The 57,671-nt window shown below is 57.9% G+C and carries 51 protein-coding genes, 3 tRNA genes, 1 other RNA gene and 1 pseudogene (1 of these 56 only partly in view); 19 read left to right on the forward strand and 37 right to left on the reverse strand.

The genetic code is table 11. From position 1 onward, the window contains the following. The first annotated feature begins 266 nt into the window (after positions 1-266). Together F8N44_RS22405 and nadC are read left to right on the forward strand one after the other, a co-directional pair. Positions 267-1,577 carry an ABC transporter substrate-binding protein gene (locus tag F8N44_RS22405; protein WP_102901833.1) on the forward strand — a complete coding sequence of 437 codons (1,311 nt, stop codon included), beginning with the start codon at positions 267-269 and terminating at the stop codon, positions 1,575-1,577. 364 nt (positions 1,578-1,941) lie between these two features. Beyond that, positions 1,942-2,790, forward strand: coding sequence for a carboxylating nicotinate-nucleotide diphosphorylase (gene nadC, locus F8N44_RS22410; RefSeq protein ID WP_150651839.1), 849 nt, complete (start codon positions 1,942-1,944; stop codon positions 2,788-2,790). Positions 2,791-2,841: 51 nt separating this feature from the next. Here the strand turns inward: nadC and F8N44_RS22415 are convergent, their stop codons facing one another. The 17 genes from F8N44_RS22415 to rlmE form a co-directional block, all read right to left on the reverse strand. After that, positions 2,842-3,147: a DUF6388 family protein gene (locus tag F8N44_RS22415; RefSeq protein ID WP_150651840.1), complete on the reverse strand. Its 306-nt coding sequence runs from the start codon at positions 3,145-3,147 to the stop codon at positions 2,842-2,844. A gap of 241 nt (positions 3,148-3,388) precedes the next feature. Then, a tRNA-Thr gene (locus F8N44_RS22420) sits at positions 3,389-3,464 on the reverse strand. 184 nt (positions 3,465-3,648) lie between these two features. Beyond that, positions 3,649-5,754 (reverse strand): polyribonucleotide nucleotidyltransferase, encoded by a 2,106-nt coding sequence (pnp, locus tag F8N44_RS22425; RefSeq protein WP_150651841.1) that lies wholly within the window; start codon positions 5,752-5,754, stop codon positions 3,649-3,651. A gap of 193 nt (positions 5,755-5,947) precedes the next feature. Then, positions 5,948-6,217 carry a 30S ribosomal protein S15 gene (gene rpsO, locus F8N44_RS22430; RefSeq protein WP_003197723.1) on the reverse strand — a complete coding sequence of 90 codons (270 nt, stop codon included), beginning with the start codon at positions 6,215-6,217 and terminating at the stop codon, positions 5,948-5,950. Positions 6,218-6,359: 142 nt separating this feature from the next. Beyond that, complete coding sequence (gene truB / locus F8N44_RS22435) at positions 6,360-7,277, reverse strand: tRNA pseudouridine(55) synthase TruB (RefSeq protein WP_008088346.1); 918 nt, start codon at positions 7,275-7,277, stop codon at positions 6,360-6,362. Between the two features lie 4 nt (positions 7,278-7,281). Beyond that, positions 7,282-7,683, reverse strand: coding sequence for a 30S ribosome-binding factor RbfA (gene rbfA, locus F8N44_RS22440; RefSeq protein ID WP_007915259.1), 402 nt, complete (start codon positions 7,681-7,683; stop codon positions 7,282-7,284). Between the two features lie 159 nt (positions 7,684-7,842). Beyond that, the gene (gene infB / locus F8N44_RS22445) at positions 7,843-10,371 is read right to left on the reverse strand and encodes a translation initiation factor IF-2 (RefSeq protein WP_122598523.1); all 2,529 of its coding nucleotides are present in this window, start codon (positions 10,369-10,371) and stop codon (positions 7,843-7,845) included. 27 nt (positions 10,372-10,398) lie between these two features. After that, positions 10,399-11,880, reverse strand: a complete 1,482-nt coding sequence (gene nusA, locus F8N44_RS22450; RefSeq protein WP_003221546.1) for a transcription termination factor NusA — start codon at positions 11,878-11,880, stop codon at positions 10,399-10,401. A gap of 47 nt (positions 11,881-11,927) precedes the next feature. Continuing rightward, entirely contained in the window at positions 11,928-12,386 is a 459-nt protein-coding gene (rimP, locus tag F8N44_RS22455; protein WP_007915250.1) for a ribosome maturation factor RimP, read from the reverse strand. Between the two features lie 139 nt (positions 12,387-12,525). After that, positions 12,526-12,602, reverse strand: a tRNA-Met gene (locus tag F8N44_RS22460). Between the two features lie 97 nt (positions 12,603-12,699). Then, positions 12,700-12,785 (reverse strand) — tRNA-Leu (locus tag F8N44_RS22465). A gap of 22 nt (positions 12,786-12,807) precedes the next feature. Beyond that, positions 12,808-13,194, reverse strand: a complete 387-nt coding sequence (secG, locus tag F8N44_RS22470; RefSeq protein ID WP_027610782.1) for a preprotein translocase subunit SecG — start codon at positions 13,192-13,194, stop codon at positions 12,808-12,810. 4 nt (positions 13,195-13,198) lie between these two features. Beyond that, positions 13,199-13,954, reverse strand: coding sequence for a triose-phosphate isomerase (gene tpiA / locus F8N44_RS22475; protein ID WP_016986498.1), 756 nt, complete (start codon positions 13,952-13,954; stop codon positions 13,199-13,201). Between the two features lie 65 nt (positions 13,955-14,019). After that, entirely contained in the window at positions 14,020-15,357 is a 1,338-nt protein-coding gene (gene glmM, locus F8N44_RS22480) for a phosphoglucosamine mutase (protein WP_150651842.1), read from the reverse strand. A gap of 16 nt (positions 15,358-15,373) precedes the next feature. Further along, complete coding sequence (folP, locus tag F8N44_RS22485; RefSeq protein WP_150651843.1) at positions 15,374-16,225, reverse strand: dihydropteroate synthase; 852 nt, start codon at positions 16,223-16,225, stop codon at positions 15,374-15,376. Between the two features lie 8 nt (positions 16,226-16,233). Further along, positions 16,234-18,141, reverse strand: a complete 1,908-nt coding sequence (gene ftsH / locus F8N44_RS22490; protein ID WP_016986501.1) for an ATP-dependent zinc metalloprotease FtsH — start codon at positions 18,139-18,141, stop codon at positions 16,234-16,236. Positions 18,142-18,343: 202 nt separating this feature from the next. Then, positions 18,344-18,973, reverse strand: coding sequence for a 23S rRNA (uridine(2552)-2'-O)-methyltransferase RlmE (gene rlmE / locus F8N44_RS22495; RefSeq protein ID WP_008088328.1), 630 nt, complete (start codon positions 18,971-18,973; stop codon positions 18,344-18,346). A 101-nt stretch (positions 18,974-19,074) separates the two neighbouring features. On the opposite strand from rlmE, the gene F8N44_RS22500 reads away from it, so the two are divergent. Beyond that, a complete protein-coding gene (locus F8N44_RS22500; RefSeq protein ID WP_003221534.1) occupies positions 19,075-19,383 on the forward strand; it encodes a YhbY family RNA-binding protein in 309 nt (102 codons plus the stop codon). Between the two features lie 9 nt (positions 19,384-19,392). On the opposite strand, the gene F8N44_RS22505 is transcribed toward F8N44_RS22500, so the two are convergent. The 8 genes from F8N44_RS22505 to grpE all read right to left on the reverse strand — a co-directional run bounded on the left by F8N44_RS22505 (position 19,393) and on the right by grpE (position 29,864). After that, positions 19,393-19,797 (reverse strand): MFS transporter, encoded by a 405-nt coding sequence (locus tag F8N44_RS22505; protein WP_150651844.1) that lies wholly within the window; start codon positions 19,795-19,797, stop codon positions 19,393-19,395. A gap of 28 nt (positions 19,798-19,825) precedes the next feature. After that, the gene (gene greA, locus F8N44_RS22510; protein ID WP_034154417.1) at positions 19,826-20,302 is read right to left on the reverse strand and encodes a transcription elongation factor GreA; all 477 of its coding nucleotides are present in this window, start codon (positions 20,300-20,302) and stop codon (positions 19,826-19,828) included. Then, complete coding sequence (carB, locus tag F8N44_RS22515) at positions 20,299-23,520, reverse strand: carbamoyl-phosphate synthase large subunit (protein WP_007915231.1); 3,222 nt, start codon at positions 23,518-23,520, stop codon at positions 20,299-20,301. Before carB ends, greA begins: the two co-directional genes overlap by 4 nt. A 126-nt stretch (positions 23,521-23,646) precedes the next feature. After that, positions 23,647-24,783: a glutamine-hydrolyzing carbamoyl-phosphate synthase small subunit gene (carA, locus tag F8N44_RS22520; RefSeq protein ID WP_007953761.1), complete on the reverse strand. Its 1,137-nt coding sequence runs from the start codon at positions 24,781-24,783 to the stop codon at positions 23,647-23,649. A gap of 257 nt (positions 24,784-25,040) precedes the next feature. Then, entirely contained in the window at positions 25,041-25,847 is an 807-nt protein-coding gene (gene dapB / locus F8N44_RS22525; RefSeq protein WP_038357479.1) for a 4-hydroxy-tetrahydrodipicolinate reductase, read from the reverse strand. 9 nt (positions 25,848-25,856) lie between these two features. After that, positions 25,857-26,981 (reverse strand): molecular chaperone DnaJ, encoded by a 1,125-nt coding sequence (gene dnaJ, locus F8N44_RS22530; RefSeq protein ID WP_016986506.1) that lies wholly within the window; start codon positions 26,979-26,981, stop codon positions 25,857-25,859. 297 nt (positions 26,982-27,278) lie between these two features. Further along, complete coding sequence (gene dnaK, locus F8N44_RS22535; protein WP_150651845.1) at positions 27,279-29,195, reverse strand: molecular chaperone DnaK; 1,917 nt, start codon at positions 29,193-29,195, stop codon at positions 27,279-27,281. Between the two features lie 102 nt (positions 29,196-29,297). Continuing rightward, positions 29,298-29,864 carry a nucleotide exchange factor GrpE gene (gene grpE, locus F8N44_RS22540; RefSeq protein ID WP_007915219.1) on the reverse strand — a complete coding sequence of 189 codons (567 nt, stop codon included), beginning with the start codon at positions 29,862-29,864 and terminating at the stop codon, positions 29,298-29,300. 240 nt (positions 29,865-30,104) lie between these two features. On the opposite strand from grpE, the gene recN reads away from it, so the two are divergent. Further along, on the forward strand, positions 30,105-31,778 hold the full coding sequence (gene recN / locus F8N44_RS22545; RefSeq protein WP_150651846.1) for a DNA repair protein RecN: 1,674 nt from the start codon (positions 30,105-30,107) through the stop codon (positions 31,776-31,778). 75 nt (positions 31,779-31,853) lie between these two features. Here the strand turns inward: recN and fur are convergent, their stop codons facing one another. Further along, positions 31,854-32,258: a ferric iron uptake transcriptional regulator gene (fur, locus tag F8N44_RS22550; RefSeq protein ID WP_150651847.1), complete on the reverse strand. Its 405-nt coding sequence runs from the start codon at positions 32,256-32,258 to the stop codon at positions 31,854-31,856. 97 nt (positions 32,259-32,355) lie between these two features. On the opposite strand from fur, the gene F8N44_RS22555 reads away from it, so the two are divergent. After that, the gene (locus F8N44_RS22555) at positions 32,356-32,883 is read left to right on the forward strand and encodes an outer membrane protein assembly factor BamE (protein WP_007915215.1); all 528 of its coding nucleotides are present in this window, start codon (positions 32,356-32,358) and stop codon (positions 32,881-32,883) included. A gap of 59 nt (positions 32,884-32,942) precedes the next feature. Here the strand turns inward: F8N44_RS22555 and F8N44_RS22560 are convergent, their stop codons facing one another. The 3 genes from F8N44_RS22560 to F8N44_RS22570 are packed head-to-tail and all read right to left on the reverse strand — an operon-like array spanning position 32,943 to position 35,095. Next, complete coding sequence (locus F8N44_RS22560; RefSeq protein ID WP_150651848.1) at positions 32,943-33,257, reverse strand: RnfH family protein; 315 nt, start codon at positions 33,255-33,257, stop codon at positions 32,943-32,945. Then, positions 33,250-33,684, reverse strand: coding sequence for a type II toxin-antitoxin system RatA family toxin (locus F8N44_RS22565; RefSeq protein ID WP_016986510.1), 435 nt, complete (start codon positions 33,682-33,684; stop codon positions 33,250-33,252). The genes F8N44_RS22560 and F8N44_RS22565 overlap by 8 nt, the downstream gene beginning before the upstream one ends. Before the next feature lie 7 nt (positions 33,685-33,691). Further along, positions 33,692-35,095, reverse strand: coding sequence for a sodium-dependent transporter (locus tag F8N44_RS22570; RefSeq protein ID WP_007915211.1), 1,404 nt, complete (start codon positions 35,093-35,095; stop codon positions 33,692-33,694). A 119-nt stretch (positions 35,096-35,214) separates the two neighbouring features. Between F8N44_RS22570 and smpB the strand changes: the two genes are divergently transcribed. Beyond that, on the forward strand, positions 35,215-35,697 hold the full coding sequence (gene smpB, locus F8N44_RS22575) for an SsrA-binding protein SmpB (RefSeq protein WP_008088297.1): 483 nt from the start codon (positions 35,215-35,217) through the stop codon (positions 35,695-35,697). 106 nt (positions 35,698-35,803) lie between these two features. On the opposite strand, the gene F8N44_RS22580 is transcribed toward smpB, so the two are convergent. Next, positions 35,804-36,571: an FCD domain-containing protein gene (locus F8N44_RS22580; RefSeq protein ID WP_007915207.1), complete on the reverse strand. Its 768-nt coding sequence runs from the start codon at positions 36,569-36,571 to the stop codon at positions 35,804-35,806. Positions 36,572-36,832: 261 nt separating this feature from the next. Between F8N44_RS22580 and F8N44_RS22585 the strand changes: the two genes are divergently transcribed. From F8N44_RS22585 to ssrA, 7 genes are all read left to right on the forward strand, one after another. Then, positions 36,833-38,527 (forward strand): lactate permease LctP family transporter, encoded by a 1,695-nt coding sequence (locus tag F8N44_RS22585; protein WP_150651849.1) that lies wholly within the window; start codon positions 36,833-36,835, stop codon positions 38,525-38,527. Between the two features lie 150 nt (positions 38,528-38,677). Then, positions 38,678-39,502: a (Fe-S)-binding protein gene (locus F8N44_RS22590; RefSeq protein WP_150651850.1), complete on the forward strand. Its 825-nt coding sequence runs from the start codon at positions 38,678-38,680 to the stop codon at positions 39,500-39,502. Further along, positions 39,499-40,953: a LutB/LldF family L-lactate oxidation iron-sulfur protein gene (locus tag F8N44_RS22595; protein WP_007915200.1), complete on the forward strand. Its 1,455-nt coding sequence runs from the start codon at positions 39,499-39,501 to the stop codon at positions 40,951-40,953. Before F8N44_RS22590 ends, F8N44_RS22595 begins: the two co-directional genes overlap by 4 nt. Continuing rightward, the gene (locus tag F8N44_RS22600; protein ID WP_150651851.1) at positions 40,953-41,624 is read left to right on the forward strand and encodes a LutC/YkgG family protein; all 672 of its coding nucleotides are present in this window, start codon (positions 40,953-40,955) and stop codon (positions 41,622-41,624) included. Before F8N44_RS22595 ends, F8N44_RS22600 begins: the two co-directional genes overlap by 1 nt. Next, positions 41,621-44,431, forward strand: coding sequence for an FAD-binding and (Fe-S)-binding domain-containing protein (locus F8N44_RS22605; protein ID WP_150651852.1), 2,811 nt, complete (start codon positions 41,621-41,623; stop codon positions 44,429-44,431). The genes F8N44_RS22600 and F8N44_RS22605 overlap by 4 nt, the downstream gene beginning before the upstream one ends. A 130-nt stretch (positions 44,432-44,561) precedes the next feature. After that, entirely contained in the window at positions 44,562-44,840 is a 279-nt protein-coding gene (locus F8N44_RS22610; protein ID WP_150651853.1) for a hypothetical protein, read from the forward strand. A 95-nt stretch (positions 44,841-44,935) separates the two neighbouring features. Then, positions 44,936-45,324: a transfer-messenger RNA gene (ssrA, locus tag F8N44_RS22615) on the forward strand. A 93-nt stretch (positions 45,325-45,417) separates the two neighbouring features. On the opposite strand, the gene F8N44_RS22620 is transcribed toward ssrA, so the two are convergent. Further along, complete coding sequence (locus tag F8N44_RS22620; protein WP_150651854.1) at positions 45,418-46,458, reverse strand: DMT family transporter; 1,041 nt, start codon at positions 46,456-46,458, stop codon at positions 45,418-45,420. A gap of 272 nt (positions 46,459-46,730) precedes the next feature. Between F8N44_RS22620 and F8N44_RS22625 the strand changes: the two genes are divergently transcribed. Then, complete coding sequence (locus F8N44_RS22625) at positions 46,731-48,137, forward strand: DUF2252 domain-containing protein (protein ID WP_150651855.1); 1,407 nt, start codon at positions 46,731-46,733, stop codon at positions 48,135-48,137. 29 nt (positions 48,138-48,166) lie between these two features. Here F8N44_RS22625 and F8N44_RS22630 read toward each other — a convergent pair whose 3' ends face one another. Then, positions 48,167-48,853, reverse strand: coding sequence for a hypothetical protein (locus tag F8N44_RS22630; protein WP_150651856.1), 687 nt, complete (start codon positions 48,851-48,853; stop codon positions 48,167-48,169). Positions 48,854-49,178: 325 nt separating this feature from the next. Here F8N44_RS22630 and F8N44_RS22635 point away from each other — a divergent pair, with 325 nt between their 5' ends. From F8N44_RS22635 to F8N44_RS22645, 3 genes are all read left to right on the forward strand, one after another. Next, complete coding sequence (locus F8N44_RS22635) at positions 49,179-49,553, forward strand: DUF6124 family protein (RefSeq protein WP_150651857.1); 375 nt, start codon at positions 49,179-49,181, stop codon at positions 49,551-49,553. 250 nt (positions 49,554-49,803) lie between these two features. After that, positions 49,804-50,391: a ribosomal protein S5-alanine N-acetyltransferase gene (gene rimJ, locus F8N44_RS22640; protein WP_150651858.1), complete on the forward strand. Its 588-nt coding sequence runs from the start codon at positions 49,804-49,806 to the stop codon at positions 50,389-50,391. A 30-nt stretch (positions 50,392-50,421) separates the two neighbouring features. Next, on the forward strand, positions 50,422-51,900 hold the full coding sequence (locus tag F8N44_RS22645) for an ArnT family glycosyltransferase (RefSeq protein ID WP_150651859.1): 1,479 nt from the start codon (positions 50,422-50,424) through the stop codon (positions 51,898-51,900). Between the two features lie 68 nt (positions 51,901-51,968). Here F8N44_RS22645 and F8N44_RS22650 read toward each other — a convergent pair whose 3' ends face one another. Continuing rightward, positions 51,969-52,784, reverse strand: coding sequence for a phosphatase PAP2 family protein (locus F8N44_RS22650; RefSeq protein ID WP_150651860.1), 816 nt, complete (start codon positions 52,782-52,784; stop codon positions 51,969-51,971). After that, the gene (locus tag F8N44_RS22655; RefSeq protein WP_191630937.1) at positions 52,781-53,452 is read right to left on the reverse strand and encodes a histidine phosphatase family protein; all 672 of its coding nucleotides are present in this window, start codon (positions 53,450-53,452) and stop codon (positions 52,781-52,783) included. Before F8N44_RS22655 ends, F8N44_RS22650 begins: the two co-directional genes overlap by 4 nt. 388 nt (positions 53,453-53,840) lie before the next feature. On the opposite strand from F8N44_RS22655, the pseudogene F8N44_RS32270 reads away from it, so the two are divergent. Together F8N44_RS32270 and F8N44_RS32275 are read left to right on the forward strand one after the other, a co-directional pair. Then, positions 53,841-54,767 (forward strand): annotated as a pseudogene (locus F8N44_RS32270) (methyl-accepting chemotaxis protein); the annotation flags it as partial. Positions 54,768-54,911: 144 nt separating this feature from the next. Continuing rightward, positions 54,912-55,625, forward strand: coding sequence for a methyl-accepting chemotaxis protein (locus tag F8N44_RS32275; RefSeq protein WP_371042694.1), 714 nt, complete (start codon positions 54,912-54,914; stop codon positions 55,623-55,625). Between the two features lie 145 nt (positions 55,626-55,770). Here the strand turns inward: F8N44_RS32275 and F8N44_RS22665 are convergent, their stop codons facing one another. The 3 genes from F8N44_RS22665 to F8N44_RS22675 form a co-directional block, all read right to left on the reverse strand. Continuing rightward, positions 55,771-56,244 carry a helix-turn-helix domain-containing protein gene (locus tag F8N44_RS22665; protein ID WP_007911534.1) on the reverse strand — a complete coding sequence of 158 codons (474 nt, stop codon included), beginning with the start codon at positions 56,242-56,244 and terminating at the stop codon, positions 55,771-55,773. Between the two features lie 53 nt (positions 56,245-56,297). Beyond that, entirely contained in the window at positions 56,298-56,651 is a 354-nt protein-coding gene (locus F8N44_RS22670; protein WP_224794809.1) for a type II toxin-antitoxin system HigB family toxin, read from the reverse strand. Between the two features lie 156 nt (positions 56,652-56,807). Then, on the reverse strand, positions 56,808-57,671 hold the 3' portion of the coding sequence (locus F8N44_RS22675; protein ID WP_150651863.1) for a DUF1329 domain-containing protein. It continues 510 nt past the right edge of the window; the window shows 864 of its 1,374 coding nt (coding positions 511-1,374); the start codon falls outside the window, past its right edge; its stop codon occupies positions 56,808-56,810.

Consider the following 57,671-nt stretch of genomic DNA (forward strand, 5'->3'; position numbering starts at 1 on the left):
CATTCGCGAGCAAGCTCGCTCCCACAATGGACCTCGCAATGCTCTGAAACCTGTACGCATTCGATAGCGCCTGATCGCTGCAAAGCCCTTCCCTACGTTCACCCCACAAAAGTCCAGTGCAAAAAAGTATCGATAAAAGTGCTAGGGATGATTTGTCAGCCCTGCGATTGAAGGCTGTAATCAGTGCACATTCTTCCAGTCGTCGGAAGACACAAAAACAATAACTGTCCTTCTGTAACCCACCGGGTGCAGAAAAGGAGTGCACGATGCAACCCACTGCAAAAGCTCTGCTTGCCCTCACCTGCATGACCCTCAGCAGCGTCAGCCTTGGCGCCCAGACCCTGACCATCGCCACCGTCAACAACAGCGACATGATCCGCATGCAAAAGCTCTCGAAAACCTTCGAGACCGAGCATCCGGACATCAAGCTCAATTGGGTGGTGCTGGAGGAAAACGTTCTGCGCCAACGCCTGACCACCGACATCGCCACTCAGGGCGGGCAGTTCGACGTATTGACTATCGGCATGTACGAAGCCGCACTGTGGGGCGCCAAAGGCTGGCTGGAACCGATGAAGGATCTGCCGGCCAGTTATGCCCTCGACGACGTGTTCCCTTCAGTGCGCGAGGGCCTGTCGGTCAAGGGTTCGCTGTACGCCCTGCCGTTCTATGCGGAAAGCTCGATCACTTATTACCGCACCGACCTGTTCAAGGATGCCGGCCTGACCATGCCCGAGCGTCCGACCTGGGAGCAGATCGCCGGTTTCGCCGAAAAACTCACCCACAAAGACAAAGAGCAGTACGGCATCTGCCTGCGTGGCAAGGCCGGCTGGGGCGAGAACATGGCGCTGATCACCACCGTCGCCAACGCCTACGGCGCGCGCTGGTTCGATGAGCAGTGGAAGCCGGAATTCAGCGGGCCGGAATGGAAAAACGCGCTGAACTTCTACGTCGACACCATGAAGAAATCCGGCCCGCCGGGCGCGTCCAGCAATGGTTTCAACGAAAACCTCGCGCTCTTCAACAGCGGCAAATGCGCGATGTGGGTCGATGCCAGCGTCGCCGGCTCGTTCGTCACCGACAAGACCCAGAGCAAGGTTGCTGATCACGTCGGCTTCACTTTCGCCCCGCATCAGGTGACTGACAAAGGCTCGGCCTGGCTGTATTCGTGGGCACTGGCGATTCCGACCAGTTCCAAAGCCAAGGATGCCGCAAAAGAGTTCAGCGCCTGGGCGACTTCCAAAGAGTACGGCGAGCTGGTAGCCAAGACTGACGGCATTGCCAACGTACCGCCAGGCACTCGCGCCTCGACCTACAGCGACGCTTACATGAGCGCCGCGCCGTTCGCCAAGGTCACGCTGGAATCACTGAAGGCGGCTGATCCAGGCAAACCAACGCTGAAGCCAGTGCCATACATTGGCATTCAACTGGTGACCATTCCTGAGTTCCAGGCCGTGGGTACCCAGGTCGGCAAGCTGTTCTCGGCGGCGCTGATCGGCCAGACCACGGTGGATCAAGCCCTGGCCGCTGCCCAGCAAACCACTGAACGCGAGATGAAGCGCGCCGGTTATCCCAAGTAACCGCTGAACGACTTGCTCCTGCCTCCTGTGGGAGCGAGCTTGCTCGCGAAGGCGATCTGTCAGTGACATTGTTGGTGACTAACACTGCGCTTTCGCGAGCAGGCTTGCTCCCACAGGTCTCAACAACTTTGGCTGCATCACACGTCAAAGCTATGACGTCAAATGCAAGGCGAATTATCTTTCATAACTTGCACCCGGCGCCATAGCCGTCAGGGTTTCCCCTATACCGCCCCTTTCAGTGACCACGCCTGGCCGGGTTTGCTCAAAGAAAATCGACCGGATGCAGGCTGGCACGCGCGTTCTCGCCTTGGGTTGGCTCGTGTCATGCCCCTATAATCGAACCACTTTGTTTGTGGAGCCCGTTATGCCGAATCTACGTCTCGCCGACTTGACCGCCGAAATCGAAGCCAACGTGCGCCGTGCGTTACTCGAAGACATCGGCAGCGGCGACATTACCGCGCAACTGATCCCGGCCGAACGCCTGGCCAAAGCCACCATCATCACTCGCGACGCGGCCGTTATCTGCGGCACTGCCTGGGTCGATGCGGTGTTTCGTCAGCTTGATCCGCGGGTGGCGGTGCATTGGCAAGTGGTCGATGGCGAGCGGGTAAAGCCCAATCAACCGTTATTTCATCTCGAAGGCCCGGCCCGTTCGCTGCTGACCGGTGAACGCAGTGCGCTGAATTTTCTGCAATTGCTTTCCGGCGTAGCTACGCGCGCGCAGTACCTTGCCGATTTCGTCGGCACCACTCAGGTCAAACTGCTCGACACCCGCAAGACTCTGCCGGGTCTGCGTCTGGCACAGAAATACGCGGTGACCTGCGGTGGCTGCCACAACCATCGCATCGGTCTGTACGACGCATTCCTGATCAAGGAAAACCACATCGCCGCCAGCGGTGGCATTTCGCAGGCGATTGCCGCCGCGCACAAGATTGCCCCGGGCAAACCGGTGGAAGTCGAAGTGGAAAGTCTGGAGGAGCTGAAAGAGGCACTGGCCGCCGGCGCCGACATCATCATGCTCGACGAACTGAGCCTGGATGACATGCGCGAAGCCGTGCGTCTGAACGGCGGCAAGGCGAAGCTGGAGGCCAGCGGCGGTATCAACGAAAGCACGCTGCTGCCGATCGCCGAAACCGGGGTGGATTACATTTCGATTGGCGCAATGACCAAGGATGTCAAAGCGGTGGATCTGTCGATGCGCCTCAGTCTCTGAAGGCTGCGCGCAAAAAAAAACGCCAGCCCGGTTGAGGCTGGCGTTTTTGTTTCAGACCACCAGATTATTCATCTCGCAGTACTCTTCCCAATCGACACCCAGCACTTCGGCCGCCTCTTTGTGCAGCACAAGGCGCTGCGCCTCGAACTCCTCCGGCGTGCTCGTGTACTTGAGCGTCAGTTCCCACGGCTGCAGGCCCTGGGCTTCGGCTTCATCTTCGAAGGCCCACTGGATCTGGTCTTTCTGATCGTCGGGACTGAGATCCTTGATCTCTTCCAGCAGTTGGGGCGCATCAAGCTTGTACTTTTCCAGCGCTTGTTCGTGGCGTTGCTCTTGGGTCAATTCTTTCACGGTCATGGCGTTCTCGCTGATCATAGGAATGGAGGATGGATCTGGATCATCAAGGATCTCTCTGACGCGGATTGTCCGGCCTTCGGAACCATTCGGGATCATCTGAAAACTGCTGGGCGATGCTCATGCAGGCACCGAATATAGGACGTTTGCATGACGAATTACACGGCTCTTTACATCTCTCCCACAAAAAGCTGACCTGCGGAACATAAATCCGCCTGGCGATAAGTGAGAGTGATGAAGAAGGTGGTGCCCGAGACAGGAATCGAACCTGCGACCTTCGCGTTACGAGTGCGCTGCTCTACCGGCTGAGCTACACGGGCGGTGGGCTAAACCTAGCACCGGTTTTCACAAAAGCAAAGATCGCAGCCAGCGGTAGATCGGGTTATCACAGCGCTTTTGTTGGAGCTGCCGCAGACTGCGATCTTTGGATCTTTATGCCAGACAAAAAAATGCCCCGCCGTTTTCACGGCGGGGCATTTTTATTGCGCGAACGCTTTGGGCTGATTAAACGCCCGAAGCCTTGGCCGCTGCCACGTCTTTGATGGACAGCTTGATACGGCCGCGGTTGTCCACGTCCAGTACCAGCACTTCCACTTCCTGGCCTTCTTTCAGGATGTCGGTCACTTTCTCTACGCGAGCGTCGCTCAGCATCGAGATGTGTACCAGACCGTCCTTGCCCGGCAGGATGTTGACGAATGCGCCGAAGTCGACGATGCGCTCAACCTTGCCGACGTAGATCTTGCCGATCTCGGCTTCAGCGGTGATGCCCAGAACGCGCTGACGTGCAGCTTCTGCAGCTTCCTTGGTTTCGCCGAAGATCTTGATCGAACCGTCGTCTTCGATGTCGATCGAAGCCTTGGTTTCTTCGCAGATCGCACGGATGGTCGCGCCACCTTTACCGATAACGTCACGGATTTTGTCGGTGTCGATTTTCATCGCGATCATGGTCGGAGCGTTGGCCGACAGTTCGGTACGCGACTGGCCGATGATCTGGTTCATCTGACCGAGGATGTTCAGGCGCGCTTCCAGGGCTTGGCCCAGAGCGATCTCCATGATTTCTTCGGTGATGCCTTTGATCTTGATGTCCATCTGCAGCGCGGTAACACCTTTGGCGGTACCGGCCACTTTGAAGTCCATGTCGCCCAGGTGGTCTTCGTCACCAAGGATGTCGGTCAGGACGGCGAATTTCTCGCCTTCTTTAACCAGACCCATGGCGATACCGGCAACCGGCGCCTTCATCGGCACACCAGCGTCCATCAGGGCCAGGGAAGCGCCGCAAACGGAAGCCATCGAACTCGAACCGTTGGATTCGGTGATTTCCGAAACCACACGGATGGTGTACGGGAACACGTCAGCGGCTGGCAGCATGGCCGAAACCGAACGACGGGCCAGACGGCCGTGACCGATTTCACGACGACCAGCACCACCCATGCGACCACACTCGCCCACCGAGAACGGAGGGAAGTTGTAGTGCAGCATGAACGGGTCTTTTTTCTCGCCTTCCAGGGTGTCCAGCAGTTGTGCATCACGGGCAGTGCCCAGTGTTGCAACGACCAGAGCCTGGGTTTCACCACGGGTGAACAGCGCCGAACCGTGAGTCTTCGGCAGAACGCCGACTTCGATGTTCAGCGGACGTACGGTTTTGGTGTCGCGACCGTCGATACGTGGCTTACCGTTAACGATGTTTTCGCGAACGGTGCGGTATTCGATTTCGCCGAAAGCAGCTTTGACTTCGCTGGACGAAGGCAGGCCTTCTTCACCGGACAGCTTGGCAACGACTTGATCCTTCAGCTCACCCAGACGCGCATAACGGTCAGCCTTGACGGTGATGGTGTAAGCCTGGGAGATCGCTTCGCCGAACTCGGCACGGATAGCGCCCAGCAGTTCGGTGGCTTCTGGAGCAGGCGCCCAGGTCCAGGTTGGCTTGGCAGCTTCAGCGGCCAGTTCTTTAACGGCGTTGATCACCACCTGGAACTCGTCGTGAGCAAACAGTACCGCGCCCAGCATCTGGTCTTCGGTCAGCTCTTTGGCTTCCGATTCAACCATCAGTACGGCGTCCGAAGTACCGGCAACGACCATGTCCAGGCTCGAAGCAGCTTGCTGCTCGTAAGTCGGGTTCAGCAGGTAGCCGGTGCTTTCGTGGAAGGCAACGCGAGCGGCGCCGATCGGGCCGTCAAACGGGATGCCCGAGATGGCCAGGGCAGCCGAGGTACCGATCATCGCAGCGATGTCCGGATCGGTCTTCTTGCTGGTGGAAACGACGGTGCAGACAACCTGCACTTCGTTCATGAAGCCTTCTGGGAACAGCGGACGGATCGGACGGTCGATCAGTCGGGAAGTCAGGGTTTCTTTTTCGGAAGGACGGCCTTCACGCTTGAAGAAACCGCCAGGGATCTTACCGGCAGCGTAAGTCTTTTCCTGGTAGTGAACCGACAGAGGGAAGAAGCCCTTGCCCGGATCAGCTTGTTTTGCACCGACTACAGTCACCAACACGCTGACGTCGTCGTCAACGGTGACCAATACTGCGCCGGAGGCCTGACGGGCGATACGGCCAGTCTCGAGGGTAACGGTCGATTGACCGAACTGGAATTTTTTGATTACCGGGTTCACGGTGTCCTACCTTCTTTGTGGCTCTTGGGGGAACTGGTTTCTTGCGAATTCTTGGGCAATGTCGGGAATCGGCCCAACCCTTGTCCAGGGTAAAACGTGTATCCAGATAAAACTTGAGGCTGGGAGCCTGCAAGGCGCCAGCGGTAAACCGCTGACGTCCGACAGACCACCAACCTCATAGCGCAATCGCTGATTAGCGACGCAGACCCAGGCGAGCGATCAGAGCGCTGTAACGGCTCACGTCCTTGCCTTTCAGGTAGTCCAGCAGCTTGCGACGCTGGTTTACCATGCGGATCAGACCACGACGGGAGTGGTGATCTTTACCGTTGGCCTTGAAGTGACCTTGCAGTTTGTTGATGTTGTGGGTCAGCAGTGCAACTTGCACTTCTGGCGAACCAGTGTCACCAACAGCTTGCTGGTAGTCAGCAACGATTTGAGCTTTTTCTTGAACGTCGAGAGCCATGAGGCAATCCTTTTATCAGGAAGCTGTTTCAAAGAAACAACTTCAACAGGCCAGGGACAAATCCCTGTATCTATAAATGAGTAGTGACCGTGCCTGTTAACAGCCACACTCGCCGACCTGCTGTTACACAGGCCGGTTCCGGTCATTCTGACCGAATCAGTCGACGTGGCGCGATACGCCCGTCTTCGCTCACTTCACCGATACCGATGAAGCGACCATTGTGATCCTGTACCCGTACCATGCCGAACTTCGGAGCATCCGGGGCACGTACTGGCTGGCCGTTGAGCCAGTAGAACGCGCTCGCTTCCGAGAAGTGCAGCAACGGCCAATCCTGCAGGCCGCTGTCCGATGGCATCAGGAAGCGGTCAACCGCTTCATTGCCGCCTTCGGCATGTACCGCTTCCAGCTCTTCGAGGGTCACCGTCTGCGCCAGGGTGAAAGGCCCGGCCTGGGTACGGCGCAATTCAGCGACGTACGCACCACAACCGAGTTGCTCACCGATATCCTCCACGAGGGTGCGAATATAGGTGCCTTTGCTGCAATCCACCGCAAGTCGCGCAGTATCGCCTTCGAAGGCCAGTAATTCCAAGCGCGCAATAGTAACAGAACGCGGTTCGCGCTCCACTACTTCGCCTGCACGAGCCAACTTGTAGAGCGGCTGGCCATCACGCTTGAGCGCCGAGTACATCGGCGGTATCTGACTGATTTGCCCACGAAATTTCGGCAATGCCGCTTCGACATCGGCGCGACCAACGGTCACCGGGCGCTCCTGCAAAACCTCACCTTCGGCGTCTGCCGTGGTGGTGGTCTTACCCAGTTGCGCGAGGGTTTCATAAGCCTTGTCGGAATCGAGCAGGTACTGCGAGAACTTGGTCGCTTCGCCAAAGCACAACGGCAAGACGCCGGTGGCCAGAGGGTCGAGGCTGCCGGTGTGACCGGCCTTCTCGGCGTTGAGCAACCAGCGAACCTTCTGCAACGCGGCGTTGGAGGTGAATCCCAACGGCTTGTCGAGCAGGATGATGCCGCTGACGTTACGACGGATACGTTTGACCTGAGCCACCGAGTTACTCCTTGGTGTCTTCAGGTTCAGCAGCGACCGGATGCTGATTGTCTTCAGCCACCGCACGCTCGATCAGCGCCGACAGGTGCGCGCCACGCACGACGGACTCGTCGTAGTGGAAGTGCAGTTGCGGCACGCTGCGCAGTTTCATTTCACGGGCCAATTGCATGCGCAGGAAACCTGCGGCGGCGTTGAGCACCTTGATGCTTTGCGCGATGTCTTCAGCGTTGTCCTGCCCCATCACGGTGATGAAAATCTTCGCGTGACCGACGTCACGGCTGACTTCCACTGCGGTAATGGTGACCAGACCCACACGTGGATCTTTGACTTCACGACGGATCAGCTGGGCCAGCTCGCGCTGCATCTGATCGCCGATACGTTGGGTACGGCTGTATTCTTTTGCCATGATTTGTTACCTGTTACTGCCCTGCGGTGAAACCCGCAAGGTCTGAAAGCGGCAAACGCCCGGCCTGACAAAAGCCAGACCGGGCGTTGCGTTTAGAGTCCGGGTGATGCGCCGCACTGTTGAGTGCGGCCGGCCATCACGGCTCCTGAAGTGCGCGAGTTAGAGGCTGCGAGCAACCTGAACCTTCTCGAAGACTTCGATCTTGTCGCCGACTTTGACGTCGTTGTAGCTCTTCACGCCGATACCGCATTCCATGCCGGCACGTACTTCGGAAGCGTCATCCTTGAAGCGGCGCAGGGATTCCAGCTCGCCTTCGAAGATAACGATGTCTTCACGCAGTACACGGATCGGACGGTTACGGTGCACAACACCTTCGATCACCATGCAGCCAGCGATCGCGCCAAACTTCGGCGAACGGAACACGTCACGCACTTCGGCCACACCCAGGATGTTCTCGCGAACATCGCTGCCGAGCATGCCGGTCAGGGCTTTCTTGACGTCTTCGATGATGTCGTAGATCACGTTGTAGTAACGCATGTCCAGACCTTCCTGCTCGACGATCTTCCGTGCGCCAGCATCAGCACGCACGTTGAAGCCGAACAGTACAGCGTTGGAAGCCAGTGCCAGGTTAGCGTCGGATTCGGTGATACCACCGACACCGCCGCCGACTACGCGCACTTGAACTTCGTCGTTGCCCAGGCCATTCAAGGCACCGTTCAACGCTTCCAGCGAACCACGGACGTCGGATTTGAGGACGATGTTGAGCGTCTTCTTCTCGGCCTGACCCATGTTTTCGAAGATGTTTTCCAGCTTGCCGGCGTGAGCGCGAGCCAGTTTGACTTCGCGGAACTTGCCTTGACGGAACAGAGCCACTTCACGGGCTTTCTTCTCGTCAGCAACCACGCTCATCTCGTCGCCAGCGTCCGGAGTACCGTCCAGGCCGAGGATCTCGACAGGGATGGATGGACCGGCTTCTTTGATTGGCTTGCCGTTCTCGTCGAGCATGGCACGTACGCGGCCATAGTTCGAACCGACCAGGACCATGTCGCCTTGGCGCAGGGTACCGTCTTGAACCAGAACGGTTGCCACCGGGCCGCGACCTTTGTCGAGACGCGATTCAACCACAACGCCACGGCCAGGAGCCGACGGAGTTGCTTTCAGTTCGAGAACTTCGGCCTGCAGCAGAACGGCTTCAAGCAGTTCGTCGACGCCAGTACCGACTTTCGCCGAAACCGGAACGAACGGCGTATCACCGCCCCACTCTTCGGAAGTCACGCCGTGAACCGACAGTTCGCTACGGATGCGATCGAGATCGGCGCCCGGCTTGTCGATTTTGTTCACTGCAACAACCAGTGGAACGCCAGCCGCTACAGCGTGCTGAACAGCTTCAATGGTCTGCGGCATCACGCCGTCGTCCGCTGCAACCACCAGAATCACGATGTCGGTCGCCTTGGCACCACGAGCACGCATTGCGGTAAACGCGGCGTGACCCGGGGTATCGAGGAAGGTGACCATGCCGCGTTCGGTTTCAACGTGGTACGCACCGATGTGCTGGGTGATACCGCCGGCTTCGCCAGCAGCTACCTTGGCACGACGGATATAGTCGAGCAGGGAAGTTTTACCGTGGTCAACGTGGCCCATTACGGTCACGACTGGCGCACGGGAGAACGACTCACCTTCAAACTTCAGGGACTCGGCCAGGGAATCTTCCAGGGCGGTGTCGCTGACCAGGGTCACTTTGTGGCCCAGTTCTTCGGCTACCAGCTGAGCAGTTTCCTGATCAAGCACCTGGTTGATGGTCGCTGGAGTACCCAGTTTGAACATGAACTTGATGATTTCAGCAGCCTTGACCGACATCTGATTGGCGAGATCGCCAACAGTGATGGTCTCGCCGATCTGCACATCACGCACGACAGGGCCGGTTGGGCTCTGGAAACCGTGGGCGTTGCGCTTCTTCAGCTTGGCCTTGCCGCGACCACCACGACGGAAGCCATCGCTTTCTTCGTCGGTAGTGCGTGGCGCCACACGTGGAGCCGGCGCTTTTTCTTTGACCGATGCGCGATGCGGAGCGTTTTTGCGCTCGCCATCACCACCACCGCTGCGACGATTGTTGTCGTCGGCACGTGGCTTGTCCGGACGGCGCTGTTCGTTCTGCTTGTTGCGAACTTCAGCAGACGGTGCTGGAGCAGCAGCCACCGGCGCGCTTTCGCGAACAGGTTCGGCAGCTGCAGCCGGCGCCGCAACGGCGTCGCTGGTAGCGGTCTGCGCAGCAGCTGGCTGGCGGCGCGCTTCTTCTTCGGCGCGCTGCTTGGCTTCTTCTTCAGCCTTCTGACGAGCAGCATTTTCTACTGCGCGGCGCTCATCCAGTTCACGCTTGCGTTCGGCTTCGATTTCTTCCGGGCTACGCTGTACGAAAACTTTCTTTTTGCGAACTTCTACGCTGATGCTTTTGCTACCAGCCACACGCAGGGTGCTGGTGGTTTTACGCTGCAGCGTGATCTTGCGTGGTTCTTCCACTTTCGCCTTGTGGCTGCTTTTCAAGTGAGTCAGCAGGGACTGCTTCTCACTGTCAGTCACATTTTCTTCGGCGGCGGTGTGCGGCAGACCTGCCTCACGCATCTGCTGCAACAGGCGCTCTACCGGTGTTTTGACCTCATCGGCCAGTTGTTTCACCGTGACTTGCGTCATGCACTTCTCTCCTCAGGCCGCGCCTAATTACTCGAACCAGTGGGCTCGGGCGGCCATGATCAACTTGCCGGCACGATCATCGTCAATGCCGTCGATGTCGAGCAGGTCGTCAATAGACTGCTCGGCCAGGTCTTCGCGGGTAATTACGCCGCGCACCGCCAGTTCCATCGCCAAATCCTTGTCCATACCCTCAAGCGAGAGCAGGTCTTCGGCCGGATGGGCGTCTGCCAGCTTTTCCTCAGTAGCGATGGCTTTGGTCAACAAACGATCCTTGGCACGAGCGCGAAGCTCGTTGACGATGTCTTCGTCAAAGCCGTCGATGTTGAGCATTTCTTCCAACGGTACGTAGGCAATCTCTTCCAGGCTGGTGAAGCCTTCATCTACCAGCACCTGAGCCAGTTCTTCGTCGACTTCCAGCTCGTCGATGAAGTTGCGCAGGATGTCGCCGGTTTCTGCTTGCTGCTTAGCCTGGATGTCCGATTCGGTCATCACGTTCAGGGTCCAGCCAGTCAACTGGCTCGCCAGACGCACGTTCTGACCACCACGACCGATGGCCTGAGCCAGATTGTCTGCGCCAACGGCGATGTCCATTGCGTGGGCATCTTCGTCAACGATAATTGCCGCAACCTCAGCCGGGGACATGGCATTGATCACGAACTGAGCCGGGTTGTCGTCCCACAGAACGATATCCACACGCTCACCGCCCAACTCACCCGACACTGCCTGGACGCGCGAACCGCGCATACCGATGCAAGCGCCCTGCGGGTCGATGCGTTTGTCCTTCGAGCGGACGGCGATCTTGGCGCGCGAACCCGGATCACGGGACGCTGCCATTACTTCGATCAGGCCTTCGGCAATTTCCGGCACTTCGATACGGAACAGCTCGATCAGCATTTCCGGCGCGGTACGCGACAGGATCAGCTGCGGGCCGCGGTTCTCGGTGCGGATTTCCTTGAGCAGCGCACGCAGACGCACGCCGACACGGAAGGTTTCACGCGAAATGATGTCTTCACGGGCCAGCAACGCTTCTGCGTTGTTACCCAGATCGACGATCACGTTGTCGCGGGTGACTTTTTTCACGGTGCCGGAGATGATTTCTCCCAGGCGCTCGCGATAGGCGTCGACCACTTGAGCGCGCTCGGCTTCGCGAACTTTCTGCACAATGACTTGCTTTGCAGTCTGTGCAGCGATGCGGCCGAACTCGATGGATTCGATCTTTTCTTCAACGACGTCGCCAACCTTGGCACCAGGATGCGTTTCGGCAACCTTGCTTGGCCAGGTTTCGATAGCCGGATCGTCGAGATCATTCTCTTCGACGACCGTCCAGCGACGGAAAGTTTCGTAAGAACCGGTGTGGCGGTTAATTTCCACACGCAGGTCAACTTCGTCTTCAAAACGCTTTTTGGTAGCAGTGGCCAGAGCCAGCTCCAGCGCTTCAAAAATTACGCTTGCCGGTACGCCCTTTTCATTGGATACCGACTCAACAACCAGCAGTACTTCTTTGCTCATCGTACGCCTCGCCTTTCGCAAGCCATTGGATCCGCGGGATCCGCGTCTCAGTCAAAACTGGGAATAATGTTGGCCTTGTCGATCATATCGATCGGCAACAGGAACTCATGGTCATCTACCTGCACCACGACATCCTGTTCTTCTACACCGCGCAGAAGGCCCTGAAAGTTGCGTCGCCCTTCGAAAGGCGAGCGCAGCTTGATCTTCACTTGTTCACCGGCAAACTTTGCAAACTGCTCAAGAGTGAACAGTGGGCGCTCCATGCCAGGCGAGGAAACTTCGAGGGTGTATTCAACGGAAATTGGATCTTCAACATCCAGTACACCGCTGATCTGACGGCTGACAATGGCGCAATCGTCCACCAGCACGCCGCCCTCTTTATCGATATAAACGCGCAACATCGAGTGACGACCCTGAGCCGAAAACTCGATACCCCAGCATTCATAGCCCAGGGCCACGACCACCGGGGCCAGCAAGGCCTGCAACTCTTCTAGCTTGCTCGACACCTGAACCCCCTAGTGCATGATATGTGCATGCTTTGCAAAATAAAAAAATGGGCTTAACGCCCATCCTTGAAACGCCGTCGAACAGCGGCGTTGAAAGTGTCCAGCTAACAAAAAGCCCCTTAAAAGGGGCTCCTTAAACTGGTTGCGGGGGCCGGATTTGAACCGACGACCTTCGGGTTATGAGCCCGACGAGCTACCAGACTGCTCCACCCCGCGACAAAGCTGGGGCGGAAGTATACGACCGATCCCTTATAGGGTCAATGTAACCTTCCACCTGCAAGAAAGCCCGCAACAGCGGGCTCTCCTGACTAATTGGTACCGAGAAGGGGACTCGAACCCCTACACCCTATGGGCACAACCACCTCAAGGTTGCGTGTCTACCAATTCCACCACCTCGGCAAAACTACGTTTGAAACCCTTCTTACTTCTGCTCTTGAGCTGGAGGTACGTCAGTCGCTGGAGTAGCCGACTTTTGCTCTTGAAGCACCGGGACATCATCAGAAGCCGGTTGTTGTTGCTTGGGTACTTCCAACACTGCTGGATCTGGCAATCCTGCTTGAGTCAGCTGATGAGCCTTCTCTTTAGCAAAGTAACCTAACCCCAAGCTGGTTATGAAGAAACCGGCGGCAAGTATAGCAGTAAACTTACTAAGAAAGGTAGAGGAACCTTGGCTTCCGAACACAGTATTTGAAGCACCTGCTCCGAAAGACGCGCCAGCGTCCGCACCCTTACCCTGCTGCAGCAAAACCAGAGCAACTACGCCCAATGCACCCAGCAGATGAAAAACGACTACGACTGTTTCCAGCATTTTCTCAGTTTCCCGCGGCGCGACAGATCGCACCGAACTCATCTGCATTCAGGGAAGCTCCACCAATGAGCCCCCCATCGATATCCGGCATGCCGAACAGTTCGACCGCATTGGCCGCCTTCACGCTGCCGCCGTATAGAAGCCGCACACCTCGTGCGACTTCAGAATTCTCTGCCGCCAGCTGCTCGCGAATGGCTTTATGCACATCCTGAGCTTGCTGCGGCGTCGCAGTCAGTCCGGTACCAATAGCCCAGACCGGCTCGTAAGCAATGACTGCCTTGGCAAAAGCACCGACACCCAGCTCCTCGATAATGCTGCCCAGCTGACGCCCGACAACCTCAAGAGTTTTTCCGGCTTCGCGCTGCTCGAGGGTTTCCCCTATACACAACACCGGAATCAAGCCACATGCCTGTGCCGCTGCGAACTTGCGATTCAGCATCCCGTCTCGCTCACCCATTATCTGGCGGCGTTCGGAGTGCCCGACAAGCACAAGGGAACAACCTGCATCCACCAACTGACTCGGCGCAATCTCACCGGTCAATGCACCTTGCATGGATTCCACCGCAGAATTCTGCGCGCCGACCGAAATCGACTTGCCTTTCAAGCCATCAATCACTTGATTGATATACAAGCAAGGCGGGAATACCGCGACATCAACACCGCTTGGCAAGGCCAGATGACGAAGGCCGTTGATCAGCTCAGCGACGCTGGCGCGGGTACCGTGCATCTTCCAGTTACCAGCTACCATAGGGCGACGCATGCTGTACCTCGTCGGTCAAAGTGGGCGCAGATGTTACCCAACACAATCATGGCTTGCAAGCCGTATCAGGCAGAAACTTCAGTTACCAGTTTTGCCAGCTCTTCGGCGTAGTTGCGAACCTGGGTTTCGTCCTCGCCTTCGACCATTACGCGCACCAGAGGCTCTGTCCCGGACTTGCGCAAAAGCACGCGACCGCGCCCCGCCATTGCCTGGGTAACACGCGCACTGGCTTCCTTGACAGCCGGGTGTTCCAGCGGACTTTCGCCACCACCGAAACGCACATTGATCAGCACCTGAGGGCACTTGCGCAATGCCTGACGCGTTTGCGCCAGCCCTTCATTACGGGTCTTCAGCGCCATCAATACCTGCAAGGCCGCGATGATCGCATCACCGGTGGTCGTGTGATTGAAGCAAACGATATGCCCCGAATTTTCGCCACCGACCAGCCAATTGCGCTCAAGCAACTCGGCGATCACATAGCGGTCGCCGACATTGGCACGAATGAACGGAATCGAAAGCTCTGCAAGCGCGAGCTCCAGACCCAGATTACTCATCAGGGTGCCAACCACGCCCCCGTGCAATTTCCCGCGCTCATGCAGATCGCGAGCAATGATGAACAGCAGTTCGTCACCATCAACAATGGCACCGGTATGGTCAACCATCAAAACCCGATCGCCGTCGCCATCAAAGGCAATGCCCAGATCGGCGTGCTCCGCCAGTACCGCAGCCTGCAACTGCCCCATATGGGTCGAGCCACAATTTTCGTTGATGTTCAGACCATTTGGTTGCGCCGAGAGCACCACCACTTCTGCACCCAACTCACGGAAAACACTCGGAGCCACTTTGTAGGTCGCACCATGCGCGCAGTCGATAACGATCTTGAGGCCGGAAAAACTGGTGCCCGTAGGCACACTGCTTTTGCAGAATTCGATGTATCGACCTGAGGCATCGTTGATGCGAGACACTTTGCCGATTTTGCTCGATTCAACCACGGTCATCGGGGTATCGAGCAACTCTTCGATCATCAACTCCAGCTCATCGGGCAGCTTGGTGCCTTTACCGGAGAAAAACTTGATGCCGTTATCGTCGTGCGGATTGTGCGAAGCACTGATCACGATACCGGCCTCAGCCTGGAACGTACGCGACAAGTATGCGATGGCCGGCGTCGGCATAGGACCCAGCAGCATCACATCGGCCCCCGCCGATGTCAGACCGGCTTCAAGGGCCGACTCGAACATATAACCGGAAATTCGCGTGTCCTTGCCGACCAGCACCTTGCAGGCGCCCATCTTGCGGAACGCCATGCCGGCAGCCCAGCCGAGCTTGAGCATGAAGTCAGGAGTAATCGGGTATTCACCAACGCGACCACGAATGCCGTCAGTACCAAAATATTTCTTGCTCATAAGTGCTCCATCATTCTTATTCGGCTGATTCCACGGCCGCGATCATCCGCACCACGTCTACCGTTTCCGCCACATCATGGACGCGCAATATACGCGCACCTTTCACCGACGCCAGTGCCGCCAGCGCCAATCCGCCATGCAGCCGCTCGCCAACAGGACGATTCAAGGCGTGTCCGATCATGCTCTTCCGGGAAACACCAACCAGCAAGGGCCTGCCCAACGCATGCAGGGCTTCCATGTGCTTGAACAAGCTTAGATTGTGCTGCAGGGTTTTGGCGAAACCGAAGCCCGGATCAAGAATGATCCGCTCGGCAGGAATACCTGCTGATGCACACACCGACATCCGCTCCGCAAGAAACTCGCCAACCTCGCGAGTGACATCGTGATACTGCGGATTGTCCTGCATATCGCCCGGCTCACCGAGCATATGCATCAGACATACCGGCAAGCCTGTCGCCGCCGCTGCATCCAGCGCACCATCGCGCTGTAGCGATCGCACATCATTGATCAACCCGGCACCCAGTCGCGCGGTTTCGCGCATCACCGCAGGCGTAGAAGTGTCCACCGAGATGATCACATCAAGTTCGCGATTGATCAGCTCGACAACCGGCGCCACGCGCTCAAGCTCTTCGAGCGGAGAAACCGCTCGCGCGCCAGGCCGGGTGGACTCGCCACCGACATCAATCAGCGTCGCACCCGCCGCAACCATCGCTTCTGCATGGCGCAAGGCGGCGTCAAGCTGGCTGTATTGGCCGCCATCGGAGAAAGAATCAGGGGTGACATTGAGAATGCCCATGACGTGCGTCTGGGCCAAATCAAGAACCCGGTTGCCGCAAGGCAACCGGGTCAGGGACTGTACAGAAGTCATTTCAAACCTTAAACGTCAGCAGCCGGACCGCCGATCGGTGTTTCCGGACGCTCGTCGCGCACCACCGGTGGCGGCGGCGTACCGGTGCCACCCGACCAGTCACGAGGCTCGCGAGGTGTACGACCGGCCATGATGTCGTCGATCTGTTCAGCATCGATCGTTTCATACTTCATCAGGGCATCAGCCATGGCATCGAGCTTGTCACGGTTGTCGGTAAGGATCTGCTTGGCTGTGCCGTAGCACTGGTCAATGATACTGCGCACTTCGGAGTCGATCAGCTTGGCAGTCTCACCGGAGAAGCTGGCAGCCTGACCGCCACCGCCGCGACCGAGGAACACTTCACCCTCTTCTTCGGCATACATCAACGGACCGAGTTTTTCCGACAGACCCCACTTGGTCACCATGTTCCGCGCAATCTGGCTGGCACGCATGATGTCGTTGGAAGCACCGGTGGTCACACCATCGAAGCCGAGGGTCATTTCTTCCGCGATACGGCCGCCATACAGCGAGCAGATCTGACTGATCAGCGCGCGCTTGGACAGGCTGTAACGATCTTCTTCCGGCAGGAACATGGTCACACCCAGCGCACGGCCGCGCGGAATGATCGACACCTTGTAGACCGGATCATGCTCAGGTACGACGCGGCCAACGATGGCGTGGCCTGCTTCGTGATAAGCGGTGTTCTGCTTCTCTTTCTCGGACATGACCATCGATTTGCGCTCGGCGCCCATCATGATCTTGTCTTTGGCCAGTTCGAATTCTTTCATTTCAACGATGCGCTTGCCGCTGCGTGCAGCGAACAGCGACGCTTCGTTGACCAGGTTTGCCAGATCAGCACCGGAGAAGCCTGGAGTACCACGCGCGATAACGGCCGGAGCGACGTCGTCACCCATTGGCACTTTGCGCATGTGAACCTTGAGAATCTGCTCGCGACCACGGATATCCGGCAAACCAACCACGACCTGACGGTCGAAACGGCCCGGACGCAGCAGCGCAGGGTCGAGTACGTCAGGACGGTTGGTTGCTGCGATAACAATGATGCCGTCGTTCATTTCGAAGCCGTCCATCTCAACCAGCAACTGGTTGAGAGTCTGCTCACGCTCATCGTGACCGCCACCCATGCCAGCGCCACGATGGCGACCGACGGCGTCGATTTCGTCGATGAAGATAATGCACGGCGCGTGCTTCTTCGCCTGCTCGAACATGTCGCGAACACGGCTCGCACCGACACCGACAAACATTTCAACGAAGTCGGAACCGGATATGGTGAAGAACGGAACCTTGGCTTCGCCGGCAATTGCCTTGGCCAGCAAGGTTTTACCGGTACCCGGAGGACCGACCATCAGCACACCGCGAGGAATACGACCGCCCAGGCGCTGGAACTTGCCCGGATCACGGAGGAACTCAACCAGTTCGCCGACTTCTTCCTTGGCTTCGTCGCAACCGGCAACGTCAGCCAATGTGGTTTTCACCTGATCTTCGGAGAGCAGGCGTGCCTTGCTCTTGCCAAAGCTCATCGGCCCGCCCTTGCCACCGGCACCGCCCTGCATCTGGCGCATGAAGAACATGAACACCGCGATGATCACCAGGATCGGGAAGCTGGCCACCAGAAGCTGGGTCCAGATGCTTTGCTGTTCAGGCTGCTTGCCTTCAACCACAACGTGGTTGTCGACCAGATCGCCGATCAGGCCATTGTCCTGGATTGCCGGACGAATGGTCTTGAAGCTATCGCCATCATTGCGCTTGCCGGTAATCACATAACCATCAACGGCTACGCGCTCGACCTTGCCATCCTTGACCTGCTGGATGAAGTCGGAATAGTTGAGGGTCTGCGGCTCGTTAGGGCTGGAGAAGTTGTTCATCACCGTCACCAGGACAGCCGCGATGATCAACCACAGGATCAGATTCTTTGCCATATCGTTCAATTAACTACCCTCTGAAGCAAGCTCCGCTACTGGCGCGCGCTTCGCATGATATTCACCGGCCTAACTTACTACATTACCTACGGCTCTGGCAGGCGCCGTCTGTAACCCTTTGTGAAACACTTTCTACACAATATTCGTTAATGCTAGCCGGGCGAAATACTAAAAACCTATCACCCCGCACAAAAACCTCATTTTACTCACTACGTCCGCGGTAACCCCAAGCCAGCATGTATTGCTCGCGTGAGCTGCCACGGGAGGAGTCCGGCTTGATCATCTGGATCTTGTCGAACTTTTTGCGAGCGTCCTTCAGGTAAACATCAAATCCTTCGCCCTGAAAAATCTTGATCACAAAATTGCCACCCGGCTTGAGTATCCGCTCCGCCAGATCAAGCGCCAGCTCGCAGAGAAACATGGCTTTAGGCATATCCACTTCGGGCGTACCACTCATATTGGGGGCCATATCGGAAATCACAAGGTCCACCTGCGAATTACCCACGGCTTCAAGAATCTGAGCGAGCACTGCGTCCTCGGTGAAGTCTCCCTGAATAAAGGTCACATCAGGGATGCTGTCCATTTCCAGAATGTCCGAAGCGATCAAACGCCCCTGACCGCCGATCAGACGACTGGTGACCTGAGACCAGCCCCCGGGCGCCGCGCCCAGGTCGACAACGCTCATGCCAGGACGGATCAGCTTGTATTTCTCCTGGACTTCCAGAAGCTTGTAACTCGCACGCGAGCGGTAGCCATCCTTCTGCGCTTGCTTCACATAGGGATCGTTGACATGTCGTTTCAGCCAACCAAGGCTTGTCTTGGAACGCGCCATTGGGCACCTCGATGATAAGGGTCGTGATTAATTGGGCGGATCCACGAACCCTCGGGTAAAATGGCCGCCATTTTACAGAATCCAGACGAAAGGGTCAGATTATGCCGCTCACTCCAGAGCAGAAGAAACAGTACAAATCCATTGGCCACCACCTGAAGCCGGTTTTGACGGTGGCTGACAACGGTTTGACTGAAGGTGTTTTAGCCGAACTTGAACGCGCCTTGGCGGATCATGAGCTGATCAAGATCAAGCTCAACATCCTCGATCGCGAGTCGCGCCTGGCGCACATCGCAGAGCTGTGCAAGGTTGGCAAAGCAGACCTGGTACAGGTCATCGGCAAGATGGCACTGGTTTACCGCAAGAACTTCAGCGTCAACAAGCAACTGTCGAACGTTCATCGCTTCAAGTGATGACAAGGGTCAAGGGTGTGCTTCGCGCACCCTGCCACTCCATCCCGGCACCGGCTGCATCACCAGCACCAGCCCGGAAAACCTCAGAACCAGATAACTGAACACCTGCCAGCGCTGCGCATCCGGCCAGCCGACACGCACTGCGACATACATCGCACACGCATACAACGCCATCAACAGCACCTGCCCACGAAAATCCCGCCATAGACTGGCAAGGCCCTCGGCCTGTACCAGCACCAAAGCCTGAAAAATAACGCATGCGGCGGCAAACCCCACCACCAGCACTTCAAATGCACTGGCGACTTCATCGATCAGCAGCGGTGCCAGGCCAATCTTGCCCAGCGCCGGCTGCAAACCGAGATGTATCAGCCATAGACCGCCGACCCAAAGCATCTGGGTCAGCTGCCAAAGCATGGCGCCCGCATGCAGCGGGCGCCCTTTTTCAGATGTGACGGACTTCGACAATCTCGTACTCGATCACGCCGCTTGGCGTTTTCACGGCGACCACATCGCCCTCTTCCTTGCCGATCAAGGCACGGGCCAAAGGCGAGCCGACGGAAATCTTGCCGAGTTTGAAGTCAGCCTCATCCTCACCCACGATGTGGTAAGTGACGCTTTCGTCAGTCTCGACGTTGGCGATTTCGACGGTGGTACCGAAAATCACTTTGCCGGTGTGCGCAATGGTTGTGACATCGATAATGACCTGATTCTGGATCCGGCCTTCGATGTCACGAATCCGCGCCTCGACCATGCCTTGCTGTTCGCGGGCGGCATGGTATTCAGCGTTTTCTTTCAAGTCTCCCAACTCGCGGGCCGTACCGATGTCCTGGCTGAGCTTCGGACGGACGACCTTGGTCAGGTGAGCGTGTTCCTCTTCCAGGGCTTTAGCGCCCTGGACGGTCATTGGGTATTTGATCATGCCTTCAATCCTGCGTGTAGATCCTGCAAGCGACGCACGGTCTTTTCCGGACCGAACTTCAGCGCTTCACAGATAGCTTCGCCAGCAGCAATGGTGGTGGTGCAATAAATCTTGTGCTGCAAGGCATTACGACGAATGGAGTACGAATCAGCGATCGACTGACGACCTTCGGTGGTGTTGATGATCAGGGTGACTTCGTCATTCTTGATCATGTCGACCACGTGGGGACGACCCTCGGTCACCTTGTTCACACGGCGCACTTTCAGGCCTGCCGCTTCGATCAGCTTGGCAGTGCCGGCAGTGGCAACCACTTCGAAGCCCAAGTTGATCAGATCACGGGCCACGCCTGCAACCAGAGGCTTGTCGTCATCGCGTACGCTGATGAAAGCTGTACCGCCGGTCGGCAGCACTTCGCTGGCGCCCATCTGGGCTTTGGCGAATGCTTCACCGAAGGTGTCGCCGACGCCCATCACTTCACCGGTCGACTTCATTTCTGGGCCGAGGATCGGATCAACGCCAGGGAATTTGGCGAACGGGAACACCGCCTCTTTCACGCTATAGAAGTTCGGGATGATTTCTTTGGTGAAGCCGATTTCTTTCAAGGTCTTACCGGCCATCACGCGGGCAGCGATCATGGCCAGAGAAACACCGATGCACTTCGATACGAACGGCACAGTACGGGAAGCACGCGGGTTGACTTCGATGACGTAGATGTCTTCGCCCTGCAAAGCCAACTGCACGTTCATCAGACCGACAACGCCCAGCTCCAGGGCCATTTTCTTGACCTGTTCGCGCATCTCGTCCTGGATGTGCGCCGGCAGCGAGTACGGCGGCAGCGAGCACGCGGAGTCACCGGAGTGAACGCCAGCCTGTTCGATGTGCTGCATGATCGCGCCGATCACCACGTCTTTGCCGTCGCAGACCGCATCCACGTCCATTTCGATGGCGCAGTTGAGGAAGTGGTCGAGCAGCACCGGGCTGTCGTTGGACACTTGCACCGCATCACGCAGGTAACGCTTGAGCTCGTCTTCTTTGTAAACGATCTCCATCGCACGGCCGCCCAGTACGTAGGACGGGCGCACCACCAGCGGATAACCGATTTTCGCGGCAGCACGAACAGCTTCGTCTTCACTGCGCACGGTGGCGTTTGGCGGCTGACGCAGGTTGAGGCGCTCAACCATTTGCTGGAAGCGCTCACGGTCTTCAGCACGGTCGATCGCGTCAGGGCTGGTGCCGATGATCGGCACGCCAGCAGCTTCCAGAGCACGCGCCAGTTTCAGCGGGGTCTGGCCGCCGTACTGGACGATCACGCCTTTCGGCTTCTCGACGCGGCAGATTTCCAGCACGTCTTCCAGGGTCACTGGTTCAAAGTACAGACGGTCGGAAGTGTCGTAGTCGGTGGAAACGGTTTCCGGGTTGCAGTTGACCATAATGGTTTCGTAGCCGTCTTCGCGCAGTGCGAGGGCAGCGTGAACGCAGCAGTAGTCGAACTCGATACCCTGGCCGATACGGTTCGGACCGCCACCCAGAATCATGATCTTGTCGCGGCCCGACGGCGCGGCTTCGCACTCTTCTTCGTACGTCGAGTAGAGGTAAGCGGTGTCAGTGGCGAACTCGGCGGCGCAGGTGTCAACGCGCTTGTAGACCGGGAACACTTCCAGCTTCTGGCGGTGCGTACGCAGGTTCTTCTCGGTCACACCCAGCAGCTTGGCCAGACGCTGATCGGAGAAGCCTTTGCGCTTGAGCTTGAACATCAGGTCACGGTCGATAGCGGACAGACCGAGGGTCTTGACCTTCTCTTCTTCCTTGATCAGATCTTCGATCTGCACCAGGAACCACGGATCGATCATGTTCATGCCGAAGATGTCTTCGACCGACAGGCCAGCGCGGAAAGCATCCGCCACGTACCAGATACGCTCGGCGCCCGGCACGGTCAGTTCGCGCTTGAGCACACTCATGCTTTCCGGGTTGCTCAGGTCGAGCTTCTCGTCCAGACCGCAAACACCCACTTCCAGACCGCGCAGAGCTTTCTGCAGGGATTCCTGGAAGGTACGGCCGATGGCCATGACTTCACCGACCGACTTCATCTGAGTGGTCAGGCGTGCGTCAGCCTTGGCGAACTTTTCGAAGGCAAAACGTGGCAGTTTGGTCACGACGTAGTCGATCGACGGCTCGAAGGACGCCGGGGTCTTGCCGCCGGTGATGTCGTTCGACAGCTCGTCGAGGGTGTAACCCACAGCCAGTTTGGCGGCGACTTTGGCGATCGGGAAACCGGTGGCTTTCGAAGCCAAGGCCGAGGAACGCGATACGCGCGGGTTCATTTCGATCACGACCATGCGGCCAGTGTTCGGGCAGATACCGAATTGAACGTTGGAACCGCCGGTCTCGACGCCGATCTCGCGCAGTACCGCCAGGGAGGCGTTACGCAGGATCTGGTATTCCTTGTCGGTCAAGGTCTGAGCCGGGGCGACGGTGATCGAGTCACCGGTGTGCACGCCCATCGGATCGAAGTTTTCGATCGAGCAGACGATGATGCAGTTGTCCTTTTTGTCGCGGACAACTTCCATTTCATATTCTTTCCAGCCGATCAGCGATTCGTCGATCAGCAGCTCTTTGGTCGGCGACAGGTCCAGGCCACGGGCGCAGATTTCTTCGAACTCTTCACGGTTGTACGCGATACCGCCACCGGTGCCGCCCATGGTGAAGGACGGACGAATGATGCACGGGAAGCCCAGGGTTTCGAGAACCGCGTTGGCTTCTTCCATGCTGTGCGCGATACCGGAACGCGGGCACGCCAGGCCGATGGATTTCATCGCCTTGTCGAAACGCGAACGGTCTTCAGCCTTGTCGATGGTGTCGGCGTTGGCGCCGATCATTTCTACGCCGAACTTCTCCAGAACGCCTTCGCGCTCCAGGTCCAGGGCGCAGTTCAGAGCAGTCTGGCCGCCCATGGTTGGCAGCACCGCGTCCGGACGCTCTTTTTCGATGATCTTGGCAACGGTCTGCCACTTGATCGGCTCGATGTAGGTAGCGTCCGCCATGTCCGGGTCGGTCATGATGGTGGCCGGGTTGGAGTTCACCAGGATGACGCGGTAACCCTCTTCGCGCAGGGCTTTACAGGCCTGGGCGCCGGAGTAGTCGAATTCGCAGGCCTGGCCGATAACGATCGGGCCAGCGCCGAGAATCAGGATGCTTTTAATGTCTGTACGTTTTGGCATGGGTTTGTCACTCAAATCCGCAGGTCAGTCGGCAAGCCGTCTTGATCGATTTCTGAAGTCTCGAGGGGGCCACCGGTGTCGGGGCCGCCCTCAAGGGGCTTCTCTCTACAGTCTCAAGGCGAACGCTTAGCGTCGCTTGGCCATCTCGTTGATGAAGCGGTCGAACAGTGGCGCAACATCGTTCGGGCCAGGGCTCGCTTCAGGGTGACCCTGGAAGCTGAACGCGCTCTTGTCGGTGCGTTCGATGCCTTGCAGGGTGCCGTCGAACAGCGATTTGTGGATCGCACGCACGTTGGCTGGCAGGGTTTCTTCGTCTACCGCGAAACCGTGGTTCTGGCTGGTGATCATCACGACACCAGTGTCAAGATCCTGCACCGGGTGGTTGGCACCGTGGTGGCCGTGGCCCATTTTCAGGGTCTTGGCGCCGGAGGCCAGTGCCAGCAGTTGGTGACCGAGGCAGATGCCGAATACCGGAATCTCGGTTTCCAGCACTTCCTTGATCGCCTTGATCGCGTAGTCGCATGGCTCCGGATCACCAGGGCCGTTGGACAGGAACACGCCGTCCGGCTTCAGTGCCAGCACATCAGCAGCTGGGGTCTGAGCCGGCACCACGGTGACGCGGCAACCGCGCTCGACCAGCATGCGCAGGATATTGACCTTGACGCCGTAGTCGTAAGCAACCACGTGGTATGGCAGCTCGGAGGCTTCGATGGTCGCGTGGCTGTCGGTCTTCAGATCCCAGACAGTCGAGCGCCATTCGTATTGAGTCTTGGTGCTGACGACTTTCGCCAGATCCATGCCCTTCAGGCCCGGGAAGCCTTGCGCCGCGGCAATGGCCGCTTCTTCGGAGATGTTGTCACCGGCCATGATGCAGCCGTTCTGTGCGCCTTTTTCACGCAGGATGCGGGTCAGGCGACGGGTGTCGATACCAGCGATGGCCACAACGTTGTTGGCTTTCAGGTAATCGGACAGGGACATCGTGTTACGCCAGTTGCTCGCTACCAGCGGCAGGTCACGGATGACCAGGCCAGCGGACCAGACGCGATCGGACTCTGCGTCTTCCGGCGTGGTGCCGGTGTTGCCGATGTGCGGGTAAGTCAGGGTAACGATCTGTTGGGCGTAGGAAGGATCGGTAAGGATTTCCTGATAGCCGGTCATTGCGGTGTTGAACACCACCTCACCAACGGTTTGACCGTCGGCACCAATGGCTTCGCCGCGAAAAATGCTGCCATCAGCAAGGGCAAGTATGGCTGGCTTAGTCAAGAAGACCTCCCGTAAATAACGCATGAAAGGGCGATCGCAGGTTGTAAAAAAGCGGAGTGACGTATGGACACGTCACCCCGCTTCTTCACTGAATTATTCTGCGCGCTTTTAGTGGACACACTAAAGCTGTAGCTTACAGAAAAAGGCTTTTTTGGTCCACCGCTAAAGAGCCGAAAAGGCCGGAGAATGCGACAGGTCGTCGCCGAGCGGAGAAAAACCGGCGTAAACAGGGCATTTGCGCCGGGTTCAGCAATGAATCAACGCAGGTCGAGCACGTCTTGCATGTCGTACAGACCCGGCTCGCGACCGTCCAGCCACAACGCCGCACGCACCGCGCCCTTGGCGAACGTCATGCGACTCGACGCCTTGTGCGTGATCTCCAGACGCTCACCTTCGCAGGCGAACAGCACGGTGTGGTCACCCACCACGTCACCGCCGCGCACGGTGGCGAAACCGATGGTTTCACGCTCGCGAGCACCGGTATGACCTTCGCGACCGTACACCGCGACTTTCTGCAAATCACGATCCAGCGCACTGGCGATCACTTCACCCATGCGCAACGCCGTACCCGACGGCGCATCGATCTTGTGACGGTGATGAGCTTCGATGATTTCGATATCAGCATCATCGCCCAGCACGCGCGCTGCCATATCCAGCAGCTTGAGCGACAGATTGACGCCGACACTGAAGTTGGCCGCGAACACGATCGGAATATCCTTGCCCGCCTCGACCAGCAACTGCTTCTGCGCCGCGTCCAGCCCGGTGGTGCCGATAACCATGGCCTTGCCTGCCTTGCGGCAGAACGCGAGGTTTTTCAGCATCACTTCCGGCAGGGTGAAGTCGATCAATACATCGAACTCTTCAGCCACAGCCTCGATATGCCCGGACAACGGCACGCCAATGCGACCCAGCGAAGCCAGCTCACCGGCATCGACGCCGATCAGCGTGCTGCCAGGACGAACCACGGCAGCGGTCAACCCGGTCAGCGGCGCGCGCTGCTGCACGGCTTCGACCAGAATCTTGCCCATGCGCCCAGCAGCGCCCATCACAGCTATACGTCGCATGCCGACTCCTTACAGATCGCCGAAGAAGCGCTTCACACCGTCGAACCAACCGGTGGTTTTCGGCGAATGGCTATTGTCGTCTGCCAGCGAGCTGCGGAATTCTTCCAGCAGTTCGCGCTGACGACGATTCAGGTTGACCGGAGTCTCGACTGCTACACGGCACATCAAGTCACCCGCACCGCCGCCACGCACCGGCGCTACGCCTTTGCCGCGTACGCGGAACTGCTTGCCGGTCTGAGTACCTTCGGGGATTTTCAGTTTGACGCGACCGTCGAGGGTCGGAATTTCCAGCTCGCCACCCAGCGCCGCATCGACGAAACTGATCGGCACTTCGCAGAATAGATGCTTGCCATCGCGCTGGAAAATATCGTGCTCGCGGACATTGATGACCACGTACAGGTCGCCAGTCGGGCCGCCCTGCGTACCCGCCTCGCCTTCGCCGGACAGACGAATGCGGTCGCCGGTATCGACGCCGGCCGGCACTTTGACCGACAGGGTTTTGTATTCTTCAACGCGACCGTCACCGTGGCAGGAGTCGCACGGATCGGAAATGATCTTGCCCTGGCCATGGCAACGCGGGCAGGTTTGCTGCACCGAGAAGAAGCCCTGCTGCATACGCACCTGACCGATGCCACCGCACGTCGGGCACGTCGATGGCGACGAGCCTTTCTTCGCGCCGGAACCATCGCACGGCTTGCAGTTGACCAGTGTCGGAACGCGGATATTCACCGACGTGCCACGCACCGCTTCTTCCAGATTCAACTCCAGGGTGTAGCGCAAGTCGCTGCCACGCTGGGCACCGCCACGGGAACCGCCGCGACCGCCACCGAAGAAATCACTGAAGACATCACCAAAGATGTCCGAGAAATTCTGACCGCCGAAACCGGCACCGCCGCCACCCATGCTCGGGTCGACACCGGCATGACCGTACTGGTCGTACGCCGCACGCTTGCTCGAGTCGGACAGCACTTCATAGGCCTCGTTGGCCTCTTTGAACATTTCTTCCGACGCTTTGTCATCGGGATTACGGTCCGGGTGATGCTTCATCGCCAGACGACGGTAAGCCTTCTTCAGGTCCGCATCGCTTGAGCCGCGCTCAACACCCAACACTTCGTAATAGTCACGCTTTGCCATAAGTCTTCTGCACTCTTGAGGACGTCCGACAAACCCCTCCTGAGGATCGTCAAACTCGTTGAGCCCCAATACAGGCCCGGACCCAACTCACGTCAATTCAACGATCCTGGTCTTTGTTTCTTGTGGTACTTGCGGCACGGAAAGCAGGAGCATTCCCGGCCATACCAGCAACACACGAGGCTTGTCGCATGCTGTAAAAATTCGCGTATTCCAGATACGCCAACGCGGGAGCTAGCTCCCGCGCGGCGACATCCTACCAGTCACTGCCTAAAGGCAGTCAACCGGCCGACCAACAACTTACTTGTGGTCTTTGACTTCTTCGAACTCTGCATCGACAACGTCGTCCGCCTTGTCAGCCGATTCGCCTTGCGGGGCTGCGCCATCAGCTGGCTGAGCCTGTTCGGCGTACATCTTCTGAGCAACCGGAGCGGAGACTTTCGACAGCTCCTCAACCTTCGCTTCGATAGCAGCCTTGTCGTCGCCTTTGACAGCAGCTTCCAGAGCAACCACAGCAGCTTCGATCGCAGTCTTCTCTTCGGCGGTGACTTTGTCGCCCGCGTCAGCAATCATCTTGCGCGTCGAGTGAACCAGTGCGTCGCCCTGGTTACGGGCAGCGGCCAGCTCTTCGAACTTGCGGTCTTCCTCAGCGTTCGCTTCGGCGTCACGCACCATGCGCTCGATTTCTTCATCGGACAGACCGGAGTTGGCCTTGATCACGATCGACTGAGTCTTGCCGGTTGCCTTGTCTTTCGCACCAACGTGCAGGATGCCGTTAGCGTCGATGTCGAAGGTCACTTCGATCTGCGGCACGCCACGTGGAGCAGGTGGAATGTCGGCCAGGTCGAACTTGCCCAAGGACTTGTTCTGAGTGGCTTGCTTACGCTCGCCCTGCAGCACGTGAATGGTCACAGCGCCCTGGTTGTCGTCGGCAGTCGAGAACACTTGCGATTTCTTGGTAGGAATCGTGGTGTTTTTCTCGATCAGCGCGGTCATCACGCCACCCATGGTTTCGATACCCAGAGTCAGCGGGCTGACGTCGAGCAGCAGAACGTCTTTCACATCACCGGCCAGAACAGCACCCTGAATCGCAGCACCCATGGCAACAGCTTCGTCCGGGTTAACGTCTTTGCGTGCTTCTTTACCGAAGAAATCGGTAACCAGCTTCTGCACCAGCGGCATACGGGTCTGACCACCGACCAGAATCACGTCGTTGATCGCGCCAACGTCCAGACCAGCGTCTTTCATGGCGATGCGGCAAGGTTCGATGGTGCGCTGAACCAGGTCTTCAACCAGTGCTTCGAGCTTGGCACGCGAGATCTTCACGTTCAGGTGCTTAGGACCGGTCGCGTCTGCAGTGATGTACGGCAGGTTGACGTCGGTCGACTGAGCGGACGACAGCTCGATCTTGGCTTTCTCAGCGGCTTCTTTCAGGCGCTGCATGGCCAGCGGATCACCTTTGAGGTTCATGCCGCTTTCTTTCTTGAATTCGTCAACGAGGTAGTCGATCAGACGAATGTCGAAGTCTTCACCGCCGAGGAACGTGTCACCGTTGGTGGCCAGTACTTCGAACTGGTGCTCGCCATCAACTTCAGCGATCTCGATCACGGAAACGTCGAAAGTACCGCCACCCAGGTCATAAACGATCACGGTGTGATCGCCCTTGGCCTTGTCCATACCGTAAGCCAGAGCAGCTGCGGTTGGTTCGTTGATGATACGTTTTACGTCCAGACCGGCGATGCGGCCGGCGTCTTTGGTCGCCTGACGCTGGCTGTCGTTGAAGTAGGCCGGAACGGTGATCACGGCTTCGGTCACGGTCTCGCCGAGGTAGTCTTCGGCGGTCTTCTTCATCTTTTTGAGGATTTCAGCCGAGATTTGTGGCGGTGCCATTTTCTGGCCGTTCACTTCTACCCAGGCGTCGTTGTTCTCAGCCTTGACGATCTTGTAAGGGACCATCTGGATGTCTTTCTGCACAACTTCTTCGTCGAAACGACGACCGATCAGACGCTTTACCGCGTACAGAGTGTTGTGCGGGTTGGTCACAGCCTGACGCTTGGCCGACTGACCTACCAGGATTTCGCCATCGTTGGCGTATGCGATGATCGACGGCGTGGTACGCGCGCCTTCAGCGTTTTCGATAACTTTTGCTTTGCCGTTTTCCAGCACGGAGACGCAGGAGTTGGTAGTCCCCAGGTCGATACCGATAATTTTGCCCATGTTAACTCTCCCGAAACTTTGGATTTTGTTGCCGCAGCAGTGGTGGCTAACTGCGGTAATACTTAAACGCTTGACTTCTAAATGGGGGCCTTGCGGCTAATTTCAAGCCTTCTCGTCAATCGAAGGCGAAATTGGCGCAGGCGCCTTGCTGACCACAACCATGGCCGGGCGCAACAGGCGACCGTTGAGCTGGTAGCCCTTCTGGAACACCTTCAAAACGCTGTTCGGTTCTACGTCGGCGCTTTCTTGCATGGCCATCGCCTGATGCTGAACGGCGTTGAACGGCTCACCATGCGGGTCGATCGCTTCCAGCTGATAACGCTTGAGGGTGTCGTGGAACATTTTCAGCGTCAGCTCGATGCCTTCGCGCATCGGACGGATGCTTTCGTCGTCCGGGTTCGACAGCTCGAGGCCGCGCTCCAGGCTGTCGACGATCGGCAACAGGTCACCGGCGAATTTTTCCAGGGCAAACTTGTGCGCCTTCTCGACGTCCTGCTCGGCACGGCGACGGACGTTCTGCAGATCGGCAGCAACACGCAGAGACTGATCCTGCGCGGCGGCCAATTGCTCTTCGAGCACTTGTACACGGGTCGCCAGGTCATCACCCGAACCTTCGGGCGCCTGATTGGCTTCTGGGTTTTGCGTATCTACTGTCTGTTCGTCAGCCATAGAATTCTCCTTTCAATTTCGTCCGCGAGCCTGACTCGCGCTTCTGTCCCGATATATGGGGCCGCAAAATCAGGCTTCAAGGGCCTTCAACCATTAACCCTACAAAAAAGTGCCACATTCTCATTCCTGAATGCGCTAAGCAGTTTTTACGTTCAAGCGAATCGAGCTAAGGCAGGGCATTGTCAGCCCGAAACAAAACACTGTATAAATAACCAGACCTAAAGCCTGGGAGCGGCCTTTATGCTGGTGCACCTGTCCGTACATAACTACGCCATCGTTGAACATCTCGATCTCGAACTCGATCGCGGGATGAGCGTGATCACAGGGGAAACCGGCGCCGGCAAGTCGATCATGCTCGACGCGCTGGGCCTGACACTGGGTGATCGCGCCGACAGCGGCGTGGTGCGTCCCGGTGCCGATAAGGCCGACATCCTCGCGACCTTCGATCTGGCGGACATCCCTGAAGCCAGCGTTTGGCTGGCCGAGCGCGATCTGGAGACCGATGGGCCGTGCATCTTGCGTCGAGTGATTACCAGCGAAGGTCGTTCGCGCGGCTATATCAATGGCACACCCTGCCCGCTTGGCGATCTGAAAGCACTCGGCGAACTGCTGATTGATATCCACAGCCAGCATGAACACCAGTCCCTGCTGAAAACCGATACCCATCGTCGGTTGCTGGACGAGTATGCCGGCGCCACTGATCTGGCCCGTCAGGTGCAGCTCGCCGCGCAGCGCTGGCGCCAGACTCGTCAGGAACTGGAGCGACTCTCCAATTCCGGTGACGAGCAACGCGCCCGCCACCAATTGCTCAGCTACCAGTTGGAAGAACTGGAAAACCTCGGTCTCGGCGAGAACGAACTTGAGCAACTGGAGCAGGAACACAAAAACCTGACCAACGCCGAGACGCTGCTTGGCATTTGTCGGCAAGTGGTCGAGCAATGCAGCGAAAGCGATTCCGGCAATGTGCTGAACGCACTGACCGCCAGCCTCAATCGCCTGTCGAGCGTGAATAACTCCGTCGGCGCACTGGGCGAAGCCAGCAGCCTGCTGACCAGCGCGCAGATTCAGGTCGAAGAAGCCGTCGGCGAACTCAACCGCTTCCTCGACAACTTCGATGCCGATCCGGCGCGCCTGCAATATCTGGAAGAGCGTCTCGACGCGATTTACACGCTGGCGCGCAAACATAGGATTCAGCCGACCGAGGTCGGGGAAATGCAGCAGAAGCTGCTGGATGAGATCGAAACCCTCAACGCCAACGACGAATCCATCGAGCGCTTGGGAGAAGAGCTGGCTTCCTACGCCCGCCACTATCAAGAGAAGGCGCGGGAACTGAGCGATTTGCGTCATCAGGCTGCCGGCAGTCTCGCCAGTGCAGTTGAACAGGAAATTCAGCGTCTGGGCATGCCCGGAGGTCGATTCACCATTGAATTAAAGGCCAATAGCAGCGACGAATTGCTGCCCAACGGGCTGGAACAGGTCGAATTGCTGGTCAGCGCCAACCCGGGTCAGCCGCTTAAAGCGCTGGCAAAAGTAGCCTCTGGTGGTGAGTTGTCACGGATCAGCCTGGCTATTCAGGTCATCACCGCACAGACATCTCGCGTACCGACGCTGGTGTTCGACGAAGTGGACGTGGGTATTGGTGGCCCGACGGCGGAAATTGTCGGCCAACTGCTGCGTCGCCTCGGCGATCGCGGTCAGGTACTGACCGTGACGCACTTGCCTCAGGTGGCAGCGCAGGGTCATCAGCATCTGTTCGTGCACAAGGTGCGTGGCGAACAGGCGACGCACACCGCCGTCTCCAAACTGAGCAAGAACGACCGCATAGAAGAAGTGGCGCGGATGCTCGGCGGCATCGATCTGACCAAGGAATCCCTGGCCCACGCGAAAAAAATGGTTGTGACCGCCAAGGTTTGACAACGACAGAAAGCACGAAGGCGACCCTTGGGTCGCCTTCGTTCGTTTCGCGAATATGAAATTCGCGCGACATGCTTACTTTTTCTTGCGGATGTACAGCACCAGGTTGTGATCCACCAACTCGACACCGTGCTCTTCGGCAATTGCCTTCTGGAGCTTTTCGATTTCCAGGCTGACGAATTCGACAACCTCACCGGTTTCCACGTTAACCATGTGGTCGTGGTGACCACTGTCGGCCAACTCGAAAACCGCGTGGCCACCGTCGAAGTTGTGACGGACCACGAGGCCAGCTGCTTCGAACTGGGTCAGAACACGGTAAACCGTGGCCAGACCGACGTCCTCACCAGCTTCCATCAACGCCTTGTAGACGTCCTCGGCACTCATGTGGCGCTGCTCGGTGGAGTCGAGCATTTGCAGGATCTTGACCCGTGGCAGGGTCACTTTAAGGCCGGCTTTGCGTAGTTCGCTATTTTCAACCATGGTCAGCTTTCTCGCGATGCTGCTTCGCAGCTTCTCTTAATGCGGGTATGATCGGCGTTTACGTTGTCCCAGCCAAGATAGTGGAAGTCGCCCACCGATGCAAAACACCAAGCTCTTGCTAACCAGTTTCACCTTTGTGGGACTGCTCGCACTCGCCGGTTGTTCATTCCCCGGGGTTTACAAAATCGACATCCAGCAGGGCAATGTCGTCACGCAGGACATGATAGACCAGTTACGCCCGGGAATGACCCGGCCGCAAGTACGGTTTATCATGGGTAACCCTCTGCTTGTCGACACGTTCCATGCCGATCGCTGGGATTATCTGTACAGCCTGCAACCGGGTGGCGGTGAACGCCAACAGGAACGCATCAGCGTTATTTTCAACTCAAACGACCAGCTTGTCAGCCTGTCCGGTGACTTTATGCCGGGCGTAAGCCGTGACGAAGCCATTCTCGGCAAGGACAGTGGCACCACCGTGACCGCTCCTGCTGAAAACGCCGAGAAGCCAACACCGGAAAAACCGGTGAAGCCAGGTTCCTTGCTGGATCAGATCCAGAAGGACGTCGATGGTGTAGAAACCGTTCCGGTTCCGACACCAGAGCCGCTGGACACCTCGCCGCAATAATTGGCGAGACAATAAAAAACCCGGAAACTCCGGGTTTTTTATTGTCTGCGATTTGGTTTTTACGCGTTTTGGGCCTTGGCTTCGGCAGCCTTGGCCGCACGCAGACGCCGTACCTCTTTGGGATCGGCAAGCAATGGACGGTAAATCTCGATGCGCTCCCCTGCCTGAATCAGCCGCGAATCCGGGTCAGTAACCACTTTGCCAAAAATGCCCAATGGACATTCCGCCAGATTCAGCTCAGGAAACTCGCGACCGATACCCGACGCAAGCACCGCAGCCCGCACCGTTGCGCCGTCATTTATGCTAACCGAGCGCAAAACCTGACGATCCACGGCCGCGTACACCACCTCTATCTCGATCACCGGCTCAACCATGCATCTGCTTGGCGCGCTGGCAGAACGCGTCCACCAGCGTATTAGCGGCCTGATTGAACAGCGGCCCCAACGTGGCACGCACCAGCGGCCCGGCGTAATCGAACGACAGATCCAGACTGATCTTGCAGGCCTTCTCGTTCAACACCTTGAACACCCAGACACCGTGCAACTGATTGAACGGCCCCTCTTCAAGGTTCATCTCGATCGACTGCCCCGGCACCAGCGTATTGCGCGTCACAAAATGCTGACTGAGACCGCCCTTGGCCACCCCCACACTGGCGCGCATGTGCTCCGGCGAACTTTCCAGCACTTCCGCAGAGGAGCACCACGGCAGAAATTCCGGGTAGCGCGCCACGTCGTTGACCAGGTCGTAGAGAAATTGCGCCGGGTACGGCAGCAATGCCGATCGTTGAATATGTGTCGTCATGTGAGCGTTACTTCCAGAGCTGAGCGGCAAACACTACAAGAATGCCGATGGGCGCCACGTAGCGCATCAAGAACAAAGACAGGGCGAACAGTGCCGGGTTGCGGATCGACAACTCGTCGCGTACCGCTTCACGCCCCATCACCCATCCGGCAAACAGCACGAAACACAGGCCACCGAGCGGCAACATGATCCGCGAGGTGAAGAAATCGATCACGCCAAAGAAGTCCAGACCGCTCTGCGCACCCCATTGGTAGAGATGGAACATCCCGCCTTCGTTCACGAAAAATTTGGCTTCCTTCCAGATATTGAAGGAGAACACTGTGCCCAGACCGACGAACCAGCAGATGAACGCCAGCCAGAAAGTCACCCACGCGCGACTGACTTTCGTGCGCTCAACCAGATAGGCAACCATCGGCTCCAGAAGGGAGATCGCCGAACTCCAGGCCGCAATCGCCACCAGCACAAAGAACACCACGCCCATCAACTGACCGAAAGCCACATTACCAAAGGCAAATGGCAGGCTGACGAACATCAGCCCAGGACCTTCGCTAGGATTCAGACCTCCGGCAAACACGATCGGGAACAGAGCAAGACCGGCGACCAGCGAAACAAAGGTATCAAGCAGTGCCACGCCGACAACCGTGCCAGACAAAGACGAACTCTTCGGCATGTAAGCGCCGTAGATCATGATCGAGCCGACACCGACGCTCAGTGAAAAGAACGCGTGGCCCATCGCTGGCAACAGACCGTCGAGGACTTTTTCCGGGTGGAAGTCGAACATGAAATGCACGCCTTCCATGAAATGCCCGGTGGTCATGCTGTAACCCAGCAATACCAGGATCATCACGAACAGCAGCGGCATCATGATGCGCAAGCTGCGCTCAAGTCCGGCGACCACGCCTTTGGCGATGACGAAGGCCGACAGCAGCATAAAAATCGTATGCCAAAGTGTCAGGCGCCATGGATTGGAGATGACATTGCCGAAATAAGCGCCGACCTGATCGGCCGTCGCGCCCTGAAAGTCACCGCGGCCCATATCGACGATGTAGTCCAGCGACCAGCCGCCGACCACACTATAAAAAGACAGGATCAACAATGCCGTGATCATCCCGGCAAATGCGCCCCACGACCACTTGCCCGAGTGCCCGGCTTCCAGCGCCAGCACCTTCAAGGCGTTCGCCGGACTTTGCCGGGCGCGCCGGCCGATCAGGGTTTCCGCGAGCATGACCGGGATGCCGATCAGTGCGATACACGCCAGAAACATCAGTACAAACGCACCGCCGCCGTAAACCCCGACCATGTAGGGGAACTTCCAGATACTACCCAGTCCCACGGCCGAACCGGTCGCGGCGAGTATGAATACCCAGCGGCTAGCCCAACTGCCGTGGACAGAAACCTTGTCTGTCGACATCGTTTATCACGCCCAAGCGTTAGAAAAAGAGGCCGCATTGTCCGGGATTCACTCAACCTGCTCAAGCACGCAGCATCACCGTAGCCGACAGCCGTTTATCTCCATATAATGCCGCCCCTATGGCTAAACAGAAGAAACACCCAACAGGGACCATCGCGCAGAACAAAAAGGCGCGACACGATTACTTCATCGAGCACAAGTTCGAGGCTGGTCTGGTCCTGGCCGGCTGGGAAGTAAAAAGTCTGCGGGCAAGCAAGCTACAGCTGGTCGACAGCTATGTCCTGCTCAAGGATGGCGAAGCGTGGTTGCTCGGCAGCCACATCACGCCTCTGATGACCGCAAGCACCCACGTCATCGCCGACCCGGTGCGCACACGCAAATTGCTGCTCAACCGCCGCGAGCTGGAAAAGCTTGCCGCGATGGTGCAGCAAAAGGGTTACGCCTGCGTCTGCCTGTCCTGGTACTGGAGCAAGCACATGGTCAAGTGCGAGATCGCTCTGGGCAAGGGCAAGAAGGAATACGACAAGCGTGACACCGAGCGTGAACGCGATGCCGGTCGTGAACTGCAGCGTGCGGTGCGCAACAAGGGCAAGGAAGACTAGTCTCCCCCCCTTGAAAGTAAAGATCGCAGCCTTCGGCAGCTCCTACACTGGGATCCGCATTTCCCTGTAGGAGCTGCCGCAGGCTGCGATCTTTTGCTTTAAAAAATCACATCCCCTTGCGCCGCTCCGCCCGAGCCATGCGCTGAACCTCTTGCCGCACCTCTTCCAGCACTTCCTGCACATACAAAATGTGTCGGCTGGAAACCTCACGTGCCTGCTCTGCACGACCTTCAATAATCGCCAGATACAATTCCCGATGCTGGGTAATCAGCATGTCGCGGGTTTCCGTGCGCTGCTTGTACATGCCGCCGATGTTGGTGACGACGTTACGTTTGAGCAGATCGAATAACCCGCGAATGGTGTGCAGCAACACCGCGTTATGACTGGCTTCAGCAATCGCCAGATGGAATTTCGCATCCGCAGCGCCCTCCTCCGCCCGGCTCACTTCATCGTGACGCGAATAGCAGTCCTGCAGTTCTTCGAACGCTGCGGTCAACCGCTCGCGATCGACATCAGTCGCGCGCAATGCTGCGTAGTAGGCGCACGATGCCTCCAGAGTGTGCCGAAATTCCAGTAAATCGCGTTGCGCCTCAGGATTGCTTTCAAGCAGCTGCAGCAACGGATCACTGAACGTCGAGCCCAGACTCTCCACCACATAGTTGCCGCCACCCTGGCGACTGACCAGCAGCCCTTTCGCCGCCAGTTTCTGAATAGCCTCACGCAGCGACGGCCGTGATACGCCAAATTGTTCGGCCAGCGTGCGCTCCGCCGGCAGCCGCTCACCGGACTTCAGCGTGCCCTCAAGGATCATCCCCTCGAGTCGCTCGACAATATCGTCAGACAAACGGCGCTGCCGAATCTGATCAAACCCCATAACTCATTTCTCCACGATCCCGACCGCTCGCCGGGCTCTCTATTCTGGCCTATCGGCGCCTTGCCGACACCTACCAGACACCACTTGCCGAAACCGGATCAGATGCGATCTGCACCGCTTGTTCGACAAAAGTTCTAGGGCGGCAAATTGACACACCGACATCAAGGCTTTTACCCTAGCCAACAGCGATTGTAAATTGGTCTTACCAATTATCCAAAACGCTGACAGTGCCTGACCAACAACAATTAGGGGCCACCCCATATGCAAACCTGGCAACAGCTCTACAGCCCGCTCGGCAGTCTCGGCGTGTCCGCACTCGCGGCCGTCATCCCCATCGTTTTCTTCTTTCTCGCGCTGGCGGTGTTCCGCCTCAAAGGCCATGTGGCCGGGAGCATCACCCTCGCGCTGTCGATTGCCGTGGCGATCTTCGCGTTCCAGATGCCGGTCGATATGGCCTTCGCCGCCGCCGGGTATGGCTTCGCCTACGGCCTGTGGCCGATTGCCTGGATCATTGTCGCGGCGGTATTCCTCTACAAACTGACGGTGAAAAGTGGTCAGTTCGAGGTCATCCGCAGTTCGGTGTTATCGATTACTGACGACCAGCGCCTGCAAGTGCTGCTGATCGGTTTCTGCTTCGGTGCATTTCTGGAAGGTGCCGCCGGTTTTGGTGCGCCGGTGGCGATTACTGCCGCACTTCTTGTTGGACTGGGCTTCAACCCGCTATACGCCGCCGGCCTGTGCCTGATCGCCAACACCGCACCGGTTGCGTTTGGCGCATTGGGGATTCCGATCATTGTTGCCGGTCAAGTCACCGGCATCGACGCGTTCAAGATCGGCGCCATGACCGGTCGCCAACTGCCACTGCTGTCGCTGTTCGTGCCGTTCTGGCTGGTGTTCATGATGGACGGCCTGCGCGGTGTGCGTGAAACCTGGCCAGCTGCACTGGTCGCGGGCCTGAGCTTCGCCGTCACCCAATACTTCACCTCAAACTTCATTGGCCCAGAGCTTCCAGACATCACTTCGGCGCTAGCCAGCCTGATTTCCCTGACCCTGTTCCTGAAAGTCTGGCAACCAAAACGCGCTGCCGGCCAACACATCGCCGGCGCCGTTTCCGCGTCGGTGGTGACTGCCAGCGTCGGCGGTTTCGGCCAGAAGCGCACTACCGTGGTGTCGCCTTACAGCCTCGGGGAAATTTTCAAGGCGTGGTCGCCATTCCTGATCCTCACCGTGCTGGTGACCATCTGGACGCTGAAGCCTTTCAAAGCGATGTTTGCCGCTGGCGGTTCGATGTACAGCTGGGTGTTCAACTTCGCGATTCCGCACCTTGATCAACTGGTGATCAAAACCGCACCGATCGTGGCTGCTCCAACAGCAATCCCTGCGGTGTTCAAACTCGACCCGATTTCCGCGACCGGCACGGCGATTTTCTTCTCCGCGCTGATTTCGATGCTGGTACTGAAGATCAATTTCAAAACTGGTCTGACCACTTTGAAAGAGACCTTCTACGAACTGCGCTGGCCAATCCTGTCGATCGGCATGGTGCTGGCCTTCGCCTTCGTCACCAACTACTCCGGCATGTCTTCGACCATGGCCCTGGTATTGGCCGGAACCGGCGCGGCATTCCCGTTCTTCTCGCCGTTCCTCGGCTGGCTCGGCGTGTTTCTCACCGGTTCGGATACTTCGTCCAACGCTCTGTTCAGTTCGCTACAGGCGACCACCGCGCACCAGATCGGCGTCAACGACACCCTGCTGGTGGCGGCGAACACCAGCGGCGGCGTGACCGGCAAGATGATCTCGCCACAATCGATCGCCGTGGCCTGCGCCGCGACCGGGCTGGTGGGCAAGGAATCGGATCTGTTCCGCTTCACCCTCAAGCACAGCCTATTCTTTGCAACAATTGTCGGTTTGATCACGCTGGCTCAGGCCTACTGGTTCACCGGCATGCTGGTCCACTAAACCTACAAGAAGCATGGAAAAAACCGACGCCGGTTCGTGATGCCGGCGTCAGCAATTCACAACCCGGTCTGTAAGGCTGCTGAAAGCAACGCTCTTTATATTCAGCAGCCGCCACAGACGGATAACCGGGCCCACCCGGAGACACGCCTGATGAGCGAGCTTTTTTACAACGCCGTGCCAAACGCGACCCGTGTGGCACCGCCGCTGCCCGAACCTCGGCAATACCCCAGCGAGAAACCGTCGCGGGTTTACCTGTTCGGCACCTGCGTGGTCGACCTGTTCTACCCCGAAGCCGGGATGGACGCGATCCACTTGCTGGAGCGCGAAGGGATTCGGGTCGAGTATCCGCAAGGGCAGAGTTGCTGCGGCCAACCAGCCTACACCTCGGGTTACACCGAACAGGCGCGGACGGTAGCGCGTTCACAACTGGCGCTGTTTGCCGGGGATTATCCGGTGGTGGTGCCGTCGGGTTCCTGCGCCGGCATGCTGCGCGAGCACTACGCCGACTTGTTCAAGGACGAGCCGGAAACGTTGAAACAGGTTCAGGCCCTCGCGGCCCGCACCTATGAACTGGCCGAGTTTCTGCTGTTCGTCTGCAAAGTGCGGCTCAAGGACAGTGGCGAACCGGTCAAAGTCGCGCTGCACACTTCGTGTTCGGCACGCCGCGAGATGAACACCCACCTGCACGGCCGCGAGTTACTGGCGCAGTTGAGCAACGTGGAACGGGTCAACCATGACCACGAAAGCGAATGCTGTGGTTTCGGCGGAACATTCAGCGTCCGTATGCCAGACATTTCCGGCGCGATGGTGGCTGACAAGACCAAAGCGTTGAAGGATTCCGGCGCGCATCAGGTGTTAAGCGCCGACTGTGGCTGTTTGATGAACATCAACGGCGCATTGGAGAAACAAAAAGAAGCGCTACGCGGGCAACATCTCGCCAGCTTTCTTTGGCAACGAACCGGAGGTGCGCAATGAGCACTTCCGCGATTATTCCTACGGTCGCCGTAGAAGAAGATTTCCGCACCCGGGCACACAACGCCTTGGGTGATCAGCAGCTGCGGAACAACTTCCGCACTGCCATGGACTCACTGATGGTCAAGCGGGCAGCCGCTTTCAGCGATGCCCACGAAAGAGAACATTTGCGCGCACTGGGCAATTCGATCAAGGCCCGCGCGCTGTCCAAGTTGCCCGACCTGCTCGAGCAACTGGAACAGAACCTGACCCGCAACGGTGTGACAGTGCACTGGGCGGAAACGGTGGACGAGGCCAATGGCATCGTCTTATCGATCATCCGCGCTCACGAGGCGCGGCAAGTGATCAAGGGCAAATCGATGGTCAGCGAAGAGATGGAGATGAACCATTTCCTCGAGGCTCGGGACATTGAATGTCTGGAGTCCGATATGGGGGAATACATCGTCCAGCTCGACCACGAGAAGCCTTCACACATCATTATGCCGGCGATCCACAAGAATGCCGGTCAGGTCGCGTCCTTGTTCCACGACAAACTTGGCGTGGAATACACCAAGGACGTTGACCAACTCATTCAGATCGGTCGCAGAGTCCTGCGGCAGAAATTCTTCGAAGCGGACATCGGCGTCTCCGGTGTCAACTTCGCCGTCGCCGAAACCGGCACCCTGCTGCTGGTGGAAAACGAAGGCAACGGGCGCATGACCACCACCGTGCCGCCGGTGCACATCGCCGTCACCGGCATCGAAAAGGTTGTGGAAAACCTGCGTGACGTGGTGCCGTTGCTGTCACTGTTGACGCGCTCGGCGCTGGGCATTCCGATCACCACTTACGTCAACATGATCTCCGGTCCGCGCAAGGAACACGAACTCGACGGCCCGCAGGAAGTGCATCTGGTGCTGCTCGACAACGGTCGCAGCCAGGCGTTTGCCGACAGTGAACTGCGCCAGACCTTGAACTGCATCCGCTGCGGCGCCTGCATGAATCATTGCCCGGTCTACACCCGCGTCGGTGGCCACACCTATGGCGAGGTGTATCCCGGGCCGATCGGCAAAATCATCACCCCGCACATGGTTGGCCTGGCAAAAGTGCCGGATCACCCGAGCGCCTCTTCGCTGTGCGGAGCCTGCGGCGAAGTGTGTCCGGTAAAAATTCCGATCCCGGCGATCCTGCGACGCCTGCGCGAAGAAAACGTCAAAGCCCCGGACAGCCCGAATCAAGTGATGCGCGGTCAGGGCAGCAAATACTCGCGCAAGGAACGCTTTATCTGGAACGCCTGGGCCAGGCTCAACAGTTCGCCAACCTTGTATCGATTGTTCGGTTTCTTCGCCACGCGCCTGCGTGCACTGACCCCGAGTAACGTCGGCCCGTGGACGCAAAACCACAGCGCGCCGAAACCCGCCGCCCGCTCACTGCACGACATGGCCCGTGAGCATCTGGCCAAACAGGGAGACCGCTGATGAGCGCCAAAGAAAATATCCTCGGCAAGCTGCGGAAAAGTCTGACCGGCGCCACGCCGATTGCCGACAACTTCGATGTCGATCTGGTGACGCAGCCTTACACCTACAGCGCCGAACAACGCATTCCGCAACTGCGCAAATTGATGGAAGCGGTGCACACCGAAATCCACCTGACCTCGGACGCTGAATGGCCGGCGCTGCTTGCGCAATTGCTGCGCGATCGCCAGTTGCCGAGTCTGTTGATCGCGCCGAAGACAGCACACGGGCAACGTATCACACAGCATTGGGCGAACAATCCTGGTCTACCGGCACTGAAATCCTACGACCGGCCGATGGAAGAGTGGAAAGCCGAACTGTTCAACGACACTCCGGCGAGTCTCACCGGAACCCTCGGCGCCATCGCCGCCACTGGCAGCCTGATCCTGTGGCCAACCCGCGAAGAACCACGCTTGATGAGTCTGGTGCCGCCGGTGCATTTCGCCCTGCTCAAGGCCAGTGAAATCCGCGACAACTTCTATCAGGTGCAGCAGGAATTCGAATGGGCGCAAGGCATGCCGACCAACGCACTGCTGGTGTCCGGCCCGTCGAAAACCGCTGACATCGAGCAAGTATTGGCTTACGGCGCCCACGGCCCGAAAGACCTGGTGGTTCTGATCCTGGAGGACCAATGACGCTTCCAGCGAATTTCCTGCGTGATGCGCAACAACTGATTCCGGCCGAGCGCCGTTTTGATGATCCGTTATCGAGGCTGGCCTTTGGCACCGATGCCAGTTTTTATCGACTCATTCCGCAACTGGTGATCCGCGTCGAGTCCGAAGATGAAGTGGTGGCGCTGCTGAAACTCGCTCAGCGCGACCATGTCCCGGTGACCTTCCGCGCTGCCGGCACCAGCCTCTCCGGCCAAGCGATCAGCGATTCCGTTTTGATCGTGCTTGGGGATAACTGGAACGCCCGCGAGATTCGTGGCCAAGGCACGCAGATTCGCCTGCAACCAGGCGTGATCGGCGCGCAGGCCAACGCGTGGCTGGCACCGTTCGGGCGCAAGATCGGCCCGGATCCGGCGTCGATCAACGCCTGCAAAATCGGCGGCATTGTTGCCAACAACGCCAGCGGCATGTGCTGCGGCACGGCACAAAACACCTATCACACACTGGCCGGGATTCGTCTTGTACTGGCCGATGGCACGCGACTCGATACCGAAGACGCTGCCAGTGTTGCAGCGTTTCGCAGCAGTCACGGCGATCTGCTCGAACGCTTGGCGACATTGGGCCGCGAGACCCGCGCCAATGCCGAACTGGCTGCACGAATCCGCCACAAATACCGTCTGAAAAATACCACCGGCCTGTCGCTCAATGCCCTGGTGGATTTCGATGAGCCTGTGGATATCTTGAGCCATTTGCTGGTCGGCTCCGAAGGCACCCTCGGCTTCATCAGCGCGGTGACCTACGACACAGTGATCGATCATCCGAACAAGGCCTCGGCGCTGATCGTGTTCCCGGATGTGGAGACCTGCTGCAACGCGGTCACCGTGCTGAAAAACCAACCGGTGTCCGCCGTAGAGTTGCTGGATCGCCGCAGCCTGCGCTCGGTGCAAGACAAACCAGGCATGCCTGCTTTCGTACAGCAACTGTCGAACAATGCCTGCGCATTGCTCATCGAGTCCCGCGCTGCGTCTTCCACTTTGTTGCAGGAGCAACTGGGGCAGATCATGGCGTCACTCAGCGGCTTCCCAGTGGAAAAACAGGTCGACTTCACCGAAGACCCTGCCGAAAACGCCAAACTCTGGGCGATCCGCAAGGACACCTTCCCCGCCGTCGGCGCGGTGCGCAAAACCGGCACCACGGTGATCATCGAAGACGTGACCTTCCCGGTCGAACAATTGGCCATCGGCGTCAATCGCCTGATCGAACTGTTCGACAAACATGCCTACGATGAAGCGATCCTTTTCGGACACGCGCTGGAAGGCAATCTGCACTTCGTCTTCACCCAAGGCTTCAACAACCCGGAAGAAGTCGCACGCTATCAAGCGTTCATGGACGACGTCGCGCAATTGGTGGCGGTGGAGTTCGGCGGCTCGTTGAAGGCTGAACATGGCACCGGGCGTAACATGGCGCCGTTCGTGGAACTGGAATGGGGCAGCGACGCCTATCAGTTGATGTGGCAGCTCAAACGTCTGCTCGATCCGAACGGTATTCTCAACCCGGACGTGGTGCTCAGCGAAGATCCGCAGATCCACCTCAAGCATCTGAAACCGCTGCCGGCGGCTGACGAGATTGTGGATAAATGCATCGAATGCGGTTTCTGCGAGCCTGTTTGTCCGTCGAAAGGACTGACCCTGAGCCCGCGCCAGCGCATTGTGATCTGGCGCGATATTCAGGCGAAAAAACGAGCCGGCGTCGATACCCGCGAACTGGAAGAAGCCTACGAGTATCAAGGCATTGACACCTGCGCCGCGACCGGTCTGTGCGCACAGCGCTGCCCTGTAGGTATCAACACCGGTGAGCTGGTGAAAAAGCTGCGTGGCCGACACGCGACGCATCAGAAAACCGCTGACTGGATCGAAGGAAATTTCGCCAAGACCCTGCAAGGCGCACGCTTCACTCTGCACGTGGCCAACGGTGCGCGGATAATGCTCGGCGCACCGCGTCTGGCGAAACTTTCGGCAACCATTACGCGGCTGTCCAAGGGCCAGGTGCCGTTGTGGACGAATGCGATGCCGCAACCGGAGAAAGCCATCCGCTTCAGCCCGAGCGTGTCAGACGAACGCCCGCGCGTGGTCTATTTGGCTGCTTGTGTGTCGCGGGTCATGGGCCCGGCGGCGGGCGATAAAGAGCAAATGTCGCTGTACGACAAAACCCGTGGTTTGCTGGAAAAGGCCGGTTACCAAGTGGTGTTCCCGGACAATCAGGACAACCTCTGCTGCGGCCAGCCTTTCGCCTCAAAAGGCTATGCCGAACAGGCCGAACACAAACGTCAGGAGCTGATCAGCGCACTGCTGCATGCCAGTCGCGGCGGTCTCGACCCGATCTACTGCGACACCAGTCCGTGCACGTTGCGTCTGGTTCAGGACGTAGGAGAAACCCGTCTGGATCTGTACGACCCGGTGCGCTTCATCCGTACGCACCTGCTCGAACGACTCGACTTCACCCCGCAAGACGCGCCGATTGCTGTGCACGTGACGTGCAGCACGCAACATCTGGGCGAAAGTCAGGCGTTGATTGATCTGGCGCGCAAATGCAGCAAAACCGTGGTGATTCCGGAAGGCATTCATTGCTGCGGATTTGCTGGCGACAAAGGCTTCACCACGCCGGAGCTGAACAGCCACTCGCTGCGCACGCTCAAGGATGCGGTGCAGCACTGCAGCGAGGGGATTTCCACCAGCCGCACCTGTGAGATCGGCCTGACGCAACACGGCGAAATTGACTACCACGGACTGGTCTATCTGGTGGATCGAGTGACCCGGGCGAAGGCCTGCTGAAGAAAAATAGAACCCTTGAGTTCGACTGTAGTCCACAGATTAACCCCGGCTGATCGGGGTTTTTCTTCCATACGGTTGCCCGTCCTGACGGCCAGCGAAGTCTGGACCCACTCGGTTCAAGGAGATATACATGAAACGTTCTGTACTGTTAGGTCTGTTCGTTACTGCATCGATGATGGCGTCCACTTCGTTTGCTGACGGCAAACCTGCCGATCTGTGTGATGCCAATATCCAAGAGATCACCAATCTCAAGGCCGGGCTCTCAGCTTCGCCAGAAAAGGCCCAGCTTGCTGAAACCAGCTTGAGCAAAGCCCAAGCGCTCAAACAGGCTGGCAGAACCGACGACTGCGTTGCAGAAACCTCCAAAACCAAACTGGAACTCCAAAAAGCTTCCGGCACCAACAATTGATTCAAGCCCGGCCAACCTTCGGGTTGGCCTTGTGGGCTGATTGGCGTACACTGCGCAGGCTTGTTGCTCAAACAGATGTACTGAGCAATGAGTTCGGGGCCGTTTAGGATTCGACGCCGGTTGCAAAACTTTAGGTGCATGCCGACTTGGTAACAGAAGTCGTAAATCCACTGTTGCAACTACTTATAGTTGCCAATGACGACCAATACGGTGTTGCTCTCGCTGCTTAATTGCAGCTGACAATGCTCCTGGTACCTTCGGGTCCAGCAATCATCAGGGGATGTCTGTAAACCCAAAATGATTGTCATATAGAACAGAATCGCCGTGCAGTACGTTGTGGACGAAGCGGCTAAAACTTACACAACTCGCCCAAAGCACCCTGCCCTTCGGGTCGCTGAGGGTTAACTTAATAGAAACGGCTACGCATGTAGTACCGACAGCGGAGTACTGGCGGACGGGGGTTCAAATCCCCCCGGCTCCACCAACTCTCAACGACAAAGCCCGCCAAGTGCGGGCTTTGTCGCATCTGGCCGTCCCGTCCAGCCCCTTCCGCCAAAAACCACCCCGCCCACACACCTCAATGCTCATGCCGATGATGCACATCCGGAAAATGCGCATGCCGATGCCGCATCGGCGTATGCACATGCGGATGGCTGTGCGGCTCCGTTCCATCCCATTCAAACCCGTGCGTATGCTGGTGATGCTCATCGTGTGTGTGGCGATGATCATGCTCGAGCCGTTCATGCTGATGCTCATGCGTATGGTTCTCCATCAGATGAATCCATACCCCCACGGCCATTAACGCGGCAGCGAGCAGGAACATCAGCGATACCGACTCGCCCAGCAGCAGAATCGAGATACCTGCGCCCAGAAACGGTGCTGTGGAAAAATACGCGCCAGTGCGCGCACTGCCCAGCCCGCGCAGGGCGAGGACGAACATCGCCAGGCTGACGCCGTAGCCGAGAAACCCGACCAGCAGGATGGGTACCAACGAGTCGGCTGAGGGCAGTTGTTTGCCGATGAACAAGGCGAGGCCGCAGTTGACCATCCCCGCCACAAGACCTTTGCTGCCCGCGATAAACAGTGCATCCGAAGCAGAGACCTTACGCGTCAGGTTGTTGTCGATGGCCCAGCAAAAGCAGGCGAAGGCGACGGCCAGCGGGCCTGTCCAGTCCTGCGCCGACACGGCCTCTTGCGGCCATGACAACACGACACCGCCGGCCACGATGGCGAGCATGCCGATCACGATTCGCCGGTCGGCGTTTTCCTTGAACACTACCCACGCCAGCAGTGCCGTGAGCACTGATTCCAGATTGAGCATCAGTGACGCGCTCGCACCGGACGTTCTGGTCAAACCGAACATCAACGCCACCGGTGCCAGCACACCACCAAAGCCGATGGCTCCGACCAGCCACGGCCATTCGCCGGTGCCGAGTCCCAAACGCTGCCAGCCTCGATCGCGGGCAAAACGCAGGATGGTCAAGCCCAGACCGCTGCCCAGATAGAGCAACCCGGCCAATAGAATCGGTGAAATCTGTACGCCCAACAGCTTGGCGAGTGGTGTACTGGCGCCAAACAATGCTGCTGCAACCAACGCGTAGAGCACGCTCACATTCATGAAGGGATCACTCGCTCGGGCCGATGAAATATCGGCAACGATCATGGCAAAACTCAGGTGAGAATTATGTGAACCGTTACCTGAAGGATCCCCTCTCCTTCAAGCACACACTCCCCTCCAGCAACATTTGATCTGTGCAATCCAGGGCGCAGTGGCGACACAGCCTCTATGTTGCGAACATCGAGATGGGAATTGTCACCGGACTCAAGCCAGCGGATAAACCTCGGAAGCGCTTCTACACTCACAGCGTCCTAGCGTCAGACCGAGCCCCCATGACCGCACTCAAAGATCGCATGCAACAAGGCAAAGACGCCCGCAAGCAGTGCTCGCGCAGCGCTCAGGCATCCACCGGCAAGATGAACCGTGACCCGATTCCGTTGATCAAGGCATCCAGCCAGGGCCGCGTCGAGTCACTGGTCGAACTGCGTTACGGGCGCATGTTGGTGTCGCCGTTCACGTTCTTTCGCGGCAATGCCTTGTTGCAGGCGCACGACTTGTCGGGCACGGCGAACATGGGCCTGAACTTGCCCATCTGTGGTGACTGCCATCTGATGAATTTTGGCGGTTTCGCCACGCCTGAGCGCAATCTGCTGTTCAGCGTCAACGATTTCGACGAAGCGCATCCCGGACCGTGGGAGTGGGATCTCAAGCGTCTCGCGGCAAGTTTCGTGGTAGCCGCCCGCGACTTGCGCCATGGCGAATCGGTCGAGGAACAGGTGTGCCGTGAAATGGTTGGCGCCTATCAGACCACGCTGCTGGAATGCGCCGAACAGAGTTCGCTGGAAAACTGGTACGAGTCCATCAGCTACAACGATCTGCTCGCTCAGGCGCGCAAAAGTACCCTCGAACATGTGGAGCGCGCCATCGAAAAGGCTGAGCGGCGCACCCACGCCGAGTTGCTGCCCAAAATCAGTGAGCGTAATGCCAGTGGTCGCCTGATTATTCGCGATGACCTGCCGGAAATTTTCCACCTGCACAAAAACACGACGCTGCTGGACGCGGACGATGACTGGCTGCGGTTGTCGGACTGGCGCCCGCTCTACGACGCGTTCATGCGTGATTATCGAAACACGCTGCAACCTGACCGTCGCGAGCTGCTCTCACGGTTTCACGCCCAGGATCTGGCCTTCAAAGTGGTTGGCGTCGGCAGTGTCGGCACTCGCTGTCTGGTGGCGCTGCTGACCGACGATCAGGAATTTCCGTTGTTCCTGCAGTTCAAGGAAGCGCGACGCTCGGTGCTCGCCGATTACGTCAAAGTCAAATCACGCACGCGCCACGAAGGCCAACGTGTGGTCGAGGGGCAGCGGCTGATGCAGGCCGCCAGCGATCTGTTTCTCGGCTGGACCACCGGTCCCAGCGGTCGGCACTTCTATGTGCGGCAACTGCGCGACATGAAAATCTCTGCTGAGCTTGAGACCTTCGACGCCGAAACCTTCGCCGCCTATGGACGTGTTTGCGGCCGAGCCCTCGCCCGGGCACATGCCAAGGCATCCGGCCTCGCGGCGCAAATCAGCGGTTACATTGGCAAAGGCGATGCGCTGGCCGATGCGCTGCTGAAATACGCGCAAAGTTACACCGCGCAAAACGAACGCGACTTCGAGCGTTTCCAGGTGGCTTGTCGCAAAGGCCGTTTGCGTGCCCGGTCAGAGGCTGATTTTGCGGCTGACCACATGCCTTGAGCCGGGCGCAGCGGCATCAATCCTCAGACCTACTGCGGCCGTTTAACCATCCACGTTTTTAGGACTGGGTCTATTGCTTGCCCGGATACTATTTCAGCCGGAGTTTGACTGAAGGTCATACCGTTCCCGCAGAACGCCGTGAACACTTCGCGATTGAAGTTGTAGAGGTCAACACTCGTTACCGTCTCACAAGCGTCGCTTGCTACCACTTTTCTAGCGAGCTTGATTCTCGACGACTGATAAGTGTCATAGCGTTCCTTGTAATAGGCTTTGGATCGGGCCGCCGAGGCGCCTGGATTAAGGACATCGTCGGCGATTCTGCCGTCAAGGGGACCTGCTGTGAAGCTTGAATAGGGCCGGATATCGTCGACATCAACGGTATAAACGCGCGCATCGCCCCTTTGCATGTTGAGCATGACCACTTTCAAGGGGACTTCTTCTGGATAAACCTTGTAGACAACAACCAGAGGCGCCAATAGAAGACTGGATGTGTAGTGACCTGTATAGATGAACTTTTCGTCTTTTTTCAGTCGGAACCGCTGAACTATCGAGTCGATTCGATCAAGCCGCTTTTGCGCCTCCACATCGCTCTGCGCAACAGCGACGGGCTTCAGATTTTTCAAATCCTCAGGAATGGGCATGACCTGGATCTGGACATCTGCCTGCGCGCCAAAAGCTAACGCAGCCAGGAACAGGGGGATAACGTGATTCAGCATACCTTCTACTCCTTGTAGATAAAGCTTCCCGATTTATCGACGTGTGTTTGCTTTAAAGGGAGGCACTGCACCGTGTGTCAGAGAAGTCCGCCATGATTTCCGTTGAACATAATGACCGCCCGAGAGCACGGCGACACCCGTTTTTTTTATTCGCGGTTCGCCCTCCTTCCCACACCGAACGTCCTAGGAAAATTCCTGCAACACGCGTCGACTTTGATGAACTGGTGGACAGTTCCTCAGGGCGTTACCCTCCACGACCACTGCCATCCAGCGGACGGTTTGGCAGCCGAAATTGCAGTGAATGTTCACTTCACGGAGCTACGTCATGAAAAAAATCCCACAGCTTTCGCTGGTTGGTTCGGCACCTTCCGAAGCACCCGCTTCCAGCACCCAACCTCAGTCAAACACCACCGCAAGCACCGAGGTGAACCGTCGGCGACGTAGTGTTCCTCTCAATCAGCTCATCAGGGTGCGCGACGATGTCGACACACTGACCCTGCTCACCCACGCCAGTGAAATCCTCGATTCCCTAGCGGCCATCAGCGCAAACTTTGCCGATGAGTTCGATGGCTCGAAACGTCATGTGGCGGTGGCGATGAAGCAATTGAGCGCACTGGCCGAGATCCTGATTTGTCGGGCACGGGACAATCTTGATCCGCAGAAACCGCAGAACACTACCGGGCCTGAAACCCGCCATTGACGGGCGAAAACTCGACGCTCGGTTGCGCATCGGACGGCATTTGGCACCACCCATCGAGATGAATTTTTCTTCACTGCAGCTGCGCGGCCAACCCTTGTACAGTCCGCTCGCTCATTCAAGAAACTACGGTTCGCCCGCGCTCCTGCGGGCTTTTTTTTGCCTTGGGTTTACCGCGCTAACCTGCGAGGGCTTGCTCTCCCACAGGCGAGTGCGCCAACCTGCCGGAAGATCCCCCATTCCGGAGCGCCCGATGCCGCTGTTGACCCTGCCCTGCCAACGCCTGACGCTGGCGATACTCGCTCCGGACCAGGCCGAACTTGAAAGCGAGTTCTACCGACGCAACCAGCGCCACCTCGCGCCATGGTCACCGATCCGTACGACCGAATATTTTTCCACCGAGCAGATTCGCCGCCGCCTCGAAGTCCAAGCCAGCGCGTTCGAGGCCGGGCTGGCCATGCATTTCGCGCTGCTGACCCCGGATGGCCAGGAGATGATCGGCGCCTGCAACTTCAGCGGCATCATTCGTGGTGCCTTTCAGGCGTGTTATCTGGGTTATCACATCGACGAGGCCCAACAGGGTCAAGGTTTGATGCAGGAAGCGCTGGAGGCTGGCATCGCTTACATGTTCGATACCCAGAACCTGCACCGGATCATGGCCAACTACATTCCCGGCAACGAACGCAGTGCACGCTTGCTGGAGCGCCTGGGCTTCGAACGTGAGGGTTACGCCAAGGCGTATCTGAACATTGCCGGGCGCTGGCAGGATCACGTGCTGACGGCGCTGGTCAATTCAAGGTTCGAGACACCGGAAAAGCGCTGGTCTAAACCTTTGGCGTGAGTTTCACAATTCGTTAAGGATTGCCGTCGTATGCTCAGGCCTCCCGCCCCTTTCGGTTGCCTGAACCCTATGTCGCGTGCCGTCACTTCGCTGTTTCTGCTTGCCGCCCTGCTGTTTTTTTTCGCGCTGGGTAACCACCAATTGCAAGGCTCCACCGAGGCCCGCGTCGCCGGCATCGCCATGGAGATGCATCTGGACGACGACTGGGTGACGCCACGCCTGTTCGGCGAACCGTTTCTGGAAAAACCACCACTGAGCCTGTGGCTGGATGCTGGCGCGATGCGCGTGTTCGGTGTTTCACCGTGGGCCGTGCGGCTGGCGTCGGCGGTGGCTGGCTTGCTCAGCGTGATGCTGCTGTACGGCATGCTGCGGCGTTTCGAACGACCGAAAATGGTCGCCTGGACGGCGGGCATTCTGCTCGCGACCATGGCCAGTTACTGGAGCAATGTGCGCGGTGTCGGTGAGGATGCATTGCTCGCCCTCGGCGTGACGACGGCACTGCTGGCCTTTTTCCAGGCGCAACGAGCATCGACTCTCGGCACCTCGCTGTTGTTTGTCGTCGGGATCGCCATCGCTACCTTGAGCAAGGGTGTGCTGGGGCTGGCGATGCCGGGGGTGGTGATTTTTGCCTATCTGCTGGCGGACAACCTGATGGACAAGCGCCTGAAAATCGCCGACTGGCTGCGACCCGGTTTACTGACTCTGGTCGGTTTGATTCCGCTGCTGATCTGGCTCCTCATCCTCTTCCAGCACGGCGGCGCACAAGCCGTCAAAGAAGTGCTGCTGACCAACAGCGTCGGACGCTTCAGCGGTTCGTTCGTCGAGGCCGGGCACTACGAACCGTTCTATTACTACCTCGCCAAACTGCCGGAAGCCTTCCTGCCGTGGAACATTCTGGTGTACTTGGGGCTCTGGCATTTCCGCAAACAACTGAAAGCCAACCGTTACCTGCTGTTTTTCAGCCTGTGGATCGTGGCGCAGTTCATCATGCTCACGTTGGCGTCGAGCAAACGCACGGTGTACCTGATGTCGATGACACCGGCCGCTGCGGTGATCGCAGCGGAGTATGCGGGCGTGCTGTTCGAGCGCTTGAAGCAGTACGAATCCGGCAATGGATTCGTAGGCCGAATCGCCCGGCAGCGCCAAACACTGGCAGTCGGTGTGCTCACGCTGGTGTTCGGCAGTTATCTCGCCGCCGCACAGTGGGCGTTGCCTCATGCCGACAAAAAGCTTTCGTTCCTGCCGTTGAGTGCAGAGATTCAGACGCTGCAAACCGTCGGGCATCAAGTCGCGCTGTTTCAGGCCAATGAGCGGCTCGGTGGCGCCACGGTTTTCTATACCCAGCAAGTGCTCAAAGGGCTGGATACCGAAGCGCAGTTGCGAGATTTTCTCGCGGCATCACCCTCGCATGTCGCGGTGATGGCCGGTGACAGTGAACCCGCGCCGCCACTGAAAGTACTCAAGACCATGATGGTCGGGCGTCAGGCGTATTACTTCGTCAGCTATTGAGGGACCTGCGCAGCCCCATAAAAAAACCCGCCGATGATTGGCGGGTTTTTCATTTGATCCGCACGGGCTCAGATAGAGACCTCAGCACTGAAAGCTTTCTGCTCACGCTTGCCCAGCACCGGCACCTCCAGCCGCGCGCGTCCGTAGAAGGCCAACGCCGTCAGCAAACACGCCAGCCAGACGAAGATTCCGGCCCAGAACGTGTGGGACATGTAGTGCCAGCCTTGCAGGACGCGAGTAGTGCCATAAACGAATCCCAGCAACAGCGAGCCCCACAAGATTGCACTGGAAAAACGCCATTGATAGCGCCGCGCCACGAAATACAGCGCCAGCATGGTGAAGCCGCCCGACGCATGGCCACCCGGCCAGCACCGGCCACTACCCGCTTCATGGAACAGTTGAAAATTGCTGTACCACTCGATGTGGGCCATTTTCCCGCCGTACAGCGTGGTCTCGATCGGGCAGTAAACGCTGGTGTGGGATTTGAGGAAATGAATCACCCCGGTGCAGACCGCGAATGCGACCACCACAAACAGAAAATCCCTACGGTGATCAGCGGCAAATCGCAGCACCGGCGCGACTTTGCTGCGTTCCAGCATCGCACCGAGTCGCGGACGTTTCTGCGGATTGACCAACGGCCAGACCACCGATAGCAGCGCGCCGATCAGGGCGATTTCCGCCGTCCAGTTGGGAATGATCCGCGCCCATTTATGCGTGAGCTTTTCGAAGAAGTGGATTTTGTCGAGCGGGAAGGTCTGCGTCATCGGGTCGAACAGCAGGTTGCTGAAGGCGATGTCGATTTTGGTCATATCGAACATCAGGAACACCAGCGCCCCACAGGCCAGCGGAATACCAAAGTTGTAAGCGTAGAAGCGTGATTTCATCGGGTATTCACCGTGCGCCAGTCGGAGGCTTCAATAAAGCCGAGCATCTTGGGAGCCGCCGGGCTGGCAGCGGAAACAAACAATGACGAGCCGTAACCCATGTCCGAGGCCGAAACTTTGAGGTCTTTCTCGATTTGCGCCATGCATTCGCTGTGGGTCACCAGTACCAGGTTGCGCCCCGGAGTTTTGTGGGCCAACGCGTCCTGCAACATGCGCCCACGGCAGTTGATCAGCCAGTCGTCACCGCTGGCGGCATGGTTGAACATGTAACCGGCGGTCTGCACCGTGCGCATCGATGGGCTGTTATAGATGTCGGCGTTGTTCAAGCCCAGTTGTTCGAACCTTGCACCGACCGCCACCGCGACACTGCGTGAGCGATCGGTGATGCCGTCGTTGCCACTCAGGCAGGCAGCTTTAGAGTGATCGCAGCGCTCGACGTGACGCACCAGCACGATCATCTCGCCCTTGGCCCAGCCCGTCGCCAACGCTTGCGCACCAGCCACGTTGCCGTGAGCCAGGTCCGGCACCGCCGCCGGCGCCAGCAACCACAGGGTCAGTGGCATCACCAATACCGATGCCGCCAACACCACCCAAGTGTTGCGAAAACGCGCAAAAAAGCTCAGATCGATCAAGCGTTTGACGCCGAACAGACTCAGTCTCAATTCCACAAAAACCGCCTCGCCACTCTGCATCACGGGTTCATTCGATGCGGCGAAGGTACAGAGGCGGGCGTGGGCAGCCAGTGAAACCCATGTGAAAAAAGTCTTGGGATCCGATGTTACAAATTCCGTAGGACAAAATCCTTTCAGCTCTGGGAAATGCGGCCGATACAGACCTGCTAACACCCTTGCTGGCTCAAAAAAACAACAATCTTCCAGCCTAACTGACGACAAGAAACCCAACGTTTCTGGAGGATTTTTGATGAATAGCTGGTTCGGCAACATCAGCGTGAACATGAAACTGGGCCTGGGCTTCGGCCTGGTGCTGGCCTTGACCTGCGTGCTGGCCCTGACGGGCTGGACCAGCCTCGGTGGCTTGATCGACCGCAGCAACTGGATGAGCGATATCACCCAGCTCAATGCCGGCCTGACCAAACTGCGCGTGGTGCGCCTGCAGTACATGCTGACCAATGGCGATGAAACCGCCGCGCAGAATGTGCAGACCACCCTCGAAAGCTTCGCCGCGCAGCAACAGAAGCTGATCAACAGCTTCAAGAGCCCGGAAAACGTCAAACTGCTCAAGGAGCAGGCAGCGACCATCGCTGAATACCAGACGTCGCTGAACAAAATGCGCAACGCCTACCGCACCGGCAACAGTGCGCGCGATTCCATGAGCGTGAGTGCCGAGACCGCGTACAACCAGATCGAATCGATCAGTAAACGCGTGCAGCAGATGGACATGAGCGAGCAGCGTTTCGAACAGTTCCAGGCGATCACCGCCGCCAAGGAAGCGTTCATCCTCGCGCGCTACGAAGTGCGCGGCTACACCGCTACCACCAACGCCGAAACCGAGCAGAAAGCCGTCGGCCAAATCGACGCGGCCATCGCCAGCCTCAAGTCATTGAATGCGCAATTTGCTGCGACTCAGCAGGATGCCTTGCGCCAATTGGAAACTGCGTTGACCAGCTATCGCGGCGCGTTGATGGCGTACAAGAACGCCAACACCGATGCCGTGCAGGCGCGTAAGGAAATGACCGACCAGGGCACCACCATCGTCGCCCTGAGCGAGCAGCTGTATCAGATCCAGCTCGATCGCCGTGACGCTGAAAGTGCCCAAGCGCGTACCTTCCAGCTGATCAGCACCCTGCTCGCCCTACTGGTTGGCGTGATTGCTGCGGTGATCATCACCCGTCAGATCACCCGTCCGCTGCAAGAAACCCTCGCCGTGGTCGAGCGCATCGCCAGCGGCGACCTGACCCAGAACGTCACCGTCACCCGCCGTGACGAACTTGGCGTACTGCAACAAGGCATCGCCCGCATGGGCGTCACCCTGCGCGACTTGATCAGCGGCATCCGCGACGGCGTCACCCAGATCGCCAGCGCCGCCGAAGAACTGTCGGCCGTGACCGAACAGACCAGCGCCGGTGTGAACAGCCAGAAAGTCGAGACCGATCAGGTCGCCACCGCCATGCACGAGATGACCGCCACCGTGCAGGAAGTCGCGCGCAATGCCGAAGAAGCTTCGCAAGCAGCCGCGGCTGCTGACGGCGAAGCCCGTGAAGGCGACAAAGTGGTCAACGAAGCCATCGCCCAGATCGAGCGTCTGGCCAGCGAAGTGGTGCGTTCCACCGAAGCCATGAGTGTGCTGCAACAGGAAAGCGACAAGATCGGCAGCGTCATGGACGTGATCAAGGCTGTTGCCGAACAGACCAACCTGCTGGCGCTCAACGCCGCGATCGAAGCGGCACGTGCCGGTGAAGCCGGTCGTGGTTTTGCCGTGGTCGCCGATGAAGTTCGTGGCCTGGCTCAGCGCACACAGAAATCCACCGAAGAAATCGAAGGCCTGGTCGCCGGTCTGCAGAACGGTACCCAGCAGGTTTCGGCGGTGATGAGCAACAGCCGCGCCCTGACCGATAGCAGCGTGGCGCTGACGCGCAAGGCTGGCGCATCACTGGAAAACATCACCCGTACGGTGTCGAACATCCAGTCGATGAACCAGCAGATCGCCGCCGCTGCCGAACAGCAGAGCGCCGTGGCCGAAGAGATCAGCCGCAGCATCATCAACGTACGCGACGTGTCGGAACAGACCGCTGCGGCGAGTGATGAGACGGCAGCGTCGAGTGTTGAACTGGCGCGTTTGGGTGGTCAATTGCAGCAGATGGTCAGCCACTTCCGCGTTTGATCTTGATCTCGCGCTGAAGCAAAAAACCAATCGCGGGCAAGCCCGCTCCCACAGGGTTTTGAGTCGTTCACAGATGTCGTGTTCGACTCATGACGTGTGGGAGCGGGCTTGCCCGCGATTGCGTCAGGCCTTTCACCGCTTAGCGTCAAACCACACCGTGCATAAAAAACTCGACTGGCACTTTAAAGAACTCGGCGAATCCCTTTATCTGAGCAACGGTCATTTTTCGCTTGTTATTCAATATCTCTGAAACAGCACTCTGAGTTGCGATCTCAGACAAGTCCTTCTGTTTAACGCCTCTTTCCGACAGCAGAAACGCCAGCGCTTCAGATTGGGACGAATAAGCAATCAACACCGTTTCATTTTCGTACTCATAAACCCGATCAGCCACAAACTCCGCAAACCGTGCCGCAGCATGATCCTCGGTGTTCGCGTGGGAATAAAGCTCATCAATCAGGGCCATTCGCACTTGCAGATCGTCATCATTTTTTATCGGATCATGGCAGGCAGACAACAACTTGGACAAAGTCGCTAGCTGATCGCCCAGCCCCTCAAGCATGGGTGAAATATCGGCTATGAAGGAATCCAGTCCTGTCGCTTCGACTTTATTACGCTTCATTGAGATCACCTTTATTTTCGTTAAACATAAATAGCGTATTTCATTCTGGCCAACTACTTGACATCACTCTTCCACCATTTGTCGTATCCGGAATGGGGAAGAATGTCCTTGATATAGATAGTGCCAGTCTTCGTGTTGATCCACGTAATGACACGGCACTCGTTTTTCTTGATATCAAAAACGTAAATATCAAGCGGGCCTTTCTTGCTCGTCAGCCTCAGCTTCGAGTGAGGGATACGATCGACGTTCCAACCTGAGGCGCTGGTCCAGTCTTGACGAAGCTTCTCAAACGACTCGAAACGCAGCGATGCTCTGTCGAAGATGGTTAGCCACAAGGTGAGAGGATCTCTCCACTGGCCATGAGTCTCAATGGCCCGCGCAACCGCCGCTTTTGTGATCACTCTCATACAATTTTCGGTTCTGGTATCCCTACATGCGGCCAAATTATCTCAAATACAGATATCTGTAAAGCAGATATTTTTAACTCCACAGAACCAACCCGAAGCCAAATGCATCAGTGGCTTCGGGTTTTTTCTGTCAGTGATGGACTTAGACTTCGGCCATCACCGCGTCCCACGCTGCCGCAACGCCGACGGCATAAAGTAAGCATCCTCCGGCACCGGCTGCGCGAAATCCACCGTCTCCGCCTCTTCGTTATCAAGGTTCTGCACGTAGTAACGACGCGCCTGCAAATCGTGGAAAACATCCAGCGCACTCCACGTGGTCGGCAGGTCATAGAAGTTTTTCAGATAGGCCATCGACACCCGCCACAACTCCCCGCGCCCGTCGTATTGATCGACCAGTGCCGCGCCCCAGCTGTCTTCATCGAGAAACAGCACGCGCTTGGAATAGATATGCCGCGAGCCCGGTTTCAGATTGCCTTCCACTACCCACACGCGGTGCAGTTCATAGCGGGTGTATTGCGGGTTGAGGTGGCCCGGGGTGAGCAGTTGCGCGTACTTCACGTCGGGGCTGGCGACTTTGTAGTTGTTGTAGGGGATGTAGATTTCCTGTTTGCCCTTGAGCTTCCACTCGTAGCGATCCGGTGAGCCGTTGAACAGGTCGGTGTCGTCGGCGGTGCGCAGGCCATCGGAGGATGCGATCGGCGTGTCGTAGGTGAGGTTCGGTGCGCGGCGCACGCGACGTTGGCCGGCGTCGTAGATCCAGGCTTGGCGTGCGTCTTTTAGCTGATCGAGGGTTTCATGCACGAGTGCGGCACCGCCGGCCAGGCGTGCGGGGCTTTTCACGAAGGCGAGGTAGTAGAACAGGATGTTCTTCAGGTCGGCGAACTGGCCGTTCGGGCGGTAGTAGTTGAACAGGGCTTCCTGCTGCGAGGTCACCAGCGCGAAGCTGCCGTTGCGCTGGACCGGCGCTTCGGAGGCGCGGCGCACGACGTAGATGCCGCGGTAGCGGGTGATGTGGTTCCA

Source organism: Pseudomonas fluorescens, from assembly GCF_902497745.1.
Classification (GTDB): domain Bacteria; phylum Pseudomonadota; class Gammaproteobacteria; order Pseudomonadales; family Pseudomonadaceae; genus Aquipseudomonas; species Aquipseudomonas fluorescens_BM.

What these genes read in the sequence shown, in the direction of transcription:
- infB (WP_122598523.1), bottom strand. Translation starts at nt 10,371, where the DNA reads ATGACGCAAGTCACGGTGAAACAACTGGCCGATGAGGTCAAAACACCG.
- folP (WP_150651843.1), bottom strand. Translation starts at nt 16,225, where the DNA reads ATGACTTCTGTACAGTCCCTGACCCGGTTGCCTTGCGGCAACCGGGTT.
- F8N44_RS22585 (WP_150651849.1), top strand. Translation starts at nt 36,833, where the DNA reads ATGCAAACCTGGCAACAGCTCTACAGCCCGCTCGGCAGTCTCGGCGTG.
- F8N44_RS22600 (WP_150651851.1), top strand. Translation starts at nt 40,953, where the DNA reads ATGAGCGCCAAAGAAAATATCCTCGGCAAGCTGCGGAAAAGTCTGACC.
- F8N44_RS22555 (WP_007915215.1), top strand. Translation starts at nt 32,356, where the DNA reads ATGCAAAACACCAAGCTCTTGCTAACCAGTTTCACCTTTGTGGGACTG.
- rpsO (WP_003197723.1), bottom strand. Translation starts at nt 6,217, where the DNA reads ATGGCTCTCGACGTTCAAGAAAAAGCTCAAATCGTTGCTGACTACCAG.
- F8N44_RS22580 (WP_007915207.1), bottom strand. Translation starts at nt 36,571, where the DNA reads ATGGGGTTTGATCAGATTCGGCAGCGCCGTTTGTCTGACGATATTGTC.
- F8N44_RS22505 (WP_150651844.1), bottom strand. Translation starts at nt 19,797, where the DNA reads ATGCTTTGGCAGCTGACCCAGATGCTTTGGGTCGGCGGTCTATGGCTG.
- fur (WP_150651847.1), bottom strand. Translation starts at nt 32,258, where the DNA reads ATGGTTGAAAATAGCGAACTACGCAAAGCCGGCCTTAAAGTGACCCTG.
- F8N44_RS32275 (WP_371042694.1), top strand. Translation starts at nt 54,912, where the DNA reads ATGCACGAGATGACCGCCACCGTGCAGGAAGTCGCGCGCAATGCCGAA.
- F8N44_RS22670 (WP_224794809.1), bottom strand. Translation starts at nt 56,651, where the DNA reads ATGAGAGTGATCACAAAAGCGGCGGTTGCGCGGGCCATTGAGACTCAT.
- F8N44_RS22590 (WP_150651850.1), top strand. Translation starts at nt 38,678, where the DNA reads ATGAGCGAGCTTTTTTACAACGCCGTGCCAAACGCGACCCGTGTGGCA.
- greA (WP_034154417.1), bottom strand. Translation starts at nt 20,302, where the DNA reads ATGATCAAATACCCAATGACCGTCCAGGGCGCTAAAGCCCTGGAAGAG.
- F8N44_RS22625 (WP_150651855.1), top strand. Translation starts at nt 46,731, where the DNA reads ATGACCGCACTCAAAGATCGCATGCAACAAGGCAAAGACGCCCGCAAG.
- F8N44_RS22635 (WP_150651857.1), top strand. Translation starts at nt 49,179, where the DNA reads ATGAAAAAAATCCCACAGCTTTCGCTGGTTGGTTCGGCACCTTCCGAA.
- tpiA (WP_016986498.1), bottom strand. Translation starts at nt 13,954, where the DNA reads ATGCGTCGCCCTATGGTAGCTGGTAACTGGAAGATGCACGGTACCCGC.
- rimJ (WP_150651858.1), top strand. Translation starts at nt 49,804, where the DNA reads ATGCCGCTGTTGACCCTGCCCTGCCAACGCCTGACGCTGGCGATACTC.
- dnaJ (WP_016986506.1), bottom strand. Translation starts at nt 26,981, where the DNA reads ATGGCAAAGCGTGACTATTACGAAGTGTTGGGTGTTGAGCGCGGCTCA.
- grpE (WP_007915219.1), bottom strand. Translation starts at nt 29,864, where the DNA reads ATGGCTGACGAACAGACAGTAGATACGCAAAACCCAGAAGCCAATCAG.
- carB (WP_007915231.1), bottom strand. Translation starts at nt 23,520, where the DNA reads ATGCCAAAACGTACAGACATTAAAAGCATCCTGATTCTCGGCGCTGGC.
- recN (WP_150651846.1), top strand. Translation starts at nt 30,105, where the DNA reads ATGCTGGTGCACCTGTCCGTACATAACTACGCCATCGTTGAACATCTC.
- F8N44_RS22405 (WP_102901833.1), top strand. Translation starts at nt 267, where the DNA reads ATGCAACCCACTGCAAAAGCTCTGCTTGCCCTCACCTGCATGACCCTC.
- F8N44_RS22500 (WP_003221534.1), top strand. Translation starts at nt 19,075, where the DNA reads ATGCCGCTCACTCCAGAGCAGAAGAAACAGTACAAATCCATTGGCCAC.
- rbfA (WP_007915259.1), bottom strand. Translation starts at nt 7,683, where the DNA reads ATGGCAAAAGAATACAGCCGTACCCAACGTATCGGCGATCAGATGCAG.
- dnaK (WP_150651845.1), bottom strand. Translation starts at nt 29,195, where the DNA reads ATGGGCAAAATTATCGGTATCGACCTGGGGACTACCAACTCCTGCGTC.
- F8N44_RS22650 (WP_150651860.1), bottom strand. Translation starts at nt 52,784, where the DNA reads ATGAAATCACGCTTCTACGCTTACAACTTTGGTATTCCGCTGGCCTGT.
- F8N44_RS22595 (WP_007915200.1), top strand. Translation starts at nt 39,499, where the DNA reads ATGAGCACTTCCGCGATTATTCCTACGGTCGCCGTAGAAGAAGATTTC.
- smpB (WP_008088297.1), top strand. Translation starts at nt 35,215, where the DNA reads ATGGCTAAACAGAAGAAACACCCAACAGGGACCATCGCGCAGAACAAA.
- F8N44_RS22415 (WP_150651840.1), bottom strand. Translation starts at nt 3,147, where the DNA reads ATGACCGTGAAAGAATTGACCCAAGAGCAACGCCACGAACAAGCGCTG.
- F8N44_RS22570 (WP_007915211.1), bottom strand. Translation starts at nt 35,095, where the DNA reads ATGTCGACAGACAAGGTTTCTGTCCACGGCAGTTGGGCTAGCCGCTGG.
- F8N44_RS22605 (WP_150651852.1), top strand. Translation starts at nt 41,621, where the DNA reads ATGACGCTTCCAGCGAATTTCCTGCGTGATGCGCAACAACTGATTCCG.
- F8N44_RS22620 (WP_150651854.1), bottom strand. Translation starts at nt 46,458, where the DNA reads ATGAATGTGAGCGTGCTCTACGCGTTGGTTGCAGCAGCATTGTTTGGC.
- F8N44_RS22560 (WP_150651848.1), bottom strand. Translation starts at nt 33,257, where the DNA reads ATGGTTGAGCCGGTGATCGAGATAGAGGTGGTGTACGCGGCCGTGGAT.
- dapB (WP_038357479.1), bottom strand. Translation starts at nt 25,847, where the DNA reads ATGCGACGTATAGCTGTGATGGGCGCTGCTGGGCGCATGGGCAAGATT.
- glmM (WP_150651842.1), bottom strand. Translation starts at nt 15,357, where the DNA reads ATGAGCAAGAAATATTTTGGTACTGACGGCATTCGTGGTCGCGTTGGT.
- ftsH (WP_016986501.1), bottom strand. Translation starts at nt 18,141, where the DNA reads ATGGCAAAGAATCTGATCCTGTGGTTGATCATCGCGGCTGTCCTGGTG.
- F8N44_RS22630 (WP_150651856.1), bottom strand. Translation starts at nt 48,853, where the DNA reads ATGCTGAATCACGTTATCCCCCTGTTCCTGGCTGCGTTAGCTTTTGGC.
- F8N44_RS22665 (WP_007911534.1), bottom strand. Translation starts at nt 56,244, where the DNA reads ATGAAGCGTAATAAAGTCGAAGCGACAGGACTGGATTCCTTCATAGCC.
- F8N44_RS22610 (WP_150651853.1), top strand. Translation starts at nt 44,562, where the DNA reads ATGAAACGTTCTGTACTGTTAGGTCTGTTCGTTACTGCATCGATGATG.
- F8N44_RS22565 (WP_016986510.1), bottom strand. Translation starts at nt 33,684, where the DNA reads ATGACGACACATATTCAACGATCGGCATTGCTGCCGTACCCGGCGCAA.
- secG (WP_027610782.1), bottom strand. Translation starts at nt 13,194, where the DNA reads ATGCTGGAAACAGTCGTAGTCGTTTTTCATCTGCTGGGTGCATTGGGC.
- nadC (WP_150651839.1), top strand. Translation starts at nt 1,942, where the DNA reads ATGCCGAATCTACGTCTCGCCGACTTGACCGCCGAAATCGAAGCCAAC.
- F8N44_RS22645 (WP_150651859.1), top strand. Translation starts at nt 50,422, where the DNA reads ATGCTCAGGCCTCCCGCCCCTTTCGGTTGCCTGAACCCTATGTCGCGT.
- rlmE (WP_008088328.1), bottom strand. Translation starts at nt 18,973, where the DNA reads ATGGCGCGTTCCAAGACAAGCCTTGGTTGGCTGAAACGACATGTCAAC.
- nusA (WP_003221546.1), bottom strand. Translation starts at nt 11,880, where the DNA reads ATGAGCAAAGAAGTACTGCTGGTTGTTGAGTCGGTATCCAATGAAAAG.